This window comes from Arenibacter algicola, assembly GCF_000733925.1.
Lineage (GTDB): Bacteria > Bacteroidota > Bacteroidia > Flavobacteriales > Flavobacteriaceae > Arenibacter > Arenibacter algicola.
Window position 1 is genome coordinate 2,249,188 of record NZ_JPOO01000001.1, and the last position, 57,671, is coordinate 2,306,858.

58 protein-coding genes (1 of these 58 running past the window's edge) are annotated in these 57,671 nt (G+C 38.8%); 23 read left to right on the plus strand and 35 right to left on the minus strand.

All coding sequences use genetic code 11. From position 1 onward, the window contains the following. Positions 1-555 precede the first annotated feature (555 nt). The 4 genes from U735_RS0109530 to U735_RS0109545 all read left to right on the plus strand — a co-directional run bounded on the left by U735_RS0109530 (position 556) and on the right by U735_RS0109545 (position 5,058). Positions 556-1,536: a M28 family metallopeptidase gene (locus U735_RS0109530; RefSeq protein ID WP_031443611.1), complete on the plus strand. Its 981-nt coding sequence runs from the start codon at positions 556-558 to the stop codon at positions 1,534-1,536. 44 nt (positions 1,537-1,580) lie between these two features. After that, a complete protein-coding gene (locus tag U735_RS0109535; protein ID WP_031443612.1) occupies positions 1,581-2,720 on the plus strand; it encodes a formylglycine-generating enzyme family protein in 1,140 nt (379 codons plus the stop codon). A gap of 158 nt (positions 2,721-2,878) precedes the next feature. Then, entirely contained in the window at positions 2,879-4,009 is a 1,131-nt protein-coding gene (galK, locus tag U735_RS0109540) for a galactokinase (RefSeq protein WP_031443613.1), read from the plus strand. A gap of 5 nt (positions 4,010-4,014) precedes the next feature. Continuing rightward, a complete protein-coding gene (locus tag U735_RS0109545; protein ID WP_031443614.1) occupies positions 4,015-5,058 on the plus strand; it encodes a UDP-glucose--hexose-1-phosphate uridylyltransferase in 1,044 nt (347 codons plus the stop codon). 64 nt (positions 5,059-5,122) lie between these two features. Here the strand turns inward: U735_RS0109545 and U735_RS0109550 are convergent, their stop codons facing one another. The 3 genes from U735_RS0109550 to U735_RS0109560 all read right to left on the minus strand — a co-directional run bounded on the left by U735_RS0109550 (position 5,123) and on the right by U735_RS0109560 (position 6,787). Next, entirely contained in the window at positions 5,123-5,338 is a 216-nt protein-coding gene (locus tag U735_RS0109550; protein WP_031443615.1) for a hypothetical protein, read from the minus strand. A 200-nt stretch (positions 5,339-5,538) separates the two neighbouring features. Next, positions 5,539-5,826, minus strand: coding sequence for a chaperone modulator CbpM (locus U735_RS0109555; protein WP_031443616.1), 288 nt, complete (start codon positions 5,824-5,826; stop codon positions 5,539-5,541). A gap of 67 nt (positions 5,827-5,893) precedes the next feature. Next, a complete protein-coding gene (locus tag U735_RS0109560; protein WP_031443617.1) occupies positions 5,894-6,787 on the minus strand; it encodes a DnaJ C-terminal domain-containing protein in 894 nt (297 codons plus the stop codon). A gap of 327 nt (positions 6,788-7,114) precedes the next feature. On the opposite strand from U735_RS0109560, the gene U735_RS0109565 reads away from it, so the two are divergent. Further along, positions 7,115-7,963, plus strand: coding sequence for a universal stress protein (locus tag U735_RS0109565; protein ID WP_031443618.1), 849 nt, complete (start codon positions 7,115-7,117; stop codon positions 7,961-7,963). A gap of 233 nt (positions 7,964-8,196) precedes the next feature. Beyond that, complete coding sequence (trxB, locus tag U735_RS0109570; RefSeq protein ID WP_031443619.1) at positions 8,197-9,165, plus strand: thioredoxin-disulfide reductase; 969 nt, start codon at positions 8,197-8,199, stop codon at positions 9,163-9,165. 163 nt (positions 9,166-9,328) lie between these two features. On the opposite strand, the gene U735_RS0109575 is transcribed toward trxB, so the two are convergent. Next, positions 9,329-9,775: a hypothetical protein gene (locus U735_RS0109575; protein ID WP_031443620.1), complete on the minus strand. Its 447-nt coding sequence runs from the start codon at positions 9,773-9,775 to the stop codon at positions 9,329-9,331. 250 nt (positions 9,776-10,025) lie between these two features. On the opposite strand from U735_RS0109575, the gene U735_RS0109580 reads away from it, so the two are divergent. Then, complete coding sequence (locus tag U735_RS0109580) at positions 10,026-13,148, plus strand: SusC/RagA family TonB-linked outer membrane protein (protein ID WP_031443621.1); 3,123 nt, start codon at positions 10,026-10,028, stop codon at positions 13,146-13,148. An 11-nt stretch (positions 13,149-13,159) separates the two neighbouring features. Then, positions 13,160-14,641 carry a SusD/RagB family nutrient-binding outer membrane lipoprotein gene (locus U735_RS0109585; RefSeq protein ID WP_031443622.1) on the plus strand — a complete coding sequence of 494 codons (1,482 nt, stop codon included), beginning with the start codon at positions 13,160-13,162 and terminating at the stop codon, positions 14,639-14,641. Between the two features lie 57 nt (positions 14,642-14,698). On the opposite strand, the gene U735_RS0109590 is transcribed toward U735_RS0109585, so the two are convergent. The 6 genes from U735_RS0109590 to U735_RS0109615 all read right to left on the minus strand — a co-directional run bounded on the left by U735_RS0109590 (position 14,699) and on the right by U735_RS0109615 (position 20,454). Then, positions 14,699-15,757: a pyridoxal phosphate-dependent aminotransferase family protein gene (locus U735_RS0109590; protein WP_031443623.1), complete on the minus strand. Its 1,059-nt coding sequence runs from the start codon at positions 15,755-15,757 to the stop codon at positions 14,699-14,701. Then, positions 15,757-16,767, minus strand: a complete 1,011-nt coding sequence (locus U735_RS0109595) for a dipeptide epimerase (protein WP_031443624.1) — start codon at positions 16,765-16,767, stop codon at positions 15,757-15,759. Before U735_RS0109595 ends, U735_RS0109590 begins: the two co-directional genes overlap by 1 nt. A gap of 123 nt (positions 16,768-16,890) precedes the next feature. After that, positions 16,891-17,616: a head GIN domain-containing protein gene (locus tag U735_RS0109600; RefSeq protein ID WP_031443625.1), complete on the minus strand. Its 726-nt coding sequence runs from the start codon at positions 17,614-17,616 to the stop codon at positions 16,891-16,893. Between the two features lie 145 nt (positions 17,617-17,761). Further along, entirely contained in the window at positions 17,762-19,513 is a 1,752-nt protein-coding gene (locus U735_RS0109605; RefSeq protein WP_034248137.1) for a PspC domain-containing protein, read from the minus strand. 3 nt (positions 19,514-19,516) lie between these two features. Continuing rightward, the gene (locus tag U735_RS0109610) at positions 19,517-19,852 is read right to left on the minus strand and encodes a PadR family transcriptional regulator (protein WP_031443627.1); all 336 of its coding nucleotides are present in this window, start codon (positions 19,850-19,852) and stop codon (positions 19,517-19,519) included. 119 nt (positions 19,853-19,971) lie between these two features. After that, positions 19,972-20,454, minus strand: a complete 483-nt coding sequence (locus U735_RS0109615; protein ID WP_031443628.1) for a DUF4870 domain-containing protein — start codon at positions 20,452-20,454, stop codon at positions 19,972-19,974. A 266-nt stretch (positions 20,455-20,720) separates the two neighbouring features. Between U735_RS0109615 and U735_RS0109620 the strand changes: the two genes are divergently transcribed. The 6 genes from U735_RS0109620 (at position 20,721) to U735_RS0109650 (ending at position 24,969) form a co-directional block, all read left to right on the plus strand. Beyond that, positions 20,721-21,176: a DUF4442 domain-containing protein gene (locus tag U735_RS0109620; protein WP_031443629.1), complete on the plus strand. Its 456-nt coding sequence runs from the start codon at positions 20,721-20,723 to the stop codon at positions 21,174-21,176. A 234-nt stretch (positions 21,177-21,410) separates the two neighbouring features. Then, complete coding sequence (locus tag U735_RS0109630; RefSeq protein WP_031443630.1) at positions 21,411-22,199, plus strand: cation transporter; 789 nt, start codon at positions 21,411-21,413, stop codon at positions 22,197-22,199. Between the two features lie 32 nt (positions 22,200-22,231). Beyond that, on the plus strand, positions 22,232-23,029 hold the full coding sequence (locus tag U735_RS0109635; protein ID WP_031443631.1) for a TIGR00266 family protein: 798 nt from the start codon (positions 22,232-22,234) through the stop codon (positions 23,027-23,029). A 47-nt stretch (positions 23,030-23,076) separates the two neighbouring features. After that, a complete protein-coding gene (locus tag U735_RS0109640) occupies positions 23,077-23,730 on the plus strand; it encodes a DUF2461 domain-containing protein (protein WP_031443632.1) in 654 nt (217 codons plus the stop codon). A 123-nt stretch (positions 23,731-23,853) separates the two neighbouring features. Further along, complete coding sequence (gene nudK / locus U735_RS0109645) at positions 23,854-24,444, plus strand: GDP-mannose pyrophosphatase NudK (RefSeq protein WP_031443633.1); 591 nt, start codon at positions 23,854-23,856, stop codon at positions 24,442-24,444. A 15-nt stretch (positions 24,445-24,459) separates the two neighbouring features. Continuing rightward, a complete protein-coding gene (locus U735_RS0109650) occupies positions 24,460-24,969 on the plus strand; it encodes a peptide-methionine (S)-S-oxide reductase (protein ID WP_031443634.1) in 510 nt (169 codons plus the stop codon). Here the strand turns inward: U735_RS0109650 and U735_RS0109655 are convergent. Further along, entirely contained in the window at positions 24,963-26,291 is a 1,329-nt protein-coding gene (locus U735_RS0109655; protein WP_232233213.1) for a D-alanyl-D-alanine carboxypeptidase, read from the minus strand. The two genes, U735_RS0109650 and U735_RS0109655, sit on opposite strands and share 7 nt — an antisense overlap. A gap of 87 nt (positions 26,292-26,378) precedes the next feature. Between U735_RS0109655 and U735_RS0109660 the strand changes: the two genes are divergently transcribed. After that, on the plus strand, positions 26,379-26,576 hold the full coding sequence (locus U735_RS0109660) for a hypothetical protein (RefSeq protein ID WP_031443636.1): 198 nt from the start codon (positions 26,379-26,381) through the stop codon (positions 26,574-26,576). A 143-nt stretch (positions 26,577-26,719) separates the two neighbouring features. After that, a complete protein-coding gene (locus U735_RS0109665) occupies positions 26,720-27,115 on the plus strand; it encodes a hypothetical protein (protein ID WP_146032802.1) in 396 nt (131 codons plus the stop codon). On the opposite strand, the gene U735_RS0109670 is transcribed toward U735_RS0109665, so the two are convergent. The 4 genes from U735_RS0109670 to U735_RS0109685 all read right to left on the minus strand — a co-directional run bounded on the left by U735_RS0109670 (position 27,116) and on the right by U735_RS0109685 (position 32,331). Beyond that, positions 27,116-28,054 (minus strand): LysR substrate-binding domain-containing protein, encoded by a 939-nt coding sequence (locus tag U735_RS0109670; RefSeq protein ID WP_031443638.1) that lies wholly within the window; start codon positions 28,052-28,054, stop codon positions 27,116-27,118. A gap of 134 nt (positions 28,055-28,188) precedes the next feature. Further along, entirely contained in the window at positions 28,189-29,649 is a 1,461-nt protein-coding gene (locus tag U735_RS0109675; protein ID WP_031443639.1) for a TolC family protein, read from the minus strand. A 65-nt stretch (positions 29,650-29,714) separates the two neighbouring features. Beyond that, positions 29,715-31,085 carry an ABC transporter permease gene (locus U735_RS0109680; protein ID WP_031443640.1) on the minus strand — a complete coding sequence of 457 codons (1,371 nt, stop codon included), beginning with the start codon at positions 31,083-31,085 and terminating at the stop codon, positions 29,715-29,717. Positions 31,086-31,089: 4 nt separating this feature from the next. After that, on the minus strand, positions 31,090-32,331 hold the full coding sequence (locus U735_RS0109685; RefSeq protein ID WP_031443641.1) for an efflux RND transporter periplasmic adaptor subunit: 1,242 nt from the start codon (positions 32,329-32,331) through the stop codon (positions 31,090-31,092). Between the two features lie 303 nt (positions 32,332-32,634). Between U735_RS0109685 and U735_RS0109690 the strand changes: the two genes are divergently transcribed. Continuing rightward, the gene (locus U735_RS0109690; RefSeq protein WP_031443642.1) at positions 32,635-33,114 is read left to right on the plus strand and encodes a Dps family protein; all 480 of its coding nucleotides are present in this window, start codon (positions 32,635-32,637) and stop codon (positions 33,112-33,114) included. Positions 33,115-33,213: 99 nt separating this feature from the next. Here the strand turns inward: U735_RS0109690 and U735_RS0109695 are convergent, their stop codons facing one another. From U735_RS0109695 to U735_RS0109805, 20 genes are all read right to left on the minus strand, one after another. Beyond that, positions 33,214-34,155 (minus strand): metallophosphoesterase, encoded by a 942-nt coding sequence (locus tag U735_RS0109695; RefSeq protein ID WP_031443643.1) that lies wholly within the window; start codon positions 34,153-34,155, stop codon positions 33,214-33,216. Positions 34,156-34,216: 61 nt separating this feature from the next. Then, on the minus strand, positions 34,217-34,639 hold the full coding sequence (locus tag U735_RS0109700; protein WP_031443644.1) for a DoxX family protein: 423 nt from the start codon (positions 34,637-34,639) through the stop codon (positions 34,217-34,219). Between the two features lie 177 nt (positions 34,640-34,816). Beyond that, positions 34,817-36,994, minus strand: coding sequence for an amino acid permease (locus tag U735_RS0109705; RefSeq protein ID WP_034248139.1), 2,178 nt, complete (start codon positions 36,992-36,994; stop codon positions 34,817-34,819). Positions 36,995-37,209: 215 nt separating this feature from the next. After that, a complete protein-coding gene (locus U735_RS0109710) occupies positions 37,210-38,019 on the minus strand; it encodes an amidohydrolase family protein (protein WP_031443646.1) in 810 nt (269 codons plus the stop codon). A 345-nt stretch (positions 38,020-38,364) separates the two neighbouring features. Beyond that, positions 38,365-39,036 (minus strand): VOC family protein, encoded by a 672-nt coding sequence (locus U735_RS0109720; RefSeq protein ID WP_034248141.1) that lies wholly within the window; start codon positions 39,034-39,036, stop codon positions 38,365-38,367. 116 nt (positions 39,037-39,152) lie between these two features. Next, positions 39,153-39,680 carry a sigma-70 family RNA polymerase sigma factor gene (locus U735_RS0109725; RefSeq protein WP_316933007.1) on the minus strand — a complete coding sequence of 176 codons (528 nt, stop codon included), beginning with the start codon at positions 39,678-39,680 and terminating at the stop codon, positions 39,153-39,155. A 531-nt stretch (positions 39,681-40,211) separates the two neighbouring features. Next, complete coding sequence (locus U735_RS0109730) at positions 40,212-41,327, minus strand: DUF2914 domain-containing protein (protein WP_031443650.1); 1,116 nt, start codon at positions 41,325-41,327, stop codon at positions 40,212-40,214. A gap of 124 nt (positions 41,328-41,451) precedes the next feature. Beyond that, a complete protein-coding gene (locus U735_RS0109735; protein ID WP_031443651.1) occupies positions 41,452-42,564 on the minus strand; it encodes a glycoside hydrolase family 88/105 protein in 1,113 nt (370 codons plus the stop codon). A gap of 268 nt (positions 42,565-42,832) precedes the next feature. Further along, positions 42,833-43,234 (minus strand): ACT domain-containing protein, encoded by a 402-nt coding sequence (locus tag U735_RS0109740; protein WP_031443652.1) that lies wholly within the window; start codon positions 43,232-43,234, stop codon positions 42,833-42,835. A 24-nt stretch (positions 43,235-43,258) separates the two neighbouring features. Further along, a complete protein-coding gene (locus U735_RS0109745) occupies positions 43,259-44,428 on the minus strand; it encodes a Gfo/Idh/MocA family protein (protein ID WP_031443653.1) in 1,170 nt (389 codons plus the stop codon). A 177-nt stretch (positions 44,429-44,605) separates the two neighbouring features. Next, positions 44,606-45,166 (minus strand): DUF4256 domain-containing protein, encoded by a 561-nt coding sequence (locus U735_RS0109750; protein ID WP_103103952.1) that lies wholly within the window; start codon positions 45,164-45,166, stop codon positions 44,606-44,608. 133 nt (positions 45,167-45,299) lie between these two features. Next, entirely contained in the window at positions 45,300-46,313 is a 1,014-nt protein-coding gene (locus U735_RS0109760; RefSeq protein WP_103103949.1) for a hypothetical protein, read from the minus strand. A gap of 22 nt (positions 46,314-46,335) precedes the next feature. Further along, positions 46,336-46,773: a GNAT family N-acetyltransferase gene (locus U735_RS0109765; protein WP_031443656.1), complete on the minus strand. Its 438-nt coding sequence runs from the start codon at positions 46,771-46,773 to the stop codon at positions 46,336-46,338. Between the two features lie 48 nt (positions 46,774-46,821). Continuing rightward, complete coding sequence (locus U735_RS0109770; protein WP_031443657.1) at positions 46,822-48,051, minus strand: MDR family MFS transporter; 1,230 nt, start codon at positions 48,049-48,051, stop codon at positions 46,822-46,824. A gap of 378 nt (positions 48,052-48,429) precedes the next feature. Further along, positions 48,430-48,783: a 5-carboxymethyl-2-hydroxymuconate Delta-isomerase gene (locus U735_RS0109780; RefSeq protein ID WP_031443658.1), complete on the minus strand. Its 354-nt coding sequence runs from the start codon at positions 48,781-48,783 to the stop codon at positions 48,430-48,432. Positions 48,784-49,087: 304 nt separating this feature from the next. Then, positions 49,088-49,717: an NAD(P)H-dependent oxidoreductase gene (locus tag U735_RS0109785; protein WP_031443659.1), complete on the minus strand. Its 630-nt coding sequence runs from the start codon at positions 49,715-49,717 to the stop codon at positions 49,088-49,090. Positions 49,718-49,728: 11 nt separating this feature from the next. Further along, positions 49,729-50,445 (minus strand): GNAT family N-acetyltransferase, encoded by a 717-nt coding sequence (locus U735_RS0109790; protein ID WP_031443660.1) that lies wholly within the window; start codon positions 50,443-50,445, stop codon positions 49,729-49,731. Between the two features lie 4 nt (positions 50,446-50,449). Further along, a complete protein-coding gene (locus tag U735_RS0109795) occupies positions 50,450-50,896 on the minus strand; it encodes a DMT family transporter (RefSeq protein ID WP_031443661.1) in 447 nt (148 codons plus the stop codon). 4 nt (positions 50,897-50,900) lie between these two features. Then, positions 50,901-51,881, minus strand: coding sequence for a cyclase family protein (locus tag U735_RS0109800; protein WP_031443662.1), 981 nt, complete (start codon positions 51,879-51,881; stop codon positions 50,901-50,903). Between the two features lie 70 nt (positions 51,882-51,951). Beyond that, on the minus strand, positions 51,952-52,530 hold the full coding sequence (locus U735_RS0109805) for a Crp/Fnr family transcriptional regulator (RefSeq protein WP_031443663.1): 579 nt from the start codon (positions 52,528-52,530) through the stop codon (positions 51,952-51,954). A gap of 153 nt (positions 52,531-52,683) precedes the next feature. On the opposite strand from U735_RS0109805, the gene U735_RS0109810 reads away from it, so the two are divergent. The 6 genes from U735_RS0109810 to U735_RS0109835 form a co-directional block, all read left to right on the plus strand. Beyond that, the gene (locus U735_RS0109810; protein WP_180994024.1) at positions 52,684-53,382 is read left to right on the plus strand and encodes a DUF4386 domain-containing protein; all 699 of its coding nucleotides are present in this window, start codon (positions 52,684-52,686) and stop codon (positions 53,380-53,382) included. A gap of 19 nt (positions 53,383-53,401) precedes the next feature. Then, a complete protein-coding gene (locus tag U735_RS25960; protein ID WP_232233214.1) occupies positions 53,402-53,566 on the plus strand; it encodes a hypothetical protein in 165 nt (54 codons plus the stop codon). 245 nt (positions 53,567-53,811) lie between these two features. Next, positions 53,812-54,489, plus strand: coding sequence for a class I SAM-dependent methyltransferase (locus tag U735_RS0109820; RefSeq protein WP_031443665.1), 678 nt, complete (start codon positions 53,812-53,814; stop codon positions 54,487-54,489). A 414-nt stretch (positions 54,490-54,903) separates the two neighbouring features. Beyond that, the gene (locus tag U735_RS0109825) at positions 54,904-55,743 is read left to right on the plus strand and encodes a universal stress protein (protein ID WP_031443666.1); all 840 of its coding nucleotides are present in this window, start codon (positions 54,904-54,906) and stop codon (positions 55,741-55,743) included. Between the two features lie 278 nt (positions 55,744-56,021). Next, on the plus strand, positions 56,022-56,846 hold the full coding sequence (locus U735_RS0109830; protein WP_031443667.1) for a universal stress protein: 825 nt from the start codon (positions 56,022-56,024) through the stop codon (positions 56,844-56,846). 277 nt (positions 56,847-57,123) lie between these two features. Continuing rightward, positions 57,124-57,671 carry the 5' portion of a cation:proton antiporter gene (locus U735_RS0109835; RefSeq protein WP_031443668.1) on the plus strand. 736 nt of this gene lie beyond the right edge of the window, so 548 of the gene's 1,284 nt are visible here — the first part of the coding sequence; the start codon lies at positions 57,124-57,126; its stop codon lies off the right edge, out of view.

Below are 57,671 nucleotides of genomic sequence, written 5' to 3' on the forward strand. Positions count from 1 at the left end.
TTGATAATTTGAAAATGAATTTATTTGGCTACTGGCTACTGGCTACTGGCTACTGGCTACTGGCTACTGGCTACTGGCTACTGGCTACTGCTCATTTTCCTGCCTTATTTTGGTGATTGAGCGGAGTCGAAATCACATCTTGGGGAAATGCATCAATGTACCAATGTGTTAATTTGATAATTTGGAAATGGGTTAATTGTTCAATGGGGAAATGTACCAATGTACCAATAAATCAATTTGATAATTTGAAAATGAATTTATTTGGCTACTGGCTACTGGCTACTGGCTACTGGCTACTGGCTACTGGCTACTGGCTACTGGCTACTGGCTACTGCTCATTTTCCTGCCTTATTTTGGTGATTGAGCGGAGTCGAAATCACATCTTGGGGAAATGCACCAATGTACCAATGTGTTAATTTGATAATTTGGAAATGGGTTAATTGTTCAATGGGGAAATGTACCAATGTACCAATGAATCAATTTGATAATTTAGAAATGAGTTAATTTGGCTACTGGCTACTAATATTTATACCTGCTTAAATAATTTAGTGTTTTATGTTTAAGGATTTTTACAAAAGGGGATTTTACATCATTTTACTTATAGTTGCATTATGGGTGAATTTTTCAATGGCCCAAGAAGAAATTACGGAAAAGGAATTAAAAGACCATATTTTATTCTTGACATCGGATAAAAATTCGGGGAGATATCCCGGGGGAAAAATCAACAAAAAGATTGTTAGGTATATAACAAAGGATTTTAAAAAGTCGGGGATAGCTCCTATTATGAAATCCTATAAGCAGCCGTTTTTGGCCCAATTAAGGGTGAAGAAAGTGGAGTTGCCCAAAAATGCCGTTGAGACATGGAATGTTATAGGCCTTATAGAAGGTAACGATCCATTATTGAAGAATGAATATATTGTATTGGGTGCCCATTATGACCATTTGGGCATGGGGGGCGGACCGTCATCAAAGTCCGATAAAATTGGGATACACCATGGTGCAGATGATAACGCCAGCGGGACTTCAGCTCTATTGGAAATAGGGGAGATGCTAATGGCCCACAAGACCGAGTTAAAAAGAAGTGTTTTGTTGGTCGCTTTTGGAGCAGAAGAACAGGGACTATTGGGCAGCAAATATTTTGTGGACAATCCTGTTGTACCATTATTACAGATTAAATTAATGATCAATATGGATATGGTGGGCAGGTTAAACGATGCCAAGCAGGTTTATATGGGCGGAGCCGGAACCTTTCCAGGGGGAGAAGAGTTAATGAAGGATTTGGGGCCTCCATTGGGCTTGTCGCCAGTAGTACATGCCGGCTCTGTAGGAGGATCGGATCATGTTTCCTTTTATAAAAAAAATATTTCCGTACTAGGAATCCATACAGGTGGGCATCCACAATACCATACCCCTGAGGATACGGTTGACCTGATTAACTTTGAGGGTCAAAAACAGGTTTGCCAGTATATATTTAATGCCATTATGAAAGTGGGTTCAACACCTTATGACATGAAATTTATTCCGCAAGGGGATTAGAATCATTTTGGTTCTTTACATTTGTAAGGATTAAAAACTATAGAATGCAAAAAATTAATGTTTTAGGTGTCTTTTTAATACTGGCTTTGATGGTACAATGTAAGGAGGATAAGAAGTCGGTCGATAAGGTTGAAAGTAGTGCCCCAATGACTGTTGTTGCGGAATCGGTAGTCGACACAACTCCTATTTTGATAGAAAAACCGGAAAATATAAAAGCACCGGATGGCATGGTATGGATTCCCGGGGGTGAGTTTATCCAAGGTGCCGTACCCCAAGATAAAATGGCAATGGACCATGAAAAGCCTGCGCACATGGTAAAAGTAAATGGGTTTTTCATGGATGTTACGGAGGTGACCAATGCCCAATTCGCAATATTTGTTAAGGAAACAGGTTATGTTACTGTGGCCGAGCGGGCAATAGATTGGGAGGAAATGAAAACCCAGGTTCCAGAGGGTACACCCAAACCCCATGATTCTATTTTACAACCGGGCTCTTTGACCTTCAAAAAAACTAAAACTTCTGTGCCCAACCTATACGATTTTTCACAATGGTGGAACTGGACCATAGGGGCCAATTGGAAACAACCCAACGGACCGGGAAGCAGCATTAAAGGAAAGGATAATGAACCTGTGGTACAAGTGGCCTACGAGGATGCTCTGGCCTATTGTGAATGGGCCGGTAGAAGATTGCCTACCGAGGCTGAGTGGGAAAGGGCTGCCAGAGGTAATAAAACCGAAAGTATCTATTTCTGGGGCGATGAGGACTCCAATTTGTCCCAAATGGCAAATACCTGGGAAGGGGAATTTCCGGTAACCAATAGCAAGGCCGATGGTTATGAACAGCGCGCCAAAGTTAAATCCTATCCTCCCAATGATTTTGGCCTATACGATATGGCCGGTAATGTATGGGAATGGACCAGCGATTGGTACAATACCAATTACTATAAGGAATTGGGAGCCTTGAATGGTCCTGTGGTAAATCCCCAAGGAGCAGCCACTCCATATAATCCAAATATGCCCTATGCCAAGGAAAAGGTTATGAGGGGAGGATCCTTTCTTTGCAATGCTTCTTATTGTGCCAGTTATAGGATTTCCTCCAGGATGGCTTCCAGCTTGGATTCTTCCTTGGAGCATTTGGGATTTAGGACAGTAGCTACAGTAGATATGCTTACAAAAGAAGAATAACAGTTTTTATTATTTTGAAGATTTTAAATCCCCTTTGGCGTTGCCTAGGGGATTTTTTGTGTTGATAGGTTTTGCTTTATACTCATTTATTATAAATGTAAATTATACGTTTATAACAGATATTTTTTTATATTTGCGGCCTAATACACTTAAAGTCTATGCCGTTTCCTGAAAATTTCACCCCTGATTTAGTCGTTGAATCCCCTGGAAGGATCAATCTGATAGGGGAGCACACAGATTATAATCTTGGCTATGTATTGCCTACGGCCATAGAGAAAAAAATTACTTTTAAATTCATTAGGAACAATTCGGATAAGGAATGTAACCTTTATAGTTTGGGTTACAATACCGGGTTCACCCTTCAATTGGATAATATTGCAAGGAGCAATGTGGAATGGGAAAATTACATATTGGGCGTATTAAATGAAATTTTGTTGAGAACGGATAAGTTGAGAGGGTTCGACTGTACTATTGAAAGTAAATTGCCAATGGGTTCGGGTCTTAGTTCTTCTGCTGCTTTGGAATGTGGATTGGCATTTGGACTCAATGAACTGTTTGATCTAGGACTTTCCAAAATGGATATTGTGCAACTTTCGCAAAAGGCGGAGCATACCTTTGTAGGAACCCAATGTGGAATCATGGATCAATTTGCTTCTGTAATGAGTGAAAAGGGACACGTTATTTTGTTGGATTGCAAGACACTGGAACATCAGCAAATCCCCATAAAAATAGACCCGTATAAGATGATCATGCTGAATACAAAAGTGTCGCATAACTTGGCCTCCAGCGAGTATAATACTAGGAAGCGGGAGTGTGAGGAAGGTGTAGCCATCATTCAGAAACAATATCCGGAAGTAAGGTCGTTAAGGGATGTAACAGCTACTATGATTCAAGAATTTAAGCAGACAATGGATGCAACACTTTTTAAAAGATGCAGTTTTATTGTTAGTGAAAACGATAGGGTGTTACAGACTGCCAATGCTTTAAAGGCCAATGATTTAAAAGTTTTTGGAGCCTTACTATATGAGGCACATGAAGGGATCAGCAAATTATACGAAGTAAGCTGTCCGGAGTCTGATTTTTTGGTTGATTTTTCAAAGCAGTATGATGCTGTGTTAGGGGCTAGGCAAACCGGTGGTGGATTCGGAGGTTGTACCTTGAATATTGTCCATAAAGACAAGGTGGAGGCGTTTGTGAAGGAAGCCACGAGTGCATATAAAGAGGCTTTCAATATTGAATTGGAGGCGTTTGAGGTACAACCTAGTGCCGGAACTTACATTCAAAATTAAGCGTAATGACAAATAGTTTTAATGACAATCCCCATAGAAGGTTAAATATTTTAACAGGAGAATGGATTTTGGTTTCTCCCCATAGGACCAAAAGGCCATGGCAGGGAAAGACCGAAAAAAGTGCTACTACTGATCTGCCGGTTTATGACCCTTCATGTTATCTTTGCCCTACTAACGAAAGAATGGGAGGGGAGTTCAATCCCAGTTACGAAAAACCATATTCCTTTGTCAACGATTTTTCGGCCCTATTGCCCAATGTAAAGGAAGAGTCCTATAAAAATGGCCTGTTGTACGCCGAATCCGAATCAGGTATCTGTAAGGTAGTTTGCTTTTCGCCCAATCACTCCCTTACTTTACCCTTAATGTCCGTTTCGGAAATTGCGGACGTAATCTCTCTTTGGCAAAAGGAGTATAAGGAATTGGGGGCTGTAGACGGCATTAATCACGTTCAGATTTTTGAAAATAAAGGAGGCATAATGGGGTGTAGCAACCCTCACCCGCATGGACAAATTTGGGCACAGAATAAAATTCCACAGGAAGTACATAAGAAAATAGGAAATCTGCAGACTTATTGGGAAAAGCATGGTAGAAGTATTTTGGAGGATTATTTGGAACAGGAATTACAGTTGGATGAGCGCGTTATAGTCGAAAACGAGCATTTTGTAGCGCTTATTCCGTACTGGGCAGTATGGCCTTATGAGACAATGATCCTTCCCAAAAAAAAATTGGCACATATCGGTTTACTATCCGAGTCCGAAAAGATATCCTACGCAGAGATCCTAAAACAGCTTACTATTAAGTACGATAATATATTTAACACTTCCTTTCCATATTCTGCAGGAATACATCAGGCACCTACAGATGGCAAGGACCATCCGGAATGGCATTTCCATATGTCATTTTACCCACCCTTATTGCGTTCGGCAACTGTAAAAAAGTTTATGGTAGGTTATGAAATGTTTGCCAATCCACAACGCGATATTACGGCGGAACAGGCGGCCGAAACAATGAAGTCTTTATCCAATGAACACTTTAGTCAACTAGGTTGAATAAAGTAAATTATAATATTTGAAAATGGTGTAAATCTCCATGGGGGAACAGTTTCAATGGAGATTAGAGAGAGTCTTGGGTTTGAAGGGAATAACCTACTCGGCCCAATTCCTTTTTTGCCTTGTCCAATACAAAGGGGTTGTTGTAGACCAGTGATATGGTCTTATTGATAACATCAATATCCAATATTTTTAAATCTAAAATCCGACTTAGGTTTCTGGAAATAATGTTTTTGCTGTCTTCGGAAATAAGCTGTTCAACTTTAAGCAGTGTCGTCATGGGATCAAGGTTTTAAATTAATCGAGACGAAATTAGGCATCCAGGACCATATCCAAAATGATATAAATCAGTTTTGGTAACTATAGTGTTGTTCCATTAATAATTACACTAAAAATGAATAGCGGATATACAAACCTTTGTAGCGTCCAAATATCTTTTCTATTTCAAGGTGTAATTACAACTCCTTTGGCCCATTAACCCTATCTGTATAGATCCAATTTATTTTTGAGTTGGGTAATTTCATTTTGCATTTTCTCCATCCTTTTTAGTAGTCGGGTAATAACCGCTATGCCTTCCAAGTTGATGTCTAGATCGGAATGGAGTCTAAGTATTTTTTCCGCTTTTGGTAATTGCTGAATGGGAAGATAATGTGTATCTTCTTTAACTACGACATCTACCAGTCCGTACTCATAAAGCTCCATCACGAAATGGGTTTCTATATTGTAACTCATGCAAAAATCGGTAATCAGTATATATTCCTGTTCCATAAGTATTAAATTTCATGAATGTGTTGGTTCAGCACCCTAGTAAAGGTTTCTCTTTTCATATATAAAATTATTTTCTCAGGTTAGCCAATTCCTTAAAAAGTTCTTTTTCTTTTGCCGTTAAATTGGTAGGGGTAACAAGGTTGTAGGTAATATATAGATCCCCATAAACGTCCTGTTTTTTGTATACAGGGAAGCCCTTGCCTTTTAATTTAACTTTGGTGCCGTTCTGCGTTTCTGGTTTAACCTTTAATTTCACCTGTCCGTCAAACGTATTCACCATTATTTCACCGCCTAAAAGGGCTGTATATAAGTCCAGGTTTACAGTAGTGTATAGGTTGTTGCCATCCCTTCTAAAGGCCGTGTCGTTTATGATGCCAAAGGTAATATAAAGGTCGCCCTTAGGACCTCCCTGATGGCCCGGACCTCCATGACCGCTAATTTTTATGGTTTGCCCATTCTCAATTCCGGCAGGAACTGTAATTCTGATATTTTTACCGTTCACATTAAGGGTTTGTTTGTGTGTAGTAAATACATCCCTAAGGTGCAATTTTAACTCGGCATTTAGATCCTGGCCCCTAAAACGGGCCCTTCCCCTTCCTGAAAAGCCACCGGAACCCCCAAACATGGATTCGAAAAAGTCAGAGAAATCATGTTCTCCATAGCTTTGCGAATAGCTTTGACCGCCACTTCCGTAGGCTGATTGTTGGGACGCCCTAGCTTTTTCAAACTCTTCCGCATGCTCCCAATCCTTTCCGTATTTGTCGTATTTTTTTCGTTTTTCCGGATCGCTAAGTACCTCATTGGCTTCATTGATTTCCTTAAACTTTTTTTCGGCCTCCTTGTCATTGGGGTTAACATCTGGATGATGTTTTCTGGCCAATTTCCGATAGGCCTTTTTTATTTCGCTTTGACTGGCGCTTTTGTCCAATCCCAAGATTTTGTAGTAGTCTATAAATTTCACCTGGAAGTTATTTATGCTTTATACTTATTCGATTTTTGAAACGTCAATTGCAATTTTTATAATTGAATTTATATCAACCCTACTTCATATAATATTTTTAGGTTAAAGTTACCTTCTGCAAAATTATCTAAATCAGTTGTGGATCCAACTGATTAAAATCATGAATCGATCTGTTTTATTTCACTAAATTTCGGTGTAACTTAAATAAAAATGGAACCAAGTATTACTTCGATTATGATAAAAAATAATTCATTACAGCAGTACTTATTGAAAGTTGTCATTTAAATTTCGATACTATTTCGCTATTGGTCAACAAAAATTATTCACATGAAAAATATTTTGATACCCACGGATTTTTCCGATAATGCCTATAAGGCTATTTCCTATGCAGTTCATTTGCTTAAAGAGGAGAATTGTACCTTTCATTTGTTGCATACCTATACTCCCGCCATTTATCAGTCCGAATATTTATTGCACAGTCCGGGACAATTGGGGTTAGGTGACATTTATCGTACAGATTCCGAAACAAAATTGGAAGATCTAAAACAAAAGGTCATTTCTGAATTCAATAACCCAAAACATCATTTTAAAACCTATAGTGCCTTCAGTGTTCTTATGGAGGCTATTGATGAACTGGTAGAAAGTAAAAAAATAGACCTTTTAATTATGGGAACCCAAGGAGCTACTGGGGCAAAAGAAATATTTTTGGGCAGTAGTACCGTACATACCATTAAAAGGGCAAAATGCCCTGTATTGGCAATCCCCTTCGATTTTGATGTAAAGATGCCCACGAAAATTCTATTTCCAACCGATTATGAAATTGACTACAATTATGAATTGATAAAGCAGGTATTGTTTATAGCCAAGGTACATAAATCAACTTTGGATATTATGCATGTACGATCCAGTTATGAGCTCAACGAAGAGCAGAAAAAGAACAAAAGCAAATTACACCATTTACTTGCGGAAACTAAACATAAGTTTCATGAATTGCCGGATCAAGGAATTATAGAAGCCATTAATAGTATTCAATCCGAGTTGAAGCCCCAAATGTTGGTGATGGTAAAGAACAAGCACAGTTTTTTGGAGAATCTATTTTTAAAACCTGTAATAAATCAAATTGGTTTTCATTCAAGTATCCCTTTTATGGTTTTGCCTTATCACTTATTGGGGTAGACAAATTATGAACTGCTAATAAGCTTTACTACTTCCCTAGGACTATGAACAGGTTTCTTTCTTAAGTAAACCTATTCCCAATTTTACAACAAAAAGTAACGTTTCCGTGAAAAGGGGTGACAACCATAGTTTGTGCAACTAGTTTTATAATAACTTTTTATAACTTTTGACGTAAGTTTTTTATTGAAAATCCTACTTTTGTTTTCTAACAAGTATTATAGAAGGTTTTTATTATGGCAGATAAAGTAGAGCGTTTAAAAACGTTGATTATTGGTTCGGGACCTGCAGGCTATACTGCAGCTATATATGCATCTAGGGCAGATCTAAAGCCGGTGTTGTATACGGGAATGGAACCTGGTGGACAATTGACCACAACAACAGAGGTAGATAACTTTCCTGGATACCCAGATGGAGTTGACGGACCTACAATGATGATGCAATTACAGAAACAGGCCGAAAGATTTGGTACTGAGGTACGTATAGGTATGGCTACCGCTGTTGATTTTAGCGATGAAGTAGGTGGAATACACAAGGTTACCATAGACGACAGTAAGGTTATAGAAGCGGAAACCGTAATTATTTCCACGGGTGCTACGGCGAAATATTTAGGTATCCCTAGCGAACAAAAACTTCGTGGAGGTGGTGTATCTGCATGTGCAGTATGTGATGGTTTCTTTTATAAAGGACAGGAAGTAGCTATTGTAGGGGCAGGGGATACTGCTGCTGAAGAGGCTTCTTATTTGGCCAATATATGTAAAAAAGTTACTATGTTGGTACGAAGGGACGAAATGCGTGCTTCTAAGGCTATGCAACATAGGGTAAACAGCTTGGACAATATAGAAATTCGTTATAACAGGGAAGTGGATACCGTTTTGGGCGATCAGGTAGTGGAAGGTTTAAGAATGGTGAACAATATTACCGGTGAAAAAGAGGACATTGCAATTACAGGATTGTTCATTGCTATTGGCCATAAACCAAATACCGATATTTTTAAGGGGCAACTGGAAATGGACGAAACAGGGTATATAATTACCCAAGGTAAAACTACCAAAACTAGTAAGCCAGGGGTATTTGCCAGTGGGGATGTCCAAGACAAGGAATATAGGCAGGCTGTTACGGCTGCCGGTACCGGCTGTATGGCGGCACTTGATGCGGAACGATATTTGGCGACCATAGAAAGCCATCAAGAAGTTTCGTCTTAGGCGATATTAGAATCAGGATGCCTTAAATTTAATGCAACATTTGAATTAAGGGCTATTTGAAACGATCTGTACTAGGAACCTACGTTCCAGGTGCAGATCGTTTTTTTAGTCATGGAGTGTAAATTTGTTATACTTTACTGGAAAGTCAAACTAGGATCTAAACCTAGTTTAGACGTTTATAGTTTTCAGAATTTATTCGGTTCCCATCCGCATCAATAAAGATCTGGCTGTATTTGTCGCCCTCCAATTGGAGTTCCATATGCCATTCCATATTTTCATTGGCAACTTTCCTCATAGATGCGGACATATATTCCAATTTTTCGGTCAGGGTACTGTCTGTGGCCTTATAAGAGCCATAACCGAACCATTCAATGGAATCTGTTGGGACATATCGGGTCCACATTACCTTTCCATTATAAAACATTTTAATTTGACGGTAGCCATCTGTTGGAGGTATTGTTTTTACAACATCGTTACCATCGTAATTGTTAAAGCTTACTAATTCCCAAGTACCCTCCAAGGTGTTGGGGTTTTGAATTTTTGTGGATGCCATTTCGGTCGCGGATACCAAAAACAACATCAAGAAAACTATTCCAAGTATTTTTTTCATGGCGATTTCATTTATGAGTTTAGATACTTATAAGTTACGACTTTTTTGGAATATTAACATATGAAACTGAGAATATGTTAAAAAAATCTTATCAAAAGGAATTAAATAATAGCAGTTTATAGTCTTGATTTTGTGATAAAAACATTGAGAAGTAGGGCTATTATTGTATAAATCACATTTCGACCGGTCAATGTTTGATTTTTATGATTTTTTTATCACTTTTAGCTCAGATTAATAAAAACAAACTAATATGATACAAAAACTATTGTTGTTGTGCACTTTCATGCTCACTTGGCATGGCTTTGCACAAAATGTTTCCGGTAACGTAAAAGATGAAAGTGGTATGCCACTTCCAGGGGTTACCGTTTTAATTGTTGGGACCAACACAGGTACCACCACTGACTTTGATGGTAATTTTATAATTGCCGCCAAGCAGGGAGATATTGTGCGCTTTTCGTACTTAGGAATGAAATCGCAGGATATCACGGTTAGATCAAATGCCGAATTAAGTATTGTCTTATCTGAAGACGCCAGTGCTTTGGACGAAGTAGTGGTCACGGCTTTTGGTGTGGAGAAGAAACAAAAATCCTTGGGATACTCCGTAACCCAGGTTAACACTGAAGACCTAAACCTGGCGGGGCAATCAAACCCTATGGAGAGTTTGCAAGGTAGGGTTGCCGGGGTTCAAATCAATAGAACATCTGGATCCTCAGGTGGCGGTGTGGATATCTTGATTAGGGGTATTACTTCCGTTAATCCAAGTAGGAGCAATCAACCTTTAATTGTTGTTGACGGGATAGCCCTGAACAACGATACTTTTTCCGGGGAAGTCAGGCCCAGTGCAGGGTCCAATTCCGCTAGTAGTTCCGAACAATTTGCCTTTTCCAACAGGGCTGGGGATATCAACCCTGAGGACATTGAAAGTTTCAACGTGCTAAAAGGAGCTGCCGCAACCGCACTTTACGGAGTAAGGGCGTCCAACGGTGCCATAATCATTACTACAAAAAAAGGTAAACAAGGGAAGGCCAAAATTAATGTAACGGCTTCAACAACATTTAGGGATATACAAACAACACCTTCCTTACAAACTACTTATAGGGAAGGGTTTAGTGGTGCTCCTAGGACACTATACGACCCAGATTCCGAAACCGGTTTCAATAGGGTTCAGAATGCTACCTCTTTTTATAGCTGGGGACCCAGATATTCTGATGATTCCTATACGCTGTCCAACGGCACAGTGGTGGATTTGACAGGAGATAAATTTTACAGTCCTTACGATATTTTTAGAACCGGTTTTAATTCCCAAGTAAACGTAAGTATTAGTGGAGCCAATGAAAAATTGGATTACTTCTTGTCCATGGGAAAAGACCAAGAAGATGGGGTTCTTCCAAACACGGATTATGGCAAGAATAATTTTAGGTTTAAGGCAGGATATAAGATTTCTGATCAATTGACATTAAATTCCTCTATCGCCTATACTAAATCTGGTGGACGCAGGGCCAATGGAGGGGATAAATCCGTTATGAGTGCCCTTTCCTATTTTTCAGGGACTTTTCCTATAAACGACTATATGAATGCCGATGGTACAGAAAGGGATTATTCTTTTGGGATAATTGACAACCCTAGGTATTTAATGGAAACAAGTAGCCTAATAGATGATGTAAATAGATGGATAGGAAATGCTACTCTAAATTGGAGTCCTAAGGAATGGGTAAATGTTACCTACGCTGCCCAAATAGATAATTACTCTGACCAAAGAAATAGATATGTTGGTGCAGACCTGGATGGGGGTTCACAGGTTGGCGGCTTTATCTTAAATCAAAACATCAATTTTACAGGTTTGGAATCCAACCTTTTGGTTGCATTTACCAAGGATTGGTCTGACGATTTTACCACAGACCTTACATTGGGACATCAGATTTCCGATTCCAAAAGAGAGTATGCCCAAGCTAGGGGAGAAGGTCTGAACGTGCCAGGTATTAACGAAATAGGGAACACCATTAATTATTTTCTGGACAACAGTGTTACACAATTACGTAACGTTGGTGCCTTTGGAGAATTGAAATTGGGATACAAAGACAAATTGTTCTTGACCGTTACAGGTAGGAATGACTGGTTGTCTACCTTGCCCAAAGAAAATAGATCGTTCTTTTATCCATCCGCCAGTTTGGCCTATGATGTTTCCGATGTATTTGGAGACAATGATGTCTTTACTTTTGGTAAACTTAGGGCTTCCTGGGCCGAGGTAGGTAAAGGACCCGGTTTTGGCGATGTTGGCCAGTATTTTGTAGTGGATGGGGACTTTCCGTTTGGTAGCGCCGGTGGATATAGGAGAAGTACCTTATTGGGAGATTTGGATATAGTTCCGGAACGTAACCAATCTACAGAATTTGGTGCGGACCTTAGATTTATGAAAGATAGGATCAGATTGGATTATGCCTACTACAAAACACGTGTTAAAGATCAGATATTCACCGTTGGAACCGCTTATTCTTCTGGACTTTCAGGAATAACAAGAAATGCAGGGGACTACGAGGTATTTGGACATGAATTGTTGGTTAGTGCGGACATTATTAGAAGCAAGGATTTTAGATGGGAATTAATTCTTAACTGGTCTACCAGTGAAGGAAAGGTTTTGGAAATTCCAGAGGATATTGAGTCTATTATTTTTGCGGATTCAGGGTTTGCCGGAATTACTTCGGAAATTAGGGCCGGAGACAAAATGGGGAATCTTTATGGATATAAATGGAGATACGAAGATGGTCAAAGGTATTTGGATGCCGATGGATTTCCAGAAATTGTATTGGATGAAAGGGTGAAGGTTGGAAATGCCTTTCCGGACTTCATTTCTTCCTTGGGCAGTAATTTTAAATGGAAGGGAATAGGATTCAATTTCTTATTGGAATATAAGGAAGGTGGGGATCTTTATGATTCCGGTCTTAGAAATTCTATTAGAAATGGTAATCCTTTGAGTACTTTGGTCAGGGATGAAGAGGTAGTCTTGGAAGGAGTAATGGACAATGGTAGCGGAGGTTATACTGCTAACACCACACCAGCTTTGATTGATCAGAATTATTATAGAAATTCAAATGTCTATAACAGGGCGGCTGAAGTATTGGTACAGGATGCATCTTGGGTTAAATTGCGCAATGTTAGTTTGTCCTATGACATGGACAATAAATTTACTAGGGACCTTAAAATGGAGAAGCTAAGCCTTTCTGTTAGTGCATCCAATATTCTTGTATGGACCCCATTTGATGGTTATGACCCAGAAGGAAACCAGTATAGTGCCGGTAGCAACGTTTACGGTTTTACAGGACTTAGCGTTCCGTTGAGCCAAAGCTACTCTTTCGGTCTAAATATTTCATTCTAAATATGATAAACATGAAAAACAATATTATAAAAACAGGAATTTTATCACTTCTATTAGTTGCGCAGGTTTCGTGTAGTGATGATTATTTTGATGTAAATACTCCTTCCAATACAGCAACCTTAGAGGAGTTGAGAATGCAGGATCTAATGGCACCGGTAATTCATAGCACCATGGAAGGGCAGCGATCTGCCGAATTGGCATTTGGAAATTATGTGCAGAACTTTGTATCTACCGGGGGTGGAGCTGCCGGACAAACAGAAGCAAGTGGCTTATGGAGTCAGGTATACCTTTATATTTTACCTAATCTTAAAGCGATTAAGGAGAAGGCTGCAGAGGCCAACGCTACGCATATTGGCGCTATATCGGATATTCTTACTGCCATAAATCTTGGAATAGCTACCGATACCTGGGATAATATACCCTATTCGGATGCTACTGACGGCCCGGACAATAATTTTCCAACCTTCGATACCCAAGAATCGATATACACGGAAATATTCACGCTTCTAAATTCGGCCATCACTGCCTTGGAAGGTACTGATAACTCAGGTTTTAACTTGGGAAGCTCGGACCTTATCTACGGGGGTGATTCCGATCAGTGGTTAAGGGCTGCCTACACCATTAAAGCGAGATATCAGTTGCATTTGGTAAATAAAGGTACAGTTACTGCCAATGAGGTTTTAACTTCAATCGCCAACGGTTTTACATCGAATGACGATAATTTTGAGATGCACTATAATGAGAAGAATATCAACCCTTGGTATTCCGTAGAAATTTTGGCCAGGTCTACAGGTAACCTTAGCAACGATATTGCCAGTCAGTTGGTAAGTTCTATGAACGGAGATTATTACCCATTTGAAAGCGCAGCTCTTACCATAGATCCAAGACTGCCTTTGTTCGCCGAAAATGGGGACGAAGCGGAGTGGAAAGGTTTTGTGAGCGGTGGAGAGGGAGTAGCTCCTGATGGTAGCGATGCCAATACCCGTTTTAAAACGGATGGATACTATACCAGTATAGATTCGCCACTATTGCTGATCAGTTATGCAGAAGCCAAATTTATTGAGGCGGAGGCTGCTTTTTTGGCCAACGGAGGCAACACCACAAGCACAGGATCTAGTTCCGAGGCGTACACCGCTTATTTGGAAGGTATACAGGCCAGTATGGATATGTATGATGTGGATGGCTCCGATTATTTGGCCGATGGGGCCATTGCCGTGGGTGAAGCAGGACTCATGTTGCATCATATCATGAAGGAAAAATACATTAACAACTTTTTAAATCCAGAGACTTTTGTGGATTATAGAAGATATGATTTTTCTGCCGATGTTTTCACAGGCCTTCAAATAAGATTGGAGGAAGCAAGTGATGATAGTGAATATTTTGGACAGTGGTTTAGAAGGGCCATTTATCCTTCAACCGAGTTGAATAGAAATGAGGCCAATGTTTTGGCAAACCAACAATCCCCGGTTACCCCAGTATGGTGGGATAATTAATTTTATAAGAGGGAACAGTTAAAGAGAACGGCCATCCTATTGGATGGCCGTTTTGTTTTATAAATATGAATTGATAAGATTACATAATAAAAGGATATCCTCCTTTTTATGATGGGCACTTATTACAATTCTGCTCATAAGGTGAGAATCCTCATCTGGATAACGAAAACTGGTCACCAAAACATTTTGCCGTTCCAGGTAGCTGACAAGCTTTTCATCTGTAAAGCTGAAGGCAGGGTGACCCTCCATGAATTTAAATCTATCCAAAGTTTTAACATTGGACATAAATAAGGTTATATTATGGATCAAGGCTTCTCTTTTTTCAAGAAAGAGTGCCTTTCCGTCCATAAGACACGCCACTGCTGCGGGTGCTGCCGGACTTGCCCCTCCAAAAAAGGGAGTGTCCATGAACTGCTCAATTCTTTTTTCAGTTCCAAAAATAGACCCTGCCTGAATCCCGAACCCTTTTCCCAAGGAACAACAAACAATAAGTTCCTTAGGGTTTAATGCCTTCAGCCTACTATAAACACCACCGCCATTTTTACCTACAATTCCAATTCCATGGGAATCGTCTACCACCAGAATTATCTTTTCCAAAGGCAGTGTTCTTAATCCCTCAAAATCGGGATAATTGGCCCCAGAAAAATCAATGGCATCCAAAAATACCACTGGAGTAGTTTCCTGATTAGTTTCCAAATGGGATCTAACGGCTATGTTCAGGGCCGTGAAAGTGATGTATGGTTTCAGCTTTGTTGATGGAGTTGGGGAATAGAGGGCAGAATGGGTATTGGGGGCATAGAACAGTCTATGCTCCTTGGTATCCATGGTTTGTCTCACCAATTGTCCTGCCAAATATCCGGAAGATAAAGTGGCACTGGACTCACACCCCACCAATTGGCATAAGAATTGTTCTGCTTTTTCATAAACGGAAAGGCGTACATTGGATTTTCTGGATGCACCATAATTGGTGCCGTATTTCCTGATATTGGAAATAAAGATTTCTTGAAAAGCTTCGTCGGTCTGCAACCCCAAATAGGAAGTACCTCCAAAATACAAAAATTTCTTTTGGTCCAACTCCACTTCCCTACCTGGGAACCCATCGGTATAAATAGTCATCAACGTAAACTTATTCCACTCCCACCAGAGGTAGGAAAGATTACCTTGCCGTTATCCTGAATGATCACCCCATCGGCAATATCTTCTTTTAACAACATGGCGCCGTCCATATCCACATAATCCAATTGCGGAATTAGTTGGGCAATGGCCGATATACCAACAGTGGATTCGGTCATACATCCCACCATTACTTGTAGATTTAATTCCTTGGCCCTTTTGATCATTCTTCTAGCTGGGGTAAGGCCGCCACATTTTGTCAATTTTATATTGATTCCGTTAAAATGAAGCGCGCATTTCTCCACATCACTTTCCACTATACAGCTTTCATCGGCTATTACTGGCAGAACGCTTTGGTGCATCACTGCTTCCATACCTGTCCAATCATCCGCTTTAAGCGGTTGTTCCAGAAACTCGACGCCCAAATCCTTCAATAAAGGGGCATTGGCAATGGTTTCCTCTGCCGTCCATGCACAATTGGCATCTACCCTAAAAATGGCATCGGTGTGTTTGCGCAGCTCCCTTACTATCTCCACATCTTTATCGGTACCTAGTTTAATTTTATATATGGGCCAGGGCATTTCTTTCATTTTGTCCACCATTTTTTCAATGGTATCCAGTCCAATAGTGTAATTGGTTATGGGATAGCTACTGTTATCCGTATTCCATATTTCATATAATGGTTTGCCCAGTATTTTTCCATATAGGTCGTTGGCTGCAAGATCCAATGCGCAGATAGCAAAATTGCTCAAGTTTTTGGATACCAAGTACGCATGGAATGCTTCCGGTTCCCTAAATTGGAAACCTTCTATTTCCTCCTTCACCTTTTCAATCTCCGCCTGCATGGTTTCGAAGGTTATTTTATAGTAGGGATTGGAGGTAGCCTCCCCATAGCCCGTTTTACCGTCCAGTTCCAGGGCAACGATCATTGAATCTTGAAAATCATGGGATTCCCTGGAAATACTGAATGTGTGTTTTAACGGAAGTACATATTTTTTGATCTTTATTTTCATAACAAATTTTATGGAACGAATATAAAGAAAGATGATGTATTGGAAAATGAAAACCCACTGAAATCTCAATGGGTTTTACAAATTTTAGGACAGTTGATTTCTTGTTAATGATTGGTCCGACCTTTATAATGCACTGACACTTCCGGAGCTCGATTTTTGATGTTCTACTTTGGCATTTCCGGTATAACGGATTTCTCCTCCGCTACTGGCTTTTGCAATTAAGGATTCGGAGGCATTTACGGTAATTCCGGCCCCGCTACTGGCACTGGCACTACAATTGGAAGAGCTTAAATTTTCAGCTTTTATTCCTGAGCCACTACTGGCACTGCCATTAAATGTTTCTGTTTCTCCGGCTACTCTAATATGGGCGCCACTACTGGATTCCGCTATTACATTGTACGCCTTTAGTTCCTCAATTTGAAGATTGGAGCCACTACTGGAACTCAATTCAATGTTTTCTGCCTCTATGGTGTTTTTGGTACTAAGTGCTGCACCACTGGAAGTTTCCAATGCTGTAATGACAGGTAGGGTAACATATATACTTTTGGTAGCCCTGCCGATATTTTCAATGGCATGAATCCTCAAGGTTCCATTTTTAATATCGGTCCCGATTAAGCCTATAATATTTTCGTCGGCCTCTACAATGATTTCAAATTCATTGCCCTGGGTGACATAAGCGTCTAGACCTTCGGATACTGAAATAGCAGTGAAATCGGAAGTCACCCTACGCTTCTCTTCTTCAACGATTCCATTTCCTTTTTTGCCAGGTCCGATGTTGATATCAAAACCGCATGAAGAAAATAGGATTGCCAAGATTAGTGTGATGGTAATTCTTGCTAGTGTTGTCATGATTGTTGTTTTTTGAGTCTTGTAATAAACTCTTGGGGGGCTGAGTATTTCAAGGATTGATTAATGTTACTGTTTTAGGATATGTATAAAATTATTATTTAGGTTTCTTTGGCCACATTATAAATTACCGAGTTGTTAAAAGAGCCTACTGAACAGTATCCTTTTTTAAATCGGTACTTTTGGTTTCGTTGGTTTTAAACTGTACGCCCTTGTCGTCTATTTTTAGTTTAAAATTGTCCCCGTTACCTTTTATATCAATATCCACCCCATCTTCGTTAATTATAATTTTGCCATTTTTGTCCTCGTCCTCTACTTCAATTTCAGGACAGTTTTCACATTTCAATTCGCCATCCTTGTACATCATCCAAGTATACTTCGTTATTTCACAACCGTTCATATTCTGGTCATTATTGGCCCTGATTGTCCAACAGTTTTCAGGGGATTTTCCGAATTCGACTTTGGTTCCCATTGGGAGGTATATATAAACCCTTACGTCTTGATCTCTAAACTTATTCTCTCTACCAGTAGATAAATAATCATCTAAGAGAATTGTATTGCCTTGGACCATATAACTGTAGTTAATCTTATCAGCTGTCTCTGTTGCATTTTTAAAGGAATTCCCATTGGCATTTTTCCTCACTTCAATGCGCGCAATTGAATCGTGCGACATTTTTATGTACATACGGAAATCGCGTGAAATAAGAATTTCCTCCCCATTTTCGGTATAGTCCAATACTATCCCATTAATTCGCATGTTATTTTCCTGTTTGTCCCTGTCCGTTGACCTTAAGTTTATTTTAATCGGTTCCGAAGCCTGGGCGAAAACCAGTTCATTTTCAGTAGCTACATTACCCGAGTAAGCATGGGCGGCGGCCTGGTGTATACCAAAAACGGTCAATAAGATTATAGAGATCAGCCACAACCCCAACAGGGTAAATTTTACAATATTGCCTATAGACTTTAAATTGTTCACCAAAATCTTAAGGCCTAGGTACATTAGGAAGAAAAAGGGAATTCCAATAGCGAAAAATGCGAGTATTGAAACCACCCATACCGGAGTACTGGTAGAGTTGACAAGATTATAAAAGTCCACTCCGGGCAGATGTATTATGTCTAATATACCTACGGTAAAAAGGCCTATCAATAGCGCAACTATTCCTGCAGCTCCAATAACAATTAAAATTATTCCGATAAATTTACCAATGATCTTAAAAAAGAACATAATAATATCCGCTATGGCATTGAAGAAACCACGGCTACCATTTTTCACCCTGTTTCCCATTTTTTCATAGTCCACGTTTTTAACCTTTTCCGCTACATCGTCAAAACCTTCCTTTACTTTTTTTTCAATATTGCTGATGTTTACGGCTTCACCGCGCATATCCAACTTCTGGGCCGTAGTCACGGCCTCCGGAATCAGAATCCACAGGAGAATATAGATAAATACAAATCCTCCCCAACTAAATATGGTCAGTAGAATCCACAATAGTCTAACCCATAGGGCATCTAATCCAAAATAGTGTCCCAGACCGGCAGAAACACCCCCTATATACTTATTGTCTATGTCCCTGTATAATTTTCTTACCCTGCCCGGTTTTTTTGTTGACTGGGGTTGGTCTTCAAAAATGTCCTCGTCAACCATGTAATCTTCGGGTTGTCCCATTATTCCAATGACCTCGTCCACTTCCTTCTCGGTAATTACCTGTCTTTCATTCTCCATTTTTTCATGGAACAATTCGGCAATTCTGGCCTCGATATCCGCTATGATCTCTTCGCTACCATTGGTATTGGCAAAGGAACGCTTTATGGCCTCTAAATACCGTTGTAATTTAGTGTAGGCTACTTCATCTATGTGAAAGAATAAATTGGCCAGATTTATATTTATTGTCTTGTTCATTTTTTAACTATTTTTTGTTTTGGTAACAAGGTTTGTTGCATTTCTTAGTTCATCCCAGGTGGTATCCAATTCCTTTAGGAATAGTTTTCCCGTTTCTGTTAGTGTATAATACTTTCTTGGGGGACCTGAAGTGGATTCTTCCCAACGATAGTTGAGCAATCCTGCATTTTTTAGTCTTGTGAGCAACGGATAAATAGTACCCTCTACCACCAGCATTTTAGCATCCTTTAGGGTGTCCAGGATTTCGGAGGTATACTTGTCCTCTCCATTGAGAATGGAAAGTATGCAGTACTCCAAGACTCCCTTGCGCATTTGCGCTTTTGTGTTTTCAATATTCATAATTTCATGATTATAATAATTTTACTGTTCGTTTTTTTTGATGATCGCATTGTAGCATTTTAATTTGATTGATGAATAAACTCTGGAATTAGTGTGATGAGTACTAATTGTATTGTACATTATTTAATAAATGGTATGCTTATCGGATATTTAAATTCTATGCCTTCACTGGTACGAATGGTAGCCAGGATGGTATAAACTATATTTACCAAGAACAGTCCCAACTGTGCTGCTCCAGCTATTCCCAATGGCCAAAGCAATTTTCCCAATTGGAACGGATGAAAGTCAAAATCGAAATTAAGACCGTTGAATTCGTTAAGATTGGCAAAGTTGAAATTACCCAATTGAAATATTTCCGGTAAAATCCCTATAAAAAAGGGAATAGTGAAAATACCTATGATGATGGAATATAATAGTAGACTTATTTGAAAGTTCAAAGCCTGTTTGCCATTTTGGTCCACGAAGTCATGCTCCTTTTTATTCGCTGTCCAAAGTATCAAGGGTAGTAGGAAATTCCCAAAAGGGATAAAATATTTGGAAAAGGTGGAGGCGTGTATTATTGCTGCCAAATTTTTTTCGTGTTTGCTAATTGTTTCGGTCATTGTTATATAATTAGTGTTCCCTAGGTAGCTATTTCTACTTTATTGTTGGTCCAGGTTAGAACAGTTTCTGATAGCAGCCAAAACTATATTTCTATGTTAAACCGGGCTATTATTATAGACTGTTCTTATTAAACCTAATAACTTCTTATGCAAATATATATCTAAAAGAAGGTACTATGCAAAACAAAGTACTAAAAATTAACAATTTATTAACAATTGTAGGTTCGTACATTTTATATACTTTTGATTTAAATTAAACGACAGTTATGGCTTCCGATGCAAGTAAAATTAACATGTTCAGCTTCTTTAAACTCCCGGCCGTATGGTGGACAGGAGTACGATTAAGATACATTGATGAAAAAAAGGCAATAGTAACCGTTAGGCATAGATGGATCAATCAAAATCCGTTTAAATCCTTGTTTTGGGCAGTTCAGGGGATGGCAGCGGAGTTGACCACCGGAGCTATGGTCATGAATCAGATCAGAAAGAGTGGAAGAAATATTTCCATGCTGGTAGCCAATAACAATGCTAATTTTTCAAAAAAGGCAACAGGTAAAATTACATTTAGCTGTGAGGAGGGCCACCTTATAGCAGATGCCATTAAAAAAACCATAGAAACCGGAGAGGGACAGACTATTTGGATGAAATCGGTCGGGGTCAACGAAGAAGGTATGGTAGTTTCTACCTTTAATTTTGAATGGACACTTAAGGTAAAGGGGTAAGGTGCCAATTGTATAATGTACCAATTAATCAATTAATCAATGTACCAATGTAACAATGGATCAATTTTCCAATTCCCAATATCTAATGGACCATTGTAACAAATCTGTTTTTTTTGATACTTATAGTCTGAACAAAAAGATTAGGGTTATAGCACATACCACCAAATTAACTAGCTAGTAATATTTGATTTTGATACAGATTTGTTCTAGCTAAGAGACTCCGATAATGTTCTAATGAAAAAAACAGTATTTGAAATAACTAAAATGGATTGTCCTTCGGAAGAAAACCTTATCCGAATGAAATTAGATGGAATTCCCGGTGTAGAACATCTCGACTTTGACATTCCGAATCGAAAATTGGCCGTTTTTCATGATGGACAAGCTGACCAAATTGAGACATTAATACTCGAACTAAATTTAGGTGGGCAAAAATTAAAGACCGAAGAAACTGCCCAAACACAGTTTGCAGAAAATTCAAATCAAAAAAAGTTACTGTGGACAGTTCTTTCCATTAATTTTCTTTTTTTTATTATCGAAATGACAACAGGATTAATTTCCAAATCCATGGGACTTGTTGCTGATAGTTTGGATATGCTTGCAGACTCATTTGTTTATGGAATTAGTCTTTTTGCTGTGGGCGGTACTTTAATACGAAAAAGACGAATTGCCAAACTTGCCGGTTATTTTCAAATTTTACTTGCGGTTATGGGATTTGGCGAAGTTTTGAGACGTTTTTTCGGAGCAGAACAACTTCCTAATTTCACGACAATGATAATGGTTTCGGTTTTTGCTTTAATTGCAAACGGAATTTGTCTTTACTTACTTCAAAAATCTAAAAGTAAAGAAGAAGCACATATGAAAGCAAGTATGATTTTTACTTCAAATGATGTAATTATCAATTTAGGCGTTATTGTAGCCGGCTTTTTGGTTAATGTGCTAAACTCCAACAAACCCGACTTGATTATCGGAACTATTGTTTTTATTTTGGTAATACAAGGCGCAAGACGAATATTAAAACTCTGAAATAAGTAATATAAAATAAAAAGAAGATTGATATGAACGCACACGAAATAGACTATGTAATTTACGGAGAAGAAATGCAATATGTGGAAATAGAATTGGATCCACAGGAGGCCGTGGTGGCCGAAGCAGGTAGTTTTATGATGATGGATTCCGACATTAAAATGGATACCATTTTTGGTGATGGCTCCAATCAGGATACAGGGGTTCTGGGAAAACTATTCTCGGCCGGAAAGCGTTTGCTTACAGGCGAAAGTCTATTTATGACGGCATTTTTAAATATAGGTCATGGTAAAAAGCAGGTAAGCTTTGCCTCTCCTTATCCTGGAAAAATTATTCCGATAGACCTTAGTGAATTTCAAGGCAAGTTTATTTGTCAGAAAGATGCTTTTTTGTGTGCGGCAAAAGGGGTTTCCGTAGGTATTGAATTTTCAAAGAGGTTGGGGCGAGGACTATTTGGAGGTGAAGGTTTTATCATGCAAAAATTGGAGGGCGATGGAATGGCCTTTGTACATGCAGGAGGAACTACGGCAAAAAAGGTACTCGGTCCAGGTGAAACCTTAAAAGTGGATACTGGCTGTATTATTGGCTTTACCAAGGACGTGGATTATGATATAGAATTTATAGGGGGAATCAAAAACACCATCTTTGGGGGCGAGGGACTTTTTTATGCCACCCTACGTGGCCCTGGCACAGTATATATACAATCACTGCCCTTTAGCAGATTGGCAGGTAGGGTCTTGGCATCCATTCCAAGAGGAGGAAAAGACAAAGGGGAAGGCAGTATTTTGGGTGGCCTTGGTGACCTTTTGGACGGGGATAATCGATTTTAATCAATACATAGCCTTCTTCATTTTTCCATTACAATCTATACTTTATAATGAATTTTCAATCCTTATTTCAATTTCTTACAGAACTCAACCAACATAACTCCAAGGAGTGGATGGATAATAACCGAAAATGGTACAAGGAGGTAAGAAAAGATTATATAGGATGGTTGGATGAACTGGATCTGGCCATTGCGGCTTTGGATAATGAATATTTTGATACTCCAGGTAAAAAGGGAATAAACCGTATTAACAATAATTTGATGTTCCATCCCAACAAACCCATCTATAAGGACCATTTTGGAGCAGGGTTGGACAAGGCGCCCAATACCGCAGACTTTTACATTGAGGTAGGTCTTGGTCAGTCCATGTTGGCCGGCGGCTTTTGGAGGCCGGATCCAAAAACCTTACGCAGCATACGCGAGGCTATTGATTACGACGGAGAGGAGTTAAAAAAAATACTTAATAAAAAATCCTTTAAGGACACTTTTGGGGATTTGGTTGTGGATGAAACACTAAAGAATGCTCCCAAGGGATTTTCCAAGGACCATCCGCATGTGGAACTGTTACGGCATAAAACGTTTGCTGTTATGCATCCCCTTACACAAAAAGAAATATTACAAGATGATTTTAAGCAGAAGATAATCTCGGTTTATATGGAAATGCTCCCCTTTAGACGGTATTTGAACAAGGCCGTTACTGTTTGAGGTACAGTCATAGCTTGCATCATACAACTATAAATTTTGTTTGGGATATTAAATCCTATTTTTTCACCGATTACTAGCGTCTATAAATCCCTAGCTTTGTATACAAACAAGAACCTTCCAGAAATGAACAACAAAAAAGTAAGAAACATAAACAGGCAGTTATTGTCCAATAACTGGTATAAACTTGAAAAGTTAAGCTTTGAATATCAGCGTGATGATGGCAGTTGGGAAACCCAATCCCGAGAGGCCTATGATCGGGGAAATGGTGCGGCCATTTTACTGTACAACAAAAAGAATAGAACGGTTATACTTACCCGACAGTTTCGGATGCCCACCTATATAAATGGCAATGACTCCGGGATGATGATAGAGGTTTGCGCCGGATTATTGGATGGTGACCATCCCGAAGACTGTATTAAAAAGGAAACCGAGGAAGAGACCGGTTATAAATTGGAGAAGGTAGAGAAAGTATTTGAATCCTATATGTCGCCTGGTTCCGTAACCGAGATCCTTTATTTCTTCATTGGGTCATATGAAGAAAAAATGAAGATAGGCGAGGGGGGTGGTGCCGAGGAGGAGACAGAAAATATTGAAGTCTTGGAGTTGGACTTTGAAAAAGCTTTGGAAATGATACGTACCGGTGAAATAAAAGATGCCAAGACCATTATGTTACTGCAATACGCCAAAATTAATGGGTTATTTTCCAACAACTAATACGACCAACCCATTATGGAAACTATTCATAAGATTGCCTTTGGTGGTGGCTGCCACTGGTGTACCGAAGCCGTTTATAAGTCCTTAAAGGGGATAATAAGCGTAGAACAGGGTTTTGTAGCCTCGGATGGGGAGGAGTCGTCCTTTTCAGAGGCTGTAATAGTTAGTTATGAGCCAAGCGACATAAGTTTGGAGGATTTAATTTTGATACATCTTTATACCCATAAATCGACTTCAGACCATAGTATGCGAAATAAATACCGCTCTGCCATTTATACTTTTGGGCCACTGGATGTTGAAAGATCTACCTTGGCACTGCAAAAATTTCAGGAGAATTTTAAAAAGCCTTTGGTAACCAAAGTCCTACCCTTCAGGGAATTTAAAGTTTCCGATAAGGCATTTCAAAACTATTATTATAAGAATCCATATAAGCCATTTTGCAAAACCCATATTGCCCCAAAAATCAAGTTGTTATTGTTGAAGTTTGCCGACAAAGTGGATCATATTAAGGTCTTGAATCAATAATTGTCCCTGATCATTTCGAAAATAGATTCCATATGTTGTTTTACCTCACTATTGCTTTTGGTAAAATGGTTGTTCATAAAGCTAAATATTAAAGTCTTTCCAGACTGGGTAATTAGATACCCACTAAGGCAATAATTATTGCCAAGTGATCCGGTTTTGGCATAAATATATGGGCGATCATCACCATTAAACCTTCCTTTTAAAGTCCCGGTAAGGCCCCCAACTGGAAAAAAGTTGAACAGGCGTTCCCTTGGTATTTCCTGGTACATTTTATTTAATACATAGACCATTGTTCCCGGGGTAAACAAGTTGTAACGGGAAAGTCCGGAACCATCTACCCATCTCGGTGGTTGCTCAAGTTCCTGTAAATAATTGTCCAAAATATACTTCCTGGCCTTAGCACTGTTCAAGGTATCCGAAAGGGTAGAGGAGCTTAAAATTAATAGTTGTTCCGCAAGAAAATTATCACTTACTTCCATCATTCTCTTATACAGGGAATCTGACGAAACACTGTACAACACCTGTTTTTCCTCATTCGGCATCTCTTGTACAATATTGACCTTTTTAAGTAGGACTTCTTCCAATAGACTTTTTGTAAGTGTGCTGTCTATCATAAAAGGACTCTCCAAGGTATCATTTCTATGAGGGTCATAATAAAAGGTATTGCTGTACAATTCCCTATTTACTCCATAACTAATCGGTACTACCTGGTTTTTAAAATGGTTTGGACTAACTGCCAAACTATCATTATTGGTAATGGTTACAACATTGCCATATAAGGGAATACTATTTCTTTCCGGACTAAAATAGAGGTCATAATCCTCCCAGGCCCATCCTGGACCATATCTACTTTCCTCAAAATTATTCAGATAAAGGAACACGTTCTTATAGTTCTTGGCAAATTTTATTGCGGTACTGTCACCAAAATAGGGATGCAACAAGCTTGGGTCGCCCGTACCTTCCATATACAGGGTATCATTTTTAGCAATATATTTTAGGGCCGGAATCTTTTCGGGTAGGGTTTTAAGGGAAGTATATAAGGTAATGATCTTGGTATTACTTGCCGGGGTAAAATATTTTTGGCTATTATGGCTATACAAGGTGTCTTTTTTTACAGGGTCATAAATTAATAGACCTTGAAAGTAATTGTTGGTAGTCTGTGAACTTATCTGTTGGTCAATGATCTTGTTTAATCTATTGGTATTTAATGTTTTACATCCTATTAAGCTTATGGAGGCTCCAACTAGAATCAGTTGTCCAAGAGTCCTTTTTTTATTTAAAAGAAGTTGTTGAAAATGTACGTTCATCGACTTTAACATCATTTTATCTATTATTTAACGGAAAGACGGCAATAATATATACCTTTTATTGGTTATCTTAGTCCAAGCAACCTAAAATTATTTTGAAATATGGCAAGAGCTATGTTAGAGTACACCAAAACCGTACTGCAAAAGGTTAGTTTTGATACAAAGTTATTTTGCAAAGAACTAGAAAAAGCAGTGACTAGACTATTACCATTTGAAATAGAAGAATTAAAACTCTGGTTAAAGCAATTTATTAATGACAAGCCAGAATTACAACAAAGCCTTCTTTATTTGAAAGCATAGATAAAAACCACCTTTATAAGGTGGCTTTTTTTTGATCACTTTTATGTGGGCAACTTTGTTTTTTTAAGACTTCTTATTCATTAAAGACAACTATTTAGGTTAATTCAACCGTATATAATGGCGGACCCCCAATGTTATATATAATGAAACAATTAACCTACGTATTTGTCTTATTCCTCCTCAGTTGTGGGAAGGATGAAGATACCCTGCCCCTTATTACCAATGAACTTTTAGGAAAATGGCAATTGGAAGCCACCAAAATTAGCCCTGGCGATATAGTTGAAAATTGGACCACAGTTATGAACGGACCAATATTCGAATTTAAGGCCAATGGTTCCTACACCCACAATGAAAAGGCTTGTGGTGGTATTGTTAATGGAATTTACAGTACCAATGATAGTGTTTTGACCTTACGTTATCACTGTGAGAATAATGCAATAGAGACCAATTTTAATATGAGTTTTGCCGAAGGGCGACTTATACTATCCAATGTGGGCTGTATTGAGGAATGTTCCTATAAATATCGAAAAATGGAATAATTATTTGTTCAACGGACTAATAATTTTTACATCCTGAAAAGCAATAGCACCTCTTACTACACTGGCAATAACATCATATAAGGCTTCTGTAATTTGTATTTTCAGCTCACTTTTGTGGTAAATAAGACTTACTTCACGAGCAGGAGAGGGGTTTTTGAAGAATTTTAGGTTCTGCTTCTTTTTATCATCCAATTCAATGGTGTTTAGGAAGGGTAGGAGGGTCATGCCCAATCCTTCATTGGATAGGTTGATCAACGTTTCAAAACTACCGCTCTGCAATTGAAAGTGTTCTTCCTGATAACTTTTTGAGGCATTGCACAAGTTTATGACTCCATCCCTAAAACAATGTCCGTCCCTTAAAAGTAGAACATCAGAAATTTCCAAATCTTCAGGTACTAATTCCGCTATTCTTCCCAGTCTATGATTGGGAGGTACGTACCCCACAAAAGGTTCGTAATAAAGTGGGCGTTCCTTAATAAATTCGATTTCCAATGGCGTAGCCGCAATTGCCGCATCAATATGGCCATCTTGCAGATTTCGGATCAAATTTTCCGTGTTCTGCTCTTTAATGATCAGATTTACCTTTGGATATTTTTTAATGAAGGTCCTCAAGAACATGGGCAATAAGGTGGGCATAATGGTAGGGATGATCCCAAGGGTAAATTCACCGCCAATAAAACCCTTTTCCTGATCTACTATATCTTTAATACGGTTGGCCTCATTGACAATATTTTTGGCCTGTGCAACTATTTTGGCGCCCACTTCTGTTATGGTAATAGGTTTTTTACTCCTATCGAAAATTAATATGTCCAACTCGTCCTCCAATTTTTGGACCTGCATACTCAATGTAGGTTGGGTGACAAAGCTTTTTTCGGCCGCTAAGGTAAAATTCTGGTACTCGGCAACGGCTAATACATATTGCAACTGTGTAATGGTCATGAAGTATTATTTAAAGTGATAAAATTATAAAAACTATAAACAAAACCTATAAAGTTTCAGCCTTAGTTGTAAAATCTTATGAGAATGGCATAAATGGACCGGTCTGGATAAATTGGGTTAGTGTCATTGGGGTATTAATCGAAAACTATCTTTTCAGCTTCTATCTTTTTGTCATTGATAAAATCATAGAGTGTCAGCTTTCGTAAAGTATAGTAGTCCGTCCAGAAATTTTGCAAGGAATTCAGATAATCAAGTTCTGCCTTGTCTTTTTCCTGTTGCGCCAAATTTAGATCCGTAATGGTTATTTTCCCTAGAATATACCGCTCTTTAGTGATCTGATATCGCTTTATGGCAATCTCTTTTGCCTTCTCCGAAGTTGCAAGAAAATCCCTTTTGCTGGACCAATTTAAAATATGTAGGTATATTTCCTGTTCAAAGGCCTGTTGTTCCTGCTCAATATTTGTTTCTACCAGACCTAGATCGGCCTCTCCCATTTTTCTTCTGGACTTGGATACCCCCCAATCGAAAATGGGAATGCCCAAGGATACGGAGACATTTTGTTGTCTATCAAAATCTTGGAAAAGGGCGTCATAATCGTCTGCACGTTTATTCAATCCAAAATTGGCGTTGACATTGATTTCCAATCTATTGGTGCCTTTTATTTCCGCAAGGTTTCTTTCTGCTTCCAAACGCCTCCTTCTAAATTCTATAACCGATTTTCTGTTATTGGTTGCCTCATCCAGGGCAGTCTGCACACTTACCTCAAAATCTACCAATTTTTCAGGAATGAATAGTTCTATATCTTCGGTTTCCAGTTCCAGATAACGGGCCAAATTTTGTGAAGTCCTTTTTAGGGAGATGGTATTGCTTGTTACTTCATTTTTTGAATTTAGATGCCCAAGTTCCATTTGTAACAATTCGTTCTCTGCTATTTTTCCAATCTCAAACCTGCCTTTGGCAATCTGCAATAAGGTATCTTGGGTAGCTAAATTGTTCTGGGAATTTTTTAATCTCATTTGCGCGGTTAAAAGACCAAAATAGCGTAGGCAACTGCTTAAGGAAATATCTTCCATACGTTCTATGAATTCGCGTTTGGATTCCTCAAACTTTAAAGGTTCTATTTGCCTGTCCCATTTATACGGATTAAAGAATAGGGAATTCTGATAGTAATTTATGGAAAATGGTGTTAGGGAGTAATTACTGGATTCTATATCACCATAACGATCCACTCGTTGTAATCGGGAAATTAGGGAAAAGTCCCCACCTGTAAATGGTACTTGCTGGGTAATGGCAAGTTGCCCATCAATTCTGGACTGATTTTGATTTACGAAAATATCCTGGCCCTCGTCATTGGTAATTCTTTGAATGGAATTTGAGTAATCCGGTACAGTAGCAATTAATCTAAATTGTGGCAGAAATTCGGCCATATAAGTCCTGTATTTCCAATAGCTGGCTTGGGATTGGTTTAGGACGGCTTGGTATTCAGGAGAGTTTTTTTTCGCCATTTCTATGGCCTCCGTTAGTGTTAGCTTTTTGGACTGTCCCAGGACAATAAGGTTTGAACATAGGAATAACAACACAATACATTTTTTCATTTTGGACTATTTTGATTGATAAAATGGGGGAGGGTAATGGTTATAGATGTTATCTGGAAATTTTTCTATTCACGTCTTATGGCTTCTATTGGATTTTTGTTGGCAGCTGATTTTGCAGGCAGCACTCCAAAGGCAAGCCCTATAAAAGTGGCTACGAAAAAGGATAAAATTATGGAGTTCAATGAAAGTATGGTTTCTATACCCGTGGCCAGTTCCAATCCATACGATGCTACAATTCCCAATATTATTCCTATTATACCTCCGCCCAAACTTATAAGGACAGACTCTGATAGAAACTGAAGGATTACATCTTGCTTTGTGGCGCCAATGGCCCTCATGATTCCTATTTCCTTTGTCCGTTCCAGTACAGAGGCCAACATAATGTTCATAATGCCAATACCCCCTATAAGAAGTGATATACCGGCAATAATGCTAAGTACAATATTGAAGATCTGCTTGGTCTTTTGTTGTTGTTTTAATAGTTGTATAGGAATGGTAATCTCAAAATCCAAAACATCATTATGCTTTCTTTTGAGAAGTTTGCTCAATACTTCGGCAGTAGATTTAAGCTCGCTGGAATTGTTCACCTGGACCGTTAATTTATCCAACTGATGGTAATTGCCTCTGGGAATCCGCTTTTTAGGTCCATTATTTTCCCCACCTATGTAAATCATTCCTCCACCACTAAAATCCAAGGGTTCATCGGAAATAATCTTTCGATCTTTGTATCGCACCAAGAAGGTTTTTACCGGGATGTAAATATCATGGTTCAAGTCCCTAATGCCCAAGTTTTCCTGAGCTTTTTCCGAAATAAGCTTTTCCTCGATTATTCCTATTACCTGAAGCCAAACATCCTTGACCTTAATTTGTTTGCCGACCGCACTTTCGCCTGGAAACAATTTTTTCTCCACCTTTTCACCAATAATGCAGACCGAAGCGGCATTTATAATATGTTCCTCGGAGAAGTTGCTGCCTTTGCCTATATGAATATTGGAAGTAGGAAAATAGGAATTGGTCACCCCAATAAGTTTAACCGAATTTTGTCTTCCCTTATTGATGACATAAGTTTCCAATATAATTTCGGGGCTTATGGCTTTAATGGTCGGAATGTTATTGGCTATACTGGCTACATCCAAGAGATCAAGTCCTTTTGAAAATCTAGTTATTTCCTTGGTCCCTTCGTCTTCTTCGCTGGCGTTTTCATCCTCCTCATCAGGAATGGGTGTTACCACAATATTGTTGACGCCTACCAGTTCCAATTGTGCCAAGATCTCCTTCTCGGCCCCGTTTCCAATAGATAACATTGTGATTACGGCCGCAACTCCAAAAATAATGCCCAATGCCGTTAAAAAGGTTCTTACTTTATTGATGGTTACAACACGGATGGCCTCACTGAAATTGGAGACAATCTGTTCTAGGAGTATTTTATCTATCATGAAGCTAATTTAAAGATAGAATTCTCTTTTCTTCCATTCCTTCCGGTTTGCTCAGATAAACTATTTCCTTCTCATTTAAACCTTTTTTTATGATCACTACATCCAAATTGGATTCGCCCATTTCTATTTCCTTTTTATCGATGGACATACCAGACTTGGTATAGACAAAACTTATGGAATCTTGGGAAAAAACCGCTTCCAAAGGCACCATAAGGACATCTTCTTCCTTGTGTATCAAAATTCTATTGGAGGTGGTCATTCCAGGTCTAACGTTATCATTGTTCTCATCAAAGTTTACCAATACCTGAAACAACTTGATATCCGAACCCCTTTTCTCTTCGCCCACATTGGCAACATTGGTTATGGTTCCCTTTAAGGTTATATCTGGGAAGGCATCAAAACCTATTATAACGGGAAGGTCCTTTTTAATTTTCCTAATATCCACTTCATTGGCATAGGTCTTGGATTCCATTTTGGTCAGATCAGGGAGGGTCGCAATTGCCGGATCCCAACTGTTTATGGTGGTTCCTACCTTCCTTTTGGATCCATCCCAGTTTTTGGCATAGGTTACCATTCCATTGGTGTCGGAATGTATGGTGAAGGATTTTTGAAGATCCCTGAGCTCTTCCAACATTTTTTTTATTTTGGAGACTTCAGTTCCCACTTCTACCATTTTGGCCATGGCCTTTTGCTCCTTGATTATATAATCCTCCGTTTTTTCTTTTAGATCACGCTCCAAGCGTTCAATATTTATTTCCAATTTTTTGATGGTAGCAGGGGGTTCATAAATGGACTGTTTAAGTTCCAATTTATTTTCTTGAATATCAAAAAGCAAATCTTTTATCGCTGTCCGCTCCTGTTTAAGAGTAAGGGTTGTATCCAGCTGTTCCTGGGTGTATTTGGATTCAGCAGTTTCCAAGTTTAATTGGGCATCCAAAATCTGTTCATTCACCTCAGAGGGATCCAAGCGTCCTACATAGTCGCCTTCCTTTACAAAAGAGCCTTCCGGAATTAAATCTTGGATCTTGACATTAAGTTTAAATTTCCGAATCTCTTCCGGGGCATTAATTTTTTTTAAACTGGTAGATTGGGCCTCTCCGGAAATAATGACTTCATTAACAAAATCGCCCTTTACCACTTTGGTGGTAACGGCTACATCTTCATCAGCGGTGTTCCCGAAAAGGGTGTAACCTACAAGAATAAGAACAATGGGAATACCAAATAGGAGTAGTTTTTTTTTATTCATTATTAGGTGGTTTAGTTGAAGGGGGAGTGAATCAAATTTAAGCTAGTCCATCTATATACAAGAGAATATTTTGTTATTGTTTTCTTAATTAATCAGTAAAACTTATGATAATTGATTAATTCTTGGGTTATACTTAAATTTTTATGTTAATTTATTGATATTCTATGCAATAATCATTCCATTCCTCAACCTTACTTTCTTCCTATCGTATATTACTATTCAATCATAAAATCTATCAATAAATTAAGACTTCTTTTGGGTATGGGTTTCTGTAACTTAGTGGTATAATAAAAAAGACACATTATGCAATTAAACAGTATAGGTTTGGATGTTACCAAATCAAAATCGTTAAGTAAGGACTTAAATCAATTATTGGCAAATTTCCAACGTTACTATCAGAACCTAAGGGGAATTCACTGGAATATAAAAGGGAAGAGGTTTTTTGATCTTCATGTAAAATTTGAAGAATTGTATACCGATGCCAACCTAAAAGTGGATGAAATAGCGGAACGGATACTTACCTTGGGAGGGGTTCCCCTTCATACTTTTGAGGATTATATTGAGAATTCCAAAGTTCCGGTTGGCAAAAATATAACCAAGGATGAGGATGCGATTCGCTTGATCGTAGAATCACTTTCAGAATTATTGGTTATTGAAAGGGCTATTTTGGATGCATCGGATGAGGCTTCCGATGAAGGTACCAATTCTATGATGAGCGAGTTTATCACCCAGCAAGAAAAAACGGTGTGGATGATGAAAGCTTGGTTGGCCGAGGAAATTTAATTGATTATACTATTAGTTAGCGTCGTTAAATAGATCGTTAGGTTTACAGATCATCCCCAATATGGATAATGTTTTGGCTATCAAATACCATAACAATCCCTATTGGGGATGATTTTTGTTTTGGGAGCTAGGATCCAAGAAATGTCTATCGAAGGAAAAGGGATAGTCGAGTGAGGTATCTACCGTTATTTTCACGGCTGTATCCCTTCCATCTATTTGTAGCCTGGTAATGTTTTGTTCTGGCCAGGGTTTATTTTTGATCCAAAAATGTCCATCTCCTTGAACCATTAGAACTGGTTTCCCAAAAGATTGGGCGGCAGATCGAAACAAATCCGTAAAGGGTTTAAATTTATCAGGACCGGCTTCCACTATATTGGCATGGCCAAAAACTACCATGGCTTCTACATTGTCCACTTGCTTTTCCAAGAGTTTTTTAACCCATTGGCCATTTTGGACCAATCTGTTATGCCATTCCAAGGAGTCATGAACCTGACTTCCTACGAGATTAACTCCTATAAATAAAACATTCTTCTGTGTCCAACTAAAGTTTTCTGTACGCTCGGGCTGATAGATGACAGTAGGTTCAAACGTCCAATTTTCATTAAAATGAAGGAAATATTTGTTCCAGTATTCCAATCCTTGCTGTGGGTTACTGCAATCATTATATTCATTGTCTCCCAAAACGATAAAGGTAGGCGCCTCAAACGTCCTTAATATGCCCGAAACATCTTGGTAGACCGTTTCATCACATTCAGCGGCACCGGGCTTTATGTCCCCTACATGGATAACAAATTCTGAAGGATCAATGGCATTGTGCTTGGATATGATATCGATCAAGCCATCGCGCTGTTCATTGTTGTACGGTACGTCCCCAATAGCGGTAAAGGAGATGGAAGTAATTTCTTCCGATGGTGTATCAACCGTACTGGAGTCCGAACCGTTGTTCTCCCGACAGGAAAAAAATAATAAAATTGATATTATTAAAATCCAATACTTTACTCCGGACTTTAATGGTGTTAAAGATATATAGGTACAAGGCATGATAAGGTTTAACCGTAAACATTTAAATATTAAATATAATTTAAATACGGTGTTAAATGCCCTATTTCTGCATTTTTAAATAGTAATCTGCGGAATGTTTGCCAGATCCATAGAACATAAAGAATATACATGCCAATAAGGTGATGGAAGCCAGAACTAGATTTCTGCTATTCATTTCCCCCAAAAAATTAACCAATACTGCACCAATAAGGATTGGTAATTGAGCTACTACTGCCCAGCGGGTAAGTAAGCCTATTACAATTAAAAAGCCACCAACAAAATGTGCCGGCGCAACATAATGAATAATCAACATACCTCCCGGAATGTCTTGAAAGGGTTTAATGATTTCTGCCATTTGTTGATGATTGGACATAAAATCTACTCCTTTCATAAAAAGAAATACTCCCAATGCAACTCTTAACAAATCCAAGGGATAATAAGTATGTGCATTGGCCCATTTGTTTAAAGATTTAATTGTTGCCATAATTGTTGTATTAAATGTTACCTATTCTAAGATACTCATTTTTAGCGAAATGTAAAAGAATTCAAGGTTTCAATTTAATCATTATGGCCGCTATTGGGAGCGTCCGGCAAACTACATTGGTTCCACTCTGGAGCGTTAAGTCAGTATGAAGCATGGTAAAAAGCCTGGTTGGTTTTTCTATACCAATACATTTTCAAAATCGGAATCGGAACAAAAAACGGCCGATATCCTGGAATCGTTTACAATTTTGACCATGTCATCAATGGTCACCCCTGGTTCTATACTGAAAATATTGACATCCGCATTTTTTTCCTTGGCTACGTTTTCGTGTAGATTTCCTTCATGTATTTTGATGGTGGTTCGTTTTGGGAACCGAACCATCGTCTTTAAATCTTCAATATCGTTCTCTGCAAATATCAGTTTGGGATTATTATTGAGAATATGTACATCTATGTTTCCTTTCCAATTTCGGCAAATAAGAAGGGAGGTCAAGGCAGATAGGTTGTTGTTGTTTACACTAAAGGTTTCCTTCCAGTCCGCCGGAATATTGGTCATCCACAAATTGATACTTTTTTCAATGGCCAGACTCGCCGTGGCATAGGGAATGTAAATAATCATCCCAAAATTATTCTTCTTTGTATCGGCTATTAATTTGTTGTAATAGGACAAATTGGAGATAGCAGTATCTATACTGATGAAAATAATGTTGGGTTTAAAGAAAGCGGCATTTAGGGATTGCATACTTACGTTTACGGTAGTGTTGAAATCTGTGTTATCTATTATGGAATACGAAACGGATAGATCACTCTCTTTAAATTTCTTTACAGCGTTCTTAAGGAAATTTTCCATGTTTCTCTGTTCGGTCTCATTTTCGTTTCTTAGGGCCAATATCTTCACGGATCCTTTAGGGTAAATAATGGAATGGATAAGCTTAAAGGAACTTCTTAATTCTTTGGGCATGGTGACGGGAATTAACAGGTCCGGGCGCCATGATCTCACTTCCCGTTCCTGCCTTAGGCTATTTGTTTTTTTGGTAGCCCACTCGGCCAAAGCTGTAAACAGACCACTTCTAGAGTCCCCTGCGGCCGATTTAATGTTCATTTTAACCAGATAGAGATAGAAAATCACTATGAAAATCAAAGAAAACAAGGCTACGATCACGTTTAATACAAACATAATGGCAATGGAGCCAAAGGCCCCGATTGCGGGAATAATTATGGGAATTTTTAGGGTAGGCCTATAGCTAGGTAATCCCAAAGTCTGTTCTACAAGTGCTACTATATTTACCATGGCATAGGTTATCATAAAAAACATGGTAAGCAAAGGGGCAATAGTGTTTAAATTTCGAAGTGAAATACCAAATAGCACCAATCCTGCTGTAATTAGCATGGCATTGACAGGCTCTCCTTTTTTGGATTTTCTGGCGAGTTCCTTGCTCTTGGGTAGTATATTTTTTTCTCCCAATGCCAATAATATTCTTGGGGCACCAACAAAAGACCCTAGGGCAGAGGATAGGGTAGCCCCCAAAAGACCCGCTAGGACAATAGGTCCAAAAAGGGCCTTGTCTATAAAAACATTATAATTTTTGGCCAATTCATCCGGGGAAGCGATTACGGCTGCAACAAAAATTAAGCTGATATAAATTATAGTGGTGATTATTACTGAAGATATGGTACCTACGGGAATACTCTTTCTTGGATTGGTGAGATCGCCGGACATGTTTGCCCCCGCCATTACCCCGGTCACTGCAGGGAAAAAGACAGCAAAGACCGTCCAGAAGGAGGATCCGCTAAAATCGTTCTCCACCGAACCTGGATACTGTCCTATCCATTGAATATTAAAATTCAACTCATTTACAAACAGGGCGCCGTAGATAGAAACCAGGGATAAAACGATGACACCTAAAATTACGAATTGAATTTTAAAGGCAAAACTGGTACTGATAAATGCAATGCCCATAACTACCGCAAAAATGACCAAATCCAGAAGCACCGGATTAATGTCTGGTGTCAATGTTTGTAAACCTTCCCTAAAACCGAAAATGTACATGGCAACGGCTATGGATTGGGCAAAATAAAAGGGAATCCCTATAGCTCCTCCGATTTCCAGGCCCAGGGATTGCGATATTAAACTAAATGCACCGCCACTACCTATTCTAATGTTGGTAGTGATGGAAGATAGGCTAAGGGCCGTAGTCAAGGTAATGGCGACGGACAATAAAACTATGCCCAAGGCTCCCATAACCCCTGCATTGCCAACAACCCAGGGTTGGCGTATATACATAATGACCCCTAATATGGTTAGGGTGGTAGGTGTAAAGACCCCTGCAAAGGTCCCAAAAGTTTTCTTGGTCATACCTATATTCTATTAAAAGGTCTAAAACGTATTGGTTTAAGGCCTTTACCTACCTATAAGATATTCATTTATTTTTGATTTAGCACAAATTCGGCGGTTTGGTTTTAACATTTTGATGGGCCGAAGATTTGTATGATAATCTATTTACTGCTGAATCAGCATCAATAAATGTCAAAGCCTTAATTTTAGAGTACACTAAAATGGTAAGGTGTTTTTTAAAGTTTGGATACATCAATTTTAAAAAGATCGGCAGCATTCTTCCATAGGATCAGTTCCTTTTTTTCTTCAGGAAGATCCAATTGTTTCATAAAGTTGAGATAGGAGTGCATGTTGGAAATGGGCCAGTCCGTACCGTATAAAAGATACTGGGGATTCCCGGCATAGGTTATCATTTCCTCCAATTCATTTTTCATGAATCTTTCAAATTTATATGAAAAATTACCCAATACCAGACCAGAAACATCACTATATACATTTTTGTTCTTGTATACTACTTCCATACAGTCTTTGATCCAAGGATTGCCCACATGGCAGATGACAATTTTAAGTTCGGGAAAATCCACGGCTACATCGTCTATATGAATGGGATGGGAGTATTTGATCCTTCCCGTTGGGGAATAGGTGTCGCCGGAATGAAACATAACTGGTATATCGTATTCAACCGCCATATCATAAACTACCTGTAACCTTTTATCATTGGGGTAAAAGGGTTCGTAGCCTGGGTAAAGTTTAAGACCTTTTATAAGTCCATCATCCAAAAACTCACTTATTTCCCTTAAGTCCCTATGGGTGTAATTCAAATAACTGATCCCTGCAACCACGCCAAGATTATCACGTCCACTAATGGCTTCCACCACCTTCTTGGTACTGGGTCTATGTTCGTTTACCTTATAGGAAGATAACACCAAAGAATAATCTACCTTATTTTCCTGCATGGTTTCTGTTAGCAAGTTGAGGCATTCTTCCAAGGAAACTACCTTGTCTTCATGGTAGTTGTTGATATGTGTATGGACGTCTATTATCATAAATATTCAGTTTTATGTTTTGTTGGAAAATGATTTTTTTTTCAATGTTTACAAAAGGAGAAGGTTGCTTTTAAACATTTATTAATCATTATATATTGGGATCTTTTTTATTTGTTCGAATTTTTAGGTTCACTCTTTTCTTGATTCTTTTTATTATCGTGAATTGTAATTACCATGGCAAGGATCAATAAGACTAATGATATGACCCGTCCCCAAAATCGAAAATCCATTTGGTCCCAGGAGTTGATAAAGCTTACAATGATCCATATAGCACTTGTAATTATTAAGAGTAGGGGATAATTTATTTTTCCCATTGGCATATTAATTTTTATTGGTATTCTGCTGCTAAGGGCCAGTGACCTTTATACTTTCATTTTTGAAATCCACATGGTATTGTTTGCCTTTTTCCTGCATTAGCAGTTTAAAATTGGATGCAAAGGCTTTGTCATTGGTGGGATACCATTTTTTATGATCCTTATTAATACAAATGAACAATCCGTTTTCATCTCCAATAGCACAAAAATTACCAAAACCTCCGTCGTAGATCTCAATTCCCATAGCATTCCTTAAGATACTAAATTCGCTTTCAATATCCCTTGTTGGGACACCAATCTCGGATATTTCCAGAAATTGTTCCGGTCCAAAATTCTGGTCCGATTCATTCTTTAGGTTTTTACGCGCTATTAGTTCCACAATATTTTTGTCGTGGTCATAAAAATAGATGGCTTTGGCATTCCAGGCCCTAAAGTCTATAATTTCATCTTGTTCATCCTTTAATATAGTAATTCTGGACTTTAGCCATTGCAATGCTTCTTCCTCTTTATTGGCGGGAATATTGATAGCGAAATGATATGGGGTAGCCTCTTTTTTTTGTTCAAATTGCAGTAGGGAATTACCAATATGAAAAGAAACATTTTTTGGAGATTTCTTCACTATTTCCAACCCCAAGACTTGGGAGTAAAACTCGGTTTGCCCATCAATATTGGAAGTATATAGTGTCAATTCCTGGATCTTCATTCTTAGGTAATCATAGTTGGCAAAATTATTTGATAATAGATCAAACCACTGCTTTGTCTAAGATAACAAATCTTGAACATTCCTTTGATAATATAGGCTAAGGAAAATAAGGGAAGCTAATTACAAATACTGCAGTTGGAATCCCCAATGAGTTTGCCTTCATTGTTTAATTCAAATTTACAGCAAGCATTAAAATTATGGACAAGAAGTGATTTTGCGCGTCTAATTCTTGCTTTAACGTTGGCCAGGCTAATGTTCAGCACTTGTGCTGCTTGATTTTGGGTCTGGCCCTTCAGGTAAACCAATTGAACCACTTCTTTATACTGCTTGGGTAAATTGGTTACAAAACGATCAAAACAGCAGAAATCCTGATTGCTGTCCTGATGGGATGAAATATCATAGGAAGGTATAGGTATTGTTTTGGCAGCAAGGTGGTAATGATTGGAAATTTCATTCCTAACAATAGTAAATACCCAAGCCCTTACTTTAGTTCTGTCTTTTAAGGAAGCAATGTTTTGATGGATTTTTAGAAAGACATTTTGGATTATTTCCCTTGTGGCTTCCTCATCTTTCACTTTTTTTAAAGCAAAAAAGTAGATTTCACTGTGGTGCTTTCTCCAAATGTCTGCCGTTTCAATCTTCATATCTTTAAGATACAAGTTTGGCCTTGAAAGACCAACCTTTTTTTAACAACATTCACATTTATTGCAATCGCATTTGTTGCAAGGACAGTTTTTTTCCAAACAGTTTACACAATTACATTTGTTGCATTCACATTGGGTACATTTACAAGTATTCATGTTATAAGGATTTAAAGTTTATTAAGGAGACTAACTCTTGCCTAAAAGGATACAAAAAAATGAATGTTTTTTGTACATTATTTCTGCATGTGGAAAATTAGTGGTTTATTAGTGAACCTCAATTTTGAGAAGTCGGTAAGACGCACTGAAAATTGCAAGTTGAACTAATCCCGCCATTTTCGGCGGGATCTAGGTTCAATACCTCTACCCTTGGGTCGGTTCCTATTATTGGGTTCAGGGCCTGCCTTTGTCGGTAGACAGGCTTGCCCTGAGGTTTAATAACTTTTGTTCTTTACAGGAATGCTCTCTAGAAATTTATTTCAGCATTTGGCCCACTTTCTTTGGACATACAGCCATAAACAGTAAAGCCAAAACTCAGAATATTTTCTGTGTTAATCCCTTTGGTTGCAAGGAATCACTGGTAATCACTTCAAAGTCTATTATGCCCAAAACCAGTTCTTCCTGTGTAAGCACCTCTACTTTCCACAAACCTTCCACTAAATTGTTTTTAAAGGTATAACCGCGATAACCGCCATCGCGGCCTCCGGTAATGTCATAGCCGATATCCTCAATAATTTCCCATTCCCGGGTGGCATCATTAAACCATTTCCAGCGATGAAATACCGATTTCTTTAAACTGGTAGGGGCAAATATGGACGAAAAAACATAGACATCTTCATTGGGCTTCTGTATAAATTTTAATCGATGCTTTCTCCAAAATACATACCATTCATCAGTTTCATAGGTAACAAGGTAGTTGTTGTTTTCTACCTTTACTTGATGGGCAACAATACCATTGCTCAGGGCAAGAGGTACTGGAGGGATAAGTCTAAAAAAATAGAATATATTGATCATAAGGTAAATGGAAAACACTATTCCGATGAGTTTCCCAAGATGTATTTCCAATCTTGTACTGGGACTTGCACGATAAATAAGAGTGATTAACGCCAAGGTTGAAAATAAACTCAGGAGACCCGAGAATATAAAAATATCGGGACTCATTTCCTTGATCAACACAGGAACCATAAAGGTGAAGAAGGTATAACTGATAAAGAAATATACGCTGAACTGTAAGTACTTATTGGATATTCTTTTTTTTAAAATTTCATTGGCAAATAATAAGACGAGGAGAATGATTAGGAAGAAAACGGTTTTGGACATGGATACGCTACGCGAGTAATAAATTACGTAGGCACTGGACAGTCCGCCGAAGAAAAATTGAATGGCCAAAGGATAATATTCTTTGAACTTTTCGAGTATGGTATTGTTCCATTTGCCATCATCAGCAAGGTTATAGAGGTATAGTGTAATGGTCAAGGAGGTCATATGCAGGCACAGTACGCTTAGGTCATATAGCCTGTCTATGCGCCCTAAGGTAAGGGTGTCAAATATGAATCCGCCAATGAAAAATAGGATGGGAGCATATTTTTCATGTTTTCTTATGAACCCTCGCAATCGGCTATTCCTAAACTGTACCAAGCTTCTTTTCATCGCATTGTTAAGTGCCTAAAATTATATCATTAAAAGGCATTGCAATGACCCGTATCAACAAGTTTTTGCTTCTACTACTTTTAGGGTTAATGTAAATAAATTTTAAGATATAATTACTGGTGCCTTATTTTCCCCCGTACAACTTGTAAACTTCAGAACCGGCGCTTAGAAATGCTCCCGTACCATAAACTTCCGTTTTGTCGGCCCAGGCCTTCCCTGGTGCGGCTCCAATAGGCTGAACATAGCCCAACATGCCTTCGTTGGTAACATGGCCCACCAAGGCGTTCCATCCTTTTTTTACAGCAGGGGTATAGGCGGCTTTATCCAATATTCCCTGGTTTATGCCCCAGGCCAAACCGTATACATTAAAAGCGGTTCCACTGGTTTCCGGAGTAGGGTAAAATTTCTGCCCCAATAAACTCATGGCCCAATGGCCTTCGGGAGTTTGTATTTCCAGCAATTTGGCAGCCATTTTTTTGTAAATGTTCAGGAAATATTTGTATTCCTTGCTCTGCGGATCCAATTCGTTCATGACATTAACGAGTCCGGCAAATACCCAGCCGTTACCCCTTGCCCAAAATATTTTGGTACCGTTGTCCAATTTGCCCATATAACTTTCGTCCCTGTAGTAAAGGCTTTCCTTTTTATCGAACAGGAAATCGGTAGTGGCCTTGAATTCCGTCATCATGAAATCGAGATATTTTTTTTCACCTGTAACATTGTACAATTTTGCCCAGACAGGTGGAGACATGAAAAGGGCATCGCACCAATTCCAACGGTCCTGGTGATAGGGAGTTTTCCAATGAAGGGAGCTTAGAGAAGGATGGTACATGATAAAATTGAATTGTTCTTTGGTGGGTTCTATCATTTGCTTGTCCTGATATTTTCTATACAGATCAATATATAACTGACCAACGGTATGATCATCTGCATGGTATTTTCTACGGTGTAATTGCCATTCATGCTTTTGTCCAATGTCTTTTAGCCACTCATAATATTTGTCATTATCTGCCAAAGCCGCCCATTTTACCATACCTACATACAAGGCACCATTGGTCCAGTCCAATGGGTGGTGCGGCTTATCATGTCCGCTGTAGAGCCCTTCGTAATTGTCTATCTGCCAGTCGGCCACTTTCTCCATGACCTGTAGAACTTCAGTCGGCTGTATATCCTGGGCTAGTGTAAGGGTGGTAAACGCAAATACTAAAAACGATGTAAAAATGGTTGCTCTTCTCATTGTTGGTTTAAATTTTTATAGTTGATCATTGGTGCTTTAGAATAGTAAAAGGCTTCCAATTTAGCATATCCAATGGCTCTGGATATTCAGGGAAACCTATTATAACTGATATCAGTCATCAATAATAGTAAATATTTAGTTAAAATCTTTTTAATTAAATGATTAATATGTCGGTAAAATGATAATGATACAATTTTAGGTAAAATATGGTCCAGACATTAAGGGAGGGAATAGGGCAGGGCACCAACCATTGAAGCTAGGGAGCCTGCTATTTGGACTTATGGGCTAGGGCTGTTAAAACAGACATTGCCTTTTCGGAATCCTTTGTATCCACAAAAATATGGTCGTGATAATAGCCGGCTATTACATTACAGCTTATATCATTTTTGGCCAATGCTGTAGAAAACACTGCAGTAAGACCTACTGCTTCCAATGAGGAATGAATTCTTAAGGTAATCCAAGAGGCCACATAATCATAGGGTAGTTTTAAGTGGTCCGCTTTGCTCTTTTCGATTACTACAGTAGTTCCTTCCTTTTCCTTTAATTCACAAAGAGTATCCTTTCTTTTAATATCATCCGTGTTTGGTACTGTAGAAAATACGTATTCCCCTGGGTTCAGTTCAGGGGACATTTCCTGTATTAATTTGGATATGTTGGTTTCCCCACTCATTTAATTAGTCATACTTAATATAGATCAAACATTGAGTTTATGAGCCATTTTTTGACCCTTCAGCGCCAATTCCGTAGCAAGGAAACAATGTTCCTGTGTCATGGCTGTTTCGGTACGGTGAACTACATCGTTTACCAATTGTTCGCCATAGGGCATATAGATATTGGAGCAATCGTAATATTTGGTTTCTTTTTGGTTTACTAAAAATAGGTGATTACCCCCCTCTTTGCCTGCAATGTCGATGTATTTTCGCATTTCAATATAGCCATCCGTACCCAGAATAAAGGTACGCCCATCTCCCCAAGTGCCTAGTCCCTCCGGTGTAAACCAGTCGATTCTGATGTATCCGGTAGCGTGTGCACTTCTTACGCTCATGTCACCAAAATCCTGGTATACGGGATTGTCGGAGTTCTTAAAATTTCCTATTTGGGAAAAATTGACATCCGCTTGTTTGGAGTTGGTGTAGAATAGAAATTGATCACATTGGTGCGAGCCTATGTCACATAGAATACCTCCTGCTTTTTCGGGGTCGAAAAACCAGTCGGGACGCGATTCGGGTCGCATTCGGTGCGGTCCCAGCCCTATAGTTTGTACCACCTTTCCTATGGCTCCGGCACTGACCAATTCCCCGGCTTTTACAGAGGCCGGATTACCTAAACGTTCACTATACACTATGGAATAAATGCGCTGCGTTTCCTTTTGTACTTTTTTTACTTCCTTCAATTGTTCCAAAGTAAGAATGCCAGGTTTGTCCGCCATAAAATCCTTTCCGGACTGCATTACTCGAATGCCTATCGGAGCCCTTTCTATCGGAATGGCAGCGCTGGCCACCAGCTGGATTGAATTGTCCTCAATAATTTCATTTTCGCTTTTTGCAATTTTTGCCTTGGGGTAGCGCTTGGTGAATTGCTGCAACAATTCGGGCTCCTTGGCATAAACGGCTACCAGACTTCCACCACCGTTGATTAGAGAATCTACCATACCATAAATATGGCCATGGTTTAACCCTATTACGGAAAACCTAATGGATTCTTTGGTGTTGGAAGGCTTATTGGGCTGCAATATAATTTCTTCAGGCCTAGAGGTATTATGTAGGTTGTGGCCAAAAATGTGGGTCGGGACCATAGCGGTGGCGGTTATTCCGGCTAAGGAGGCAAAGGATTGGCCTATAAATTTACGTCTGTTGGATGGCATTTGTTTCGGTTTTTTGTGTTACGTAATATAGCAATAATCTTTCATTTTTGGCAGTAAATGGGAATGCTAATACTCACTGGAATACCCACTTGTTCTTTTTAAGTTGACCATTTAAAATTGTAGAATATAAAGTTTTATAGCTTATTTATACTTTAATTGCATCCAAATCCCTTTGAATTAGACCCTTAATCTACCGCGGAACCCTCTGGCGGCATAATAGGAATCGGCCCCATTGTGATAAACAAAAACATGACCGTACCTATAATCGGCAAACAGTGCCCCTCCAAGTAATCGAATATCGGACGGAGTCTGAATCCAACTAGATGTTTTTGTATCGAACTTCCCCAATTTTTGTAGTTTTCTATAGTCCTCTTCGGTCATTAAATCTACTCCCATGGCCAAGGCCATAGAAATGGCATTGTGTTTGGGTTTGAACTTTTTCCTAGATTCCAGTGCCTCCTGGTCATAGCAGGCACTTCTTCTTCCCGCAGGGCTTTCCGCCGAACAATCAAAAAAGATATATGCACCACTTTCCACATCAAAATCGACCACATCCGGTTCCCCTCCGGTCTTTTCCATTTCGTTTAGGGACCATAATTTTTCAGGATTGTAATTAAATTTATTCTCTATAGCATTCCATTCAAGACCTTTATGCCTATTCATGTTCTGGTTGAATCTGGTTTTTAAAACTTCCAGAATAGCGGCCTGTTCCTTTGTGGTTAATTTAGTTATAATCATAAATGAACTCATTTTTTATTGTCTGTGGCCATATAGGAGTCAGTACTCCTTTTCATCCAGAATAAAATTAACCCATCTATATGAATTAGGGGGAGTTTGTTATAGATTTTCATACGCGTGCTTTTAGCAAAGCCTATCTCCCATAATCGCCCTGAGCATATGAGGCCACAATACTACTGTTCGGTGTTTTGCAGTTCGTGGGAAAGTCGAAAAAATAAATGCATTTGGGCAAGCCATTGTTAAAGTCGATTTGCACCCAACCTTTACTGCTGCTTCCAAAACCTGAATAACTATAATTGGCCTTTACTGATTTAGGCCTCCCTTCACTGTCTTTGGACAGTATGGAAACAGCGGAAATACTTCCCGGGGTATAACGATTGAACGACCAGGTTTTGGATTGGTTGGCTACCAGGTCATCTATCAACTTACTATAATCCTGGGATCCGGTAGGTCCCCCAGATTTTTTCATGGCGGCATATTTGCTGCTGCCCTCCATGCGGATCGAAGGTTTGTTCAGGGCAAAGAGTTTTAGGTTTTCTTCAAATCTTCGAACACCGGCACTATTACAGCTGTTAATCTTAAAAATTTGAAGCATATCATTTTTTAATCCTTTGGCCTGATGCATTAAATCTACTGAATTGCCCATGGCATTTGGGTCCAATATCATGTCCATTGTAGTACGCACGGCATCGGCCTTTTGGATATTTTCAACTTCTATTTTGGCGTTATAAAGGTCTGGGCGAGCAAAAAGACCTGTGCCTACCCATTTATATTCAACACAAACCCTACTAAGCACATCTCCATAGATGTTTTTGGAAACCTCTTCTACGGCACATACCTGTTCCATAATCTCCACCTTGTCATCTGGCAGGTAACTTGGACATTCTCTGCCAAAGGCCCTTAAGTATTGCTCAAAAATCATAAGGAATCGCATGTCCTCACGTTTTAATTCAATATTTTCAAAATGACCCCTAAAGATATAATCGAAAAACTCGGCATTGTACAAGCCATCGGTATTAAATACCAATGATTGCGGGGGGATGCCCCCTTTTTCTGAAGGTTTAGGTGTTGAATGCTTAAAGGAAGAAAAATTAACGAATAGAATACCTAGGAACAAGATCCGTATAAAGTAATTGCTTTTCCACATACACATGTATTGGAACTGTAAATTACAAATTGGATATAGGGTACTTAAATAAAATATACTCCCCTTCATTTGATGTTCCTTCGGATACCGCTACCCATCCCGACTTCAAATAGAAATGGACACCTGATTTATTTTGTTTCAAACATTTTAAGCTAAGGTCAGAATTGCCTTTTTCAATGATTTTGTTCAATAGTAAGGTGCCAATACCTTTACGTTGATAATGCTTGGATATATAAAGATGGTGAAGGAAGCTGTCCTGAAGCCATATGGAAGCAAAACCAACTATTTCTGCTCCCACCTTCGCTACCAAAATGTATTCTCCTTCGGTGTCTTGGTTAAACGAAGATTTGTCTACAGAATCTTTGGGCAACCATGTAAAAGTGGAATTACGAACTTCAAAATAAATTTGTTGGAGCAGTGCTCTATCGTTTTCCTCAAAATCTGATATCTCCACTTTCATACCTATAAGTGGTAATATTTATGTACAGTAGTAGCCATTGGTCCAAGATTATCCAATAGTTTTCAAAGAAGCCGTTTTGTTTTCTTTCTTTAAAAAATAAATCAGGAACAACATAAATGCTGCACTGGATATGGCCAATAGGGTAATGATATTCCAGGTAGACGTATATCCCAAATTCGCCACTAAATTCATTCCGATGCTGTGACCAAAAATATGGGCTATGGAGAAGGAAATGGAGTAATAGGCCATGTATTGGCCTTGGTTTCCTTTTGCGGATCTATTCAGGGCCAAGGAATTGGAGAACGGGAATACGATCATTTCTCCAAAGGACATAAGAACCATTCCAATAACCAGGACTCCTATCCATCCGGTAAGATTGATTACAATGAAGCTCAATGCCGTTAATAGCACCCCGATTAGGATGAGTTTGGACATACTATTTTTACTACTTTCCAACCATTTGATCAATGGCATTTCAAAAATAAAAATAAGAAAGCCGTTCAAGCCTAGGAGCAGGCCGATCTCTGCCTCCGTTAAATGATGCACATCCTTATAAAACAGGGGAAGGGTAGATAACAGTTGAAAGAATGCCAGTCCAAATAATGTCATGCCAATCAAAAGAATCATAAAGGCCTTATCTGTATACGCTTCTGCGGGATTTACCACCTTAACCTGCTCAATAACCTTTGCTTTCCTAGGATTAAGAATTTTCAACAATAACATTCCCGCAATAAAACAAGTAATGCCATCTATCCAAAAAAGTCCCCCATAACTAAGGGTAAAAATAATAAGGCCTCCCAGGGCAGGTCCCGCAGAAAAACCCAAATTAATGGCCAACCTGATCAGGGTTATGGAACGCGTTCTATTTTCTGGTTTGCTATAGGAGCTCAAGGCCACAAACATGGCCGGACGGAACATATCGGCTATGGCCATTAGCATTAAGACTCCAACACAAAAACCAATAAATGTTGTTATGTATTGTAAGAGGATAAACGAAACTCCTGAAGCCAATAGACTTATTACCATAACCTTATAATAGCCTATTCTATCCGTTAACTTTCCTCCCAACCAAGAGCCGATAACTGACCCTAGGCCAAAGAGTGCCATGATCCACCCCACATCCGAAAGGCTGAAGTCCAAACTTTGGGTAAGGTATAGGGAAAGAAATGGTATAACCATGGTACCGGCCCTGTTAATAAGTGTAATAAGTGACAGCCACCACACCTCTTTAGATAGTCCATTAAAGGTGTTAAAATAACTGAATACTAATTTTTTCATTTAAAACATTCATTTTTAATCTCAAAGGTGATACTAGTATATTCCCACATTGGTAATAGATACTGTGTAAATGTTACAGATTATTGTCCCAATATTATACATTTGATTCCTTGTTCATAGCAAACCTTGCATATGAACATGGGTTATATTATCCATTGGATACTACCTTGTCCATAATCATTCTGCAAACAATTATCTCTGACAAAACCAATTGCTTTACTTTTTCAATTCTGAATGGATTGTACCTTCCAAAATATATAGTTTGCATTCACTTTAAAATGAATACAATATTCTTAACATATCCATAGATGAAAATAATAGCTATAGTTGCGCCAAGGACTAGAATTTGTTTCAATATTATCCCTGATATTTCCATGCTTACTTTCCTTCCACCATCGATTTATTGCAGTAGGTGGCTTTCTCAAAATCCCGGATGTTTATGGAAATAATGGGAACTTCGGGAAGCATTGATGTCAATTCAGAAACTATTCTTTTCGATAAATCACTTTTTTCGAGATTGCTTCTTCCTTCCATAATATTGGCAAAAATGTGCATAAAGTCGTTCCTGGTATTGCCTATCGTATAATATTTGAAGGGATTGATCCTTACCTTAATGTCCCCGTCTTCAAAAAGACCGGATGCTTCAGCGGAATCATAAACTCTCTGTATGATTTCGTTTGGAGTCTTTTTGTTTAATATGTTTTCTGAGCAATCAATTACAAAGTGTGGCATACAATTTTTCTTTAGTTAATTTTTGGCAAGTCCAACCTGCTTTATTTGGATGTTGGACTTGCCATACTTTTTTTCAATTCTATTTAGTTATCGTGAGTTCGTTTTACATTTAATTGTCAATAAGTTCTTTATGATAATTTTGTCCGGTCGAGCGTAGTCGAGACCTCAATTAAAAATCGTTATAGTACAATAACCTCTCGACTCCGCCTGCCTTCCGGAGGCAGGCTCGAGGAGACAGTAGTAATTTTTTAATTTGCACTAAATCAATGTCTTGTAATTATTTTTTATGTTGAATTCATGTTAGTTAGGCAGTTTGAAACAATTCTTCCTTGGTTTTTCTAACCTTTTTTCTATTCTGTGTTTTGTCTGAAGCAGATCTATAACCTACTGGGGCTATCACGGCTGCATTAAGTCCTAGCTCATCCAATCCCAGTATTTGATTGTAGGCCTGGTTGTTAAACCCTTCCATGGGACAGGCGTCTATTTTTAGCTCTGCGCAGGCAATTAGTAGGTTGTTCAAGGCCAGATAGGTCTGCTTTTCCGACCAGCTTTTCCGATCTTCAGCGGACATCTTTGCGATACTGGTCTTAATGAATTCCCCATACTCTATTATACCTTCGGACGAATTCCCTAGAGCAGTCATAATTCGTTGTATAAAATCATCTACGTGCCGATCATAGTCAAGGGTGTAATTACAAAAAACGAAGAGCTGGGATGCGTCGGTAATTTGCGATTGGTCCCAAGAGGCTTTTCGCAGTGCTGCCCTGATTTCATCGTTTTCAATGATCAATACCTTATAAAGTTGTAGGCCATAGGACGATACGGAAAGCCTTATTGCTTCTTTTAAATATTCCAGGTCTTGCTCGCTTACTTTTCTTTTTGGGTCGAACATTTTGGTGGCATATCGCCAATTAAGATTGTCTATTAAGTTCATTTTTTTATGTTTTAATGTTTTACAAAATTTTTAAGGAGGAAATCTTCTCGAAATCCAGTTTTTAAATAAAGTCCCTTTGCCATTTGTGAGGCCTGTAGGGTAGCATACATGGCTCCCTGTTGCTTGGCCAAGTTTAGAACATGGTTCAGTAGGTCTGCTGCATATCCCTTTCGTCTATGGTCCGGGACAACACCAATGGAGTGAATACCGGCCAAATTAGGGGTGTCATTAAAAAGAACAGCTGTCCCAATAGATTGGGATCCATGGTACCCAATGAGATAGTCTACCCTGTTCATGGTGAGTACTACCGTTTCCGGGCTGATACAATATCCAAAAGCCTTAAGAAAAAGACTGGACCACAGTGCAGCTGTGCCAGTGTCCGTTACCTTTTGGAAGGATAGTTCACTGGTATGGTAGTGGTTATCCTTCAGCTGTATGGACATGCCGGTCAGTTCATTTTTTAGTATAAAGTTTTGGGACAATAAAAGTTTCTCGGTGACATTGGTTTGCCATACGGGGATGGTGAACCCAGCGATATTGGTTCTATCGAGAATTTCTTCCAATTTCTTTCTGCTCGGAGGCCGATGAAACCATAGTTTATTGGGCCATTCTGATGCTGCCACAGTGCTTATGGCGTAATCATCATCGCTGTAAAATTGGCCATTGGCCCTGCCTGCCAGGCTCCATAGATTAGTTAGATTCCTTATGTTTTCTCTGGTTAAATCCATCACTTTAATATTTTATGAGTATTATTCCCAAGGTCATCACTAACATTCCCATTATTTTTTTAATGGTCATGGGTTCCAAGGGCATTCCAAACCAACCAAAATGCCCTGCTATAGCAGCAAAAATTATTTGACCACTAAGCCCAAAAACTACCGCCGTAGATATCCCAATACGTGGAATGATGTAGTAAAAGAGCGTTACTGCCAAGAAACTTAGAGCGCCTCCCGTAAACCACATATAGGCAGGGATCGATTGTATTTGGTCTGTACTTGGAAGTTCGCGGACGGTCATGAAAACCGCAATTAGCGTAAAACTCGCGCTCATAATCAAGGCTGCTGATGTAGCCAACAAGCTGCTGTTTAGCAGTACCCCAAGCCTAGCGTTTATTCCACCTTGGATTACGACCAAAATACCTACCGAAAACGAAAGCAGTAATAATGATGAATTGTTCATGGCCTTACTCTTTCATGTTCATTGGGATGGCTATGGGCCGCATAGGGGAGGCGCTGGCACCCCTTAATTTCAGGGAGGCTGCAATGAACGCAAATTCATACACCGCGTCTTTGGATAGTTTTTCCAAATATAGCTGCTCTATAAACATTACTCCTTTTTCCGCAAGCAGGTATGTATGCACAGGTACCCAATTGTCTTTCCGTTCTGGCGGAAAGGCCTCAAAACTAAGGTTATCCGCACCTAGGAGCATAATTCCCTTCTCCTCTACCAACCACTTAACGGCATCAAGGCCTATACCTGGATAGTTATCCAAATAGTGCGGGGCATCTTCATAAAACTCGGCTTGGCCCGTCCTGATCAATACAACGTCTCCGGGTTTTAGCTCCATACCCTGTTTCTCTAAGGTGAGCTGAAGGTCCTGGGAAGTGATGCGATAGTTTTTTGGAAGTGGTCCTTTGGCATTCGCTACGTCCAATAGTACCCCCCTGGCAATAATTGGCGGAATGGTTTCTGCTCCGGTCTTCTTCCAGCCCTTGTCCCCAAGGTATTCCTCTGGGGTATATCCATTCCATATTTTACCATCTAGACCAAAGTGGTTCAATGCATCTATATGCGTCCCCATATGGGTGTACATGGAGATGGCGTCCCCGGTATAGCTAACCTTTTTGTTCATTTTCTCTCCTAGACCATTGGGATTGTCCACTATAGTACCATGTGGTGTATGTGTAAGCCAATACTGGTATCCAGGATCTCCCAAGGAATGAAAGCTGGGCATTCCAACAAAGTAATCTACACTAAGGTCGTATGTCTTTCCGGAGGATATTTTGGATAGTACCTCTAGCTTAGAAGCTTCGGTCATCATATTTAGGGTGCCAATTTGATCCTTTGGTCCCCATGGACTTTTGCCCACTGTTTCATGTTGCTGCCCTATAGCCAAAAATTGAAAAAAGAGCAGGATTGCAATAAAAATTTTTGTCCTTTTCATGATTAAAATATTTTGTTGGAGCAAATATCAAAACCATGGGGAACTATTTCATTAAGGTATCTTAAGAACGCTAATAATCCCTTAAATTTTTTCGGATTGTACTTAGGTGTTCAGGAGTGACTCCCAAGTAGGAGGCAAGCATATATTGAGGAATTTGTTGTTCTATGTCCCGGTAACGTCCAATAAACTCAAGGTAACGTTGCTCGGCAGACTGACTCATGTTGTTGATCGTTCTTTCCTGAAGGGCAACATAACCGTTTTGGGTTTTGATACGAAAAAATCGATCCATCATATGGATTTCATCAAAGAGATCATTTAATCTATCCCTATGAATTTGCATCACTGTACTCTGCGTTATGGCCTGAATAAAGAAAGTGGCAGGTTTCTGGGTGAGATAGGCGTACAGGTCGTTGATCCACCATCCATTTATTCCAAATTGAAGAATATGTTCAGCACCCAATTCATCTATACTAAAAAGTTTTACGCATCCTTCGGAAATAAAGCGCATATGATTGGAGTATTCCCCACTTTGAAGTAAAAATTGTTTCTTTTTGAGGGATACGGGCTCAAACGATTTCTGGATCAGCTTGGATTCATCTTCGGTAAGAGGAACCAATTCCTTAATATTTCCAATGAGGTGGTCATACATTATTTACAGATTGGATTATTCTTAATTAGATTTCCGTTTAAAATTCGAAAAAAATCCCGTTAGGAACAAGGTAAGGCCCGTTAATCTTAACTAAAGTCAATATATTTAAATTTTAAAGATAATAGTTTCGCACAAATCATAAAGATGGTACGCATGAAACAAATCGCAAAAATTTCTGGAATAGCCTATTTAATGATTTTTCTTTCAGGTTTTTATGCCAATTTTTCTGTACTTGAAAGTCTAGTGGATATTCATAGCCCTACAGTCACGCTTACAAATTTTGTGAACGGACACTCTCAGTTTGGATACGGTCTGTTAGGATTTGTAGTGATGTTGTTCTTTGATGTTCTACTGGTATGGTCACTTTTCTATTTGACGCAATCGGTCAGTAGGAATTTATCTTTTGTGGCCTCTTTTTTCCGACTAATGCATGCTATTATTTTCGGTATAGCTTTGTCAAAATTGTGGAGGGCATACCAACTCACGGCCGAAGTGGAGAGCGCTATTGACCTGGAACTCGAAGTAATGAATCTTGTGTCGGATTTTGATTTAGTTTGGACCTTGGGATTATTGATTTTTGGCCTGCACTTGATAGTTCTTGGATTTCTTAGTTTGAAATCCACCTTTATCCCAAAAATTATCGGCCTGTTTTTACTACTGGCTGCTATGGGTTATATGTTGGATAGTATAGCAAAATTAGCGTATGAAAATTACCTTGTTTACCGACCCTATTTTGAAATGGGCGTGGTATTGACAGGAGTAATTGGGGAGCTATCATTTACCATATGGCTATTGTTCAAAGGGCTAAAAAAGGAGAAAAATTATAGTACAGGAAAGCAGGTCTCCAGGTAGATTATTTTAATTTTGTGGAATGAAGACATTGGAGCAACAACGACAGGAATGTTCAAAAGGTCCATTTTCTGCAACGCCTCTTTCAGGTTTAGTAGCTTGGTTGTTGGTAGCCTTTTCGGGTATGTTTTTCTCGGATAAAGTTAAGGTTTGGGTGCTCTTTATTGCTACTGGAAGCATTGGATAGGCATAGTACACGCTATAGCAAGAACTGTAAGTATTGTAATTTTGTGGTACCTTTTTCCAGACTTAAGAATTGTAGCCATCCCCTTGGCCATCGTACTTATTCATGTTGTAACCCTTGTTATTTTAAAAAATAGGAGCAAATTGGCATAAATTTTTCAAAGTCAAGGTATTTCAATAAGTTTTATCATCTGCGTTATTGCTGTACGTTTGTTTTTAGGTCGGAGAATAATGCAAATATTAATATTTGTGAAGAAGGAGGAAATTGGAAATAAAATAAAGAAGAAGCCTTGGCCTACCAAAGCGGCAATGGAACAGGTTTATGAAATGAAACTGTGGGGCGGTGATAATTCCGATTATTATTCTGGTGAAGGGTCACATCATCCTGAAATTTTAAATCCATATATAGCTGTTTTAACATCATTCTTGAGTTCTTTTAAAGAACCCCTTTCCGTATGCGATTTAGGTTGCGGGGATTTTAATGTAGGGAAGCAATTGGTAAGGCATACCAAGAAGTACACAGGCATAGATATAGTACCAGGGCTTATAGCACGTAATAGGAAAAAATTTGAGGAAGGAAATTTGGAATTCCAATGTTTGGATATCGCCATGGATGATCTGCCTTCCGGGGATTGTGCCATATTGAGACAAGTGCTTCAACATTTATCCAACGCCGAGGTACATAGTGTAGCGGGTAAGTTGTCCAAGTATAAATATGTCGTGATAACGGAGCATTTACCTGAAGGGGATTTTGTACCCAATAAGGATATTATTTCTGGACAGGGCATTAGGTTAAAAAAACAAAGCGGTCTAAACTTATTGGCCCCACCATTCAATTTGAAGGTAAAGGAGGAAAAGCAATTGTTATCCCATGTTTCCAATGATGGTAAAGGGGCAATAGTAACTACCCTTTATAGCATGTTTTAGGATGCATCCAGGTTGTTGGCACAACGAAGGCAACATTCATAACGGAAGAAATAAAACGGTTAAGAGGGGGATACACTTTTGTAACTTCTTTTTAAATAAATATTGTCAAGTTTTTCACTATAGATTTAGAGGATTAAATATTGCAAAGGTTTAGCGCGGTCTGAAATCTTTTGTGATCTCTAATACTATAAAATTACATTGGCCATTATCTAACTGTTAATTACCAGACCCGGTGGTGGGAGGGAGGACTTATTTGCCAAACCTAAAGCATAATATAATAATACCTAAGGCGATCGGCTCTTCTATAGGTTCATTTTCAGAGAACTGGTATTGGAAGCTTATCTGATAAATATCATTGTTGCCTAATTATTATAAGGATATATTTGATTCTAAACGTTTAAATACTTGATTATTATGAAACGAAGAATTCTTTGTCCTACAGATTTTTCAAAAAACGCCCAAAACGCCATTGAATATGCAGTTAAACTGTTTAAGAACGAAACCTGTGTTTTTTATATACTAAATACGTATAATGCAGAACCCTATACAATGGAGCTTGCTATTGCTAGGGATTTGGAGGAATTTAGGGAAAAATCGATCGGTGGCTTGAGGGTTATTCTTGAGTGGCTATCACATGATGATAATTCAAGGAATCATGAATTCCACGTGGTATCCGAATGTGGTAATCTATTGGACATAATTAAGACCATGGTGGATAAACAGGATATCGAAATGGTTGTCATGGGCACCCAGGGAGCAACGAATTCCAGAATTGAAATATTCGGGAGCCAAACGGTGCTTGCTATGGAAGAAATCAGAAACTGTCCCGTGCTTGCCATCCCATCAAAAACGATCTATAAGGAAATAAAGGAAATTGTTTTTCCAACAGATTATAGAACAACCTTTAAAAGACGAGAATTTCAATATTTGGTCGACATAGCAAAAATGTCCAATTCGTCCATTGTAGTGCTAAATGTGGTTAATAAAAATGAAAGCCTTGATGAGGATCAAGTCACCAATAAAAATTTATTAAAGGATTATTTTGAAGATCTGGACTACTCGTTTCATACCCTAAAAAATAAAGATGTTCAAGCTGCAATCAATTCATTTATAGAAAGTCGTGGGAGTGATATGGTTTCCTTTATTAATAGAAGACATAGTTTTTTTGGAATGATTTTATCACGGCCAATGGTGAAGAACCTTAATTATCACACTGGCATTCCGGTGTTGGCCTTACACGAGATTAGAAGATGAGGTTGAAAGCCCTGTGACAGATTTTCAGGACTTGGGCAATGCGCCTGGCTTGGAATAATACGTTAAAGGGGTGTGCTAAGCGCTACAATAGGAGCCAACAGGAAGACTACCTACTCCCGGAGTTCATTAAAAAGACCACAACATTTTATAGTTTAGATATATTTAAGTTTGGTAGAACATGTGGGTCCGTCATATATTATTACAAGGGATGACCAATATCATATTATTTGACCCAGGAGTTGGATATTTTTAAAGTATAAACCTAAAACAGTTTTTATATGAGAATTTTAATCCCAACAGATTTTTCGGAATTATCCAAGGTAGCGATCAAGTATGCTGTAGATTTGAGCAAGGACTTGGAAGTAAAGCTTATGTTGCTCCATGTAATAGACACCAATACACCTTCAATGGCCAGAGTGGGTTCCCATAAACTTCAAGAGGCCATAAAAACTAGTTCGGAAAGGGCAATGAAAGAACTTTTGGCGTCTATAAAAAAAGATAATAGCCATAATGTAGATATAAGCTATGAAATTACCTCTGGTACGTCTATAGGAAAATACGTTGAGACGACCGCCCTAAAAAATGATATCGATATTGTTTGTATCGGAACCAAAGGTGCCAGTGGGCTTAAAAAGATTCTTTTTGGTAGTAATGCCGCCAGTATAATAGAGAAAAGTAGTATCCCTGTGCTTACCATTCCTGAATTTGCCCGTTATAAGGGTATCAAAAACATTGTATACTCCAGCGACTTTTACAATCTTGAGAAAGAGCTTGATCTAATTATCCCTTTCGCAAAATTAATGGATGCATGGATTCAAATTCTTCATATTGATAAGGATGATGAGGGTTTTGAAGGGGATCTACAGCAAAAGGAAAAGAGTTTAATAAAAGATTTTTCTTATCAAAAGATAAAAATGACCGAACTAAAAATCAACTCCGTTGTATTGGGCATCAATAAGTTTGTGGCCGACGTTGACGCCGATATGGTAATCATGTTTACCCACCATACCAACTTTTTAGAAAAGGTATTTCAAAAGAGCGTCACCCAAAATACGGCATTTCAAACTAGAATACCACTTTTTACTTTTCAAAAGGAGGCATAAAACTTAAATAAAACATTGTTCCATTATTAAATAGTATTACTGTCTTAACCGAGTTTTAGGCATCTCAAGTTATGGATAGGGGCAGTATGGTAATGAAACCGATCAGGGGTTGTCCAAGTAAAATTGGAGGTTTCGCTTCATTGGATATAATAACATCAGAATAACATATAAAGGGAGATTTGGACTACCGGAGATATAGTGTTGGCAATTGGCCAAGTGCAATTTTCAGAGGTACTTAATACACTCTAATATGACTACAAAAGGATAAAATATTGATATGCATTACCTCAACGAAAGCCATATTCTACTTTTTATTATTCAGATCCTCGTTCTTCTTGGGGTTGCACGAACCCTAGGTGTTATCTGTGAATCCATAAAAATTCCCGCCTTGGCCGGTGAAATTTTAGCTGGCGTTATTTTGGGGCCAACCCTACTTGGTCGGGTATCTCCGGACTTACAAAACATGCTTTTTCCTGATAGCGAACCCCAATACATAATGTTGGAAACGGTTTCTTGGCTAGGGGTCTTTTTTCTCTTATTATCCTCAGGGTTTCATGTAAATGTGGGGCATGCGCTCCGAAGTGGTCGTGCGTCTATTTTAATTGGCATTGTCGGGGTGTTGTTTCCCATTGCCATTGGCTATCCTATTTTTAGCTCATATGACCCTATTTATTGGGGAGAGGCCGCCACAGGAATTACCTTCCCCTTATTTTTGTCCGTAGCATGTTCTATCACTGCCATCTCGGTCGTGGCGCGCGCCTTGGGTGATCTTGGAATCAATAAAACGCCACAAGCGTCCCTTGCCCTTTCGGCCTGTGCTATCAA

Excerpts from the sequence above, each read along its gene's own strand:
- U735_RS0109605 (WP_034248137.1), bottom strand. The coding sequence starts at position 19,513 with ATGAACAAGACAATAAATATAAATCTGGCCAATTTATTCTTTCACATA.
- U735_RS0109650 (WP_031443634.1), top strand. The coding sequence starts at position 24,460 with ATGGAAACTATTCATAAGATTGCCTTTGGTGGTGGCTGCCACTGGTGT.
- U735_RS0109700 (WP_031443644.1), bottom strand. The coding sequence starts at position 34,639 with ATGGCAACAATTAAATCTTTAAACAAATGGGCCAATGCACATACTTAT.
- U735_RS0109705 (WP_034248139.1), bottom strand. The coding sequence starts at position 36,994 with ATGACCAAGAAAACTTTTGGGACCTTTGCAGGGGTCTTTACACCTACC.
- U735_RS0109725 (WP_316933007.1), bottom strand. The coding sequence starts at position 39,680 with ATGAAGATTGAAACGGCAGACATTTGGAGAAAGCACCACAGTGAAATC.
- U735_RS0109620 (WP_031443629.1), top strand. The coding sequence starts at position 20,721 with ATGGCTTCCGATGCAAGTAAAATTAACATGTTCAGCTTCTTTAAACTC.
- U735_RS0109590 (WP_031443623.1), bottom strand. The coding sequence starts at position 15,757 with ATGACTATTTATACCGATGGGTTCCCAGGTAGGGAAGTGGAGTTGGAC.
- U735_RS0109580 (WP_031443621.1), top strand. The coding sequence starts at position 10,026 with ATGATACAAAAACTATTGTTGTTGTGCACTTTCATGCTCACTTGGCAT.
- U735_RS0109670 (WP_031443638.1), bottom strand. The coding sequence starts at position 28,054 with ATGACCATTACACAGTTGCAATATGTATTAGCCGTTGCCGAGTACCAG.
- galK (WP_031443613.1), top strand. The coding sequence starts at position 2,879 with ATGCCGTTTCCTGAAAATTTCACCCCTGATTTAGTCGTTGAATCCCCT.
- U735_RS0109555 (WP_031443616.1), bottom strand. The coding sequence starts at position 5,826 with ATGGAACAGGAATATATACTGATTACCGATTTTTGCATGAGTTACAAT.
- U735_RS0109745 (WP_031443653.1), bottom strand. The coding sequence starts at position 44,428 with ATGCCATCCAACAGACGTAAATTTATAGGCCAATCCTTTGCCTCCTTA.
- U735_RS0109785 (WP_031443659.1), bottom strand. The coding sequence starts at position 49,717 with ATGAACTTAATAGACAATCTTAATTGGCGATATGCCACCAAAATGTTC.
- U735_RS0109735 (WP_031443651.1), bottom strand. The coding sequence starts at position 42,564 with ATGAGAAGAGCAACCATTTTTACATCGTTTTTAGTATTTGCGTTTACC.
- U735_RS0109630 (WP_031443630.1), top strand. The coding sequence starts at position 21,411 with ATGAAAAAAACAGTATTTGAAATAACTAAAATGGATTGTCCTTCGGAA.
- U735_RS0109600 (WP_031443625.1), bottom strand. The coding sequence starts at position 17,616 with ATGACAACACTAGCAAGAATTACCATCACACTAATCTTGGCAATCCTA.
- U735_RS0109635 (WP_031443631.1), top strand. The coding sequence starts at position 22,232 with ATGAACGCACACGAAATAGACTATGTAATTTACGGAGAAGAAATGCAA.
- U735_RS0109640 (WP_031443632.1), top strand. The coding sequence starts at position 23,077 with ATGAATTTTCAATCCTTATTTCAATTTCTTACAGAACTCAACCAACAT.
- U735_RS0109805 (WP_031443663.1), bottom strand. The coding sequence starts at position 52,530 with ATGTATGACCACCTCATTGGAAATATTAAGGAATTGGTTCCTCTTACC.
- U735_RS0109800 (WP_031443662.1), bottom strand. The coding sequence starts at position 51,881 with ATGAAAAGGACAAAAATTTTTATTGCAATCCTGCTCTTTTTTCAATTT.
- U735_RS0109780 (WP_031443658.1), bottom strand. The coding sequence starts at position 48,783 with ATGCCACACTTTGTAATTGATTGCTCAGAAAACATATTAAACAAAAAG.
- U735_RS0109810 (WP_180994024.1), top strand. The coding sequence starts at position 52,684 with ATGAAACAAATCGCAAAAATTTCTGGAATAGCCTATTTAATGATTTTT.
- U735_RS0109545 (WP_031443614.1), top strand. The coding sequence starts at position 4,015 with ATGACAAATAGTTTTAATGACAATCCCCATAGAAGGTTAAATATTTTA.
- U735_RS0109660 (WP_031443636.1), top strand. The coding sequence starts at position 26,379 with ATGGCAAGAGCTATGTTAGAGTACACCAAAACCGTACTGCAAAAGGTT.
- U735_RS0109760 (WP_103103949.1), bottom strand. The coding sequence starts at position 46,313 with ATGTGGAAAAGCAATTACTTTATACGGATCTTGTTCCTAGGTATTCTA.
- nudK (WP_031443633.1), top strand. The coding sequence starts at position 23,854 with ATGAACAACAAAAAAGTAAGAAACATAAACAGGCAGTTATTGTCCAAT.
- U735_RS0109710 (WP_031443646.1), bottom strand. The coding sequence starts at position 38,019 with ATGATAATAGACGTCCATACACATATCAACAACTACCATGAAGACAAG.
- U735_RS0109665 (WP_146032802.1), top strand. The coding sequence starts at position 26,720 with ATGAAACAATTAACCTACGTATTTGTCTTATTCCTCCTCAGTTGTGGG.
- U735_RS0109565 (WP_031443618.1), top strand. The coding sequence starts at position 7,115 with ATGAAAAATATTTTGATACCCACGGATTTTTCCGATAATGCCTATAAG.
- U735_RS0109550 (WP_031443615.1), bottom strand. The coding sequence starts at position 5,338 with ATGACGACACTGCTTAAAGTTGAACAGCTTATTTCCGAAGACAGCAAA.
- U735_RS0109595 (WP_031443624.1), bottom strand. The coding sequence starts at position 16,767 with ATGAAAATAAAGATCAAAAAATATGTACTTCCGTTAAAACACACATTC.
- U735_RS0109535 (WP_031443612.1), top strand. The coding sequence starts at position 1,581 with ATGCAAAAAATTAATGTTTTAGGTGTCTTTTTAATACTGGCTTTGATG.
- U735_RS0109685 (WP_031443641.1), bottom strand. The coding sequence starts at position 32,331 with ATGAATAAAAAAAAACTACTCCTATTTGGTATTCCCATTGTTCTTATT.
- U735_RS0109695 (WP_031443643.1), bottom strand. The coding sequence starts at position 34,155 with ATGCCTTGTACCTATATATCTTTAACACCATTAAAGTCCGGAGTAAAG.
- U735_RS0109790 (WP_031443660.1), bottom strand. The coding sequence starts at position 50,445 with ATGGATTTAACCAGAGAAAACATAAGGAATCTAACTAATCTATGGAGC.
- U735_RS0109530 (WP_031443611.1), top strand. The coding sequence starts at position 556 with ATGTTTAAGGATTTTTACAAAAGGGGATTTTACATCATTTTACTTATA.
- U735_RS0109675 (WP_031443639.1), bottom strand. The coding sequence starts at position 29,649 with ATGAAAAAATGTATTGTGTTGTTATTCCTATGTTCAAACCTTATTGTC.
- U735_RS0109575 (WP_031443620.1), bottom strand. The coding sequence starts at position 9,775 with ATGAAAAAAATACTTGGAATAGTTTTCTTGATGTTGTTTTTGGTATCC.
- U735_RS0109730 (WP_031443650.1), bottom strand. The coding sequence starts at position 41,327 with ATGAAAAGAAGCTTGGTACAGTTTAGGAATAGCCGATTGCGAGGGTTC.
- U735_RS0109690 (WP_031443642.1), top strand. The coding sequence starts at position 32,635 with ATGCAATTAAACAGTATAGGTTTGGATGTTACCAAATCAAAATCGTTA.
- U735_RS0109720 (WP_034248141.1), bottom strand. The coding sequence starts at position 39,036 with ATGAAGATCCAGGAATTGACACTATATACTTCCAATATTGATGGGCAA.
- U735_RS0109680 (WP_031443640.1), bottom strand. The coding sequence starts at position 31,085 with ATGATAGATAAAATACTCCTAGAACAGATTGTCTCCAATTTCAGTGAG.
- U735_RS25960 (WP_232233214.1), top strand. The coding sequence starts at position 53,402 with ATGAAGACATTGGAGCAACAACGACAGGAATGTTCAAAAGGTCCATTT.
- U735_RS0109825 (WP_031443666.1), top strand. The coding sequence starts at position 54,904 with ATGAAACGAAGAATTCTTTGTCCTACAGATTTTTCAAAAAACGCCCAA.
- U735_RS0109765 (WP_031443656.1), bottom strand. The coding sequence starts at position 46,773 with ATGAAAGTGGAGATATCAGATTTTGAGGAAAACGATAGAGCACTGCTC.
- U735_RS0109740 (WP_031443652.1), bottom strand. The coding sequence starts at position 43,234 with ATGAGTGGGGAAACCAACATATCCAAATTAATACAGGAAATGTCCCCT.
- U735_RS0109585 (WP_031443622.1), top strand. The coding sequence starts at position 13,160 with ATGAAAAACAATATTATAAAAACAGGAATTTTATCACTTCTATTAGTT.
- U735_RS0109750 (WP_103103952.1), bottom strand. The coding sequence starts at position 45,166 with ATGATTATAACTAAATTAACCACAAAGGAACAGGCCGCTATTCTGGAA.
- U735_RS0109655 (WP_232233213.1), bottom strand. The coding sequence starts at position 26,291 with ATGATGTTAAAGTCGATGAACGTACATTTTCAACAACTTCTTTTAAAT.
- trxB (WP_031443619.1), top strand. The coding sequence starts at position 8,197 with ATGGCAGATAAAGTAGAGCGTTTAAAAACGTTGATTATTGGTTCGGGA.
- U735_RS0109770 (WP_031443657.1), bottom strand. The coding sequence starts at position 48,051 with ATGAAAAAATTAGTATTCAGTTATTTTAACACCTTTAATGGACTATCT.
- U735_RS0109615 (WP_031443628.1), bottom strand. The coding sequence starts at position 20,454 with ATGACCGAAACAATTAGCAAACACGAAAAAAATTTGGCAGCAATAATA.
- U735_RS0109830 (WP_031443667.1), top strand. The coding sequence starts at position 56,022 with ATGAGAATTTTAATCCCAACAGATTTTTCGGAATTATCCAAGGTAGCG.
- U735_RS0109795 (WP_031443661.1), bottom strand. The coding sequence starts at position 50,896 with ATGAACAATTCATCATTATTACTGCTTTCGTTTTCGGTAGGTATTTTG.
- U735_RS0109610 (WP_031443627.1), bottom strand. The coding sequence starts at position 19,852 with ATGAATATTGAAAACACAAAAGCGCAAATGCGCAAGGGAGTCTTGGAG.